The organism is Pseudoalteromonas sp. BZB3, from assembly GCF_040104455.1.
Taxonomy (GTDB): Bacteria; Pseudomonadota; Gammaproteobacteria; order Enterobacterales; family Alteromonadaceae; genus Pseudoalteromonas.
In genome coordinates this window covers 57672-115342 of record NZ_JBECOS010000015.1, presented here as the reverse complement: position 1 = coordinate 115342, position 57671 = coordinate 57672, and the positions used below count along the sequence as shown (strand labels likewise).

General features: G+C 38.9%; 45 protein-coding genes (2 of these 45 cut by a window edge). 21 read left to right on the top strand and 24 right to left on the bottom strand.

Features of this window, described 5'->3' with window-relative positions; translation table 11 throughout:
* Positions 1-916: the 5' portion of a SulP family inorganic anion transporter gene (locus tag ABMY35_RS17335; protein WP_349287350.1), read on the bottom strand. Its footprint begins 725 nt before the window's first position; only the first 916 of its 1641 coding nucleotides appear in the window; its start codon is at positions 914-916; its stop codon lies beyond the left edge, outside the window.
* Positions 917-1072: 156 nt separating this feature from the next.
* Between ABMY35_RS17335 and ABMY35_RS17330 the strand changes: the two genes are divergently transcribed.
* The 4 genes from ABMY35_RS17330 to ABMY35_RS17315 all read left to right on the top strand — a co-directional run bounded on the left by ABMY35_RS17330 (position 1073) and on the right by ABMY35_RS17315 (position 4783).
* Positions 1073-2284 (top strand): lipoprotein-releasing ABC transporter permease subunit, encoded by a 1212-nt coding sequence (locus ABMY35_RS17330; protein WP_349287349.1) that lies wholly within the window; start codon positions 1073-1075, stop codon positions 2282-2284.
* Complete coding sequence (gene lolD, locus ABMY35_RS17325; RefSeq protein ID WP_349287348.1) at positions 2277-2966, top strand: lipoprotein-releasing ABC transporter ATP-binding protein LolD; 690 nt, start codon at positions 2277-2279, stop codon at positions 2964-2966. Before ABMY35_RS17330 ends, lolD begins: the two co-directional genes overlap by 8 nt.
* Complete coding sequence (locus ABMY35_RS17320; protein WP_349287347.1) at positions 2959-4185, top strand: lipoprotein-releasing ABC transporter permease subunit; 1227 nt, start codon at positions 2959-2961, stop codon at positions 4183-4185. Before lolD ends, ABMY35_RS17320 begins: the two co-directional genes overlap by 8 nt.
* A 166-nt stretch (positions 4186-4351) precedes the next feature.
* Positions 4352-4783, top strand: coding sequence for a DUF4826 family protein (locus ABMY35_RS17315; RefSeq protein ID WP_349287346.1), 432 nt, complete (start codon positions 4352-4354; stop codon positions 4781-4783).
* Here the strand turns inward: ABMY35_RS17315 and ABMY35_RS17310 are convergent.
* The 8 genes from ABMY35_RS17310 to cspD all read right to left on the bottom strand — a co-directional run bounded on the left by ABMY35_RS17310 (position 4767) and on the right by cspD (position 13246).
* Positions 4767-5225, bottom strand: a complete 459-nt coding sequence (locus ABMY35_RS17310; RefSeq protein ID WP_349287345.1) for a GNAT family N-acetyltransferase — start codon at positions 5223-5225, stop codon at positions 4767-4769. The two genes, ABMY35_RS17315 and ABMY35_RS17310, sit on opposite strands and share 17 nt — an antisense overlap.
* 87 nt (positions 5226-5312) lie before the next feature.
* Positions 5313-6464 (bottom strand): cupin domain-containing protein, encoded by a 1152-nt coding sequence (locus tag ABMY35_RS17305; protein WP_349287344.1) that lies wholly within the window; start codon positions 6462-6464, stop codon positions 5313-5315.
* Positions 6465-6526: 62 nt separating this feature from the next.
* Positions 6527-7897 carry an adenylosuccinate lyase gene (purB, locus tag ABMY35_RS17300; RefSeq protein ID WP_349287343.1) on the bottom strand — a complete coding sequence of 457 codons (1371 nt, stop codon included), beginning with the start codon at positions 7895-7897 and terminating at the stop codon, positions 6527-6529.
* 39 nt (positions 7898-7936) lie between these two features.
* On the bottom strand, positions 7937-8539 hold the full coding sequence (hflD, locus tag ABMY35_RS17295) for a high frequency lysogenization protein HflD (RefSeq protein ID WP_349287342.1): 603 nt from the start codon (positions 8537-8539) through the stop codon (positions 7937-7939).
* A complete protein-coding gene (mnmA, locus tag ABMY35_RS17290) occupies positions 8539-9639 on the bottom strand; it encodes a tRNA 2-thiouridine(34) synthase MnmA (protein ID WP_349287341.1) in 1101 nt (366 codons plus the stop codon). The genes hflD and mnmA overlap by 1 nt, the downstream gene beginning before the upstream one ends.
* An 87-nt stretch (positions 9640-9726) precedes the next feature.
* On the bottom strand, positions 9727-10368 hold the full coding sequence (locus ABMY35_RS17285; protein ID WP_349287340.1) for a pseudouridine synthase: 642 nt from the start codon (positions 10366-10368) through the stop codon (positions 9727-9729).
* 117 nt (positions 10369-10485) lie between these two features.
* A complete protein-coding gene (locus ABMY35_RS17280; RefSeq protein ID WP_349287339.1) occupies positions 10486-12708 on the bottom strand; it encodes an NADP-dependent isocitrate dehydrogenase in 2223 nt (740 codons plus the stop codon).
* Between the two features lie 319 nt (positions 12709-13027).
* Positions 13028-13246, bottom strand: coding sequence for a cold shock domain-containing protein CspD (gene cspD, locus ABMY35_RS17275; protein WP_138482390.1), 219 nt, complete (start codon positions 13244-13246; stop codon positions 13028-13030).
* Between the two features lie 200 nt (positions 13247-13446).
* Here cspD and clpS point away from each other — a divergent pair, with 200 nt between their 5' ends.
* Together clpS and clpA are read left to right on the top strand one after the other, a co-directional pair.
* The gene (clpS, locus tag ABMY35_RS17270) at positions 13447-13764 is read left to right on the top strand and encodes an ATP-dependent Clp protease adapter ClpS (RefSeq protein ID WP_138482388.1); all 318 of its coding nucleotides are present in this window, start codon (positions 13447-13449) and stop codon (positions 13762-13764) included.
* Positions 13765-13793: 29 nt separating this feature from the next.
* Positions 13794-16061 carry an ATP-dependent Clp protease ATP-binding subunit ClpA gene (gene clpA, locus ABMY35_RS17265; RefSeq protein WP_349287338.1) on the top strand — a complete coding sequence of 756 codons (2268 nt, stop codon included), beginning with the start codon at positions 13794-13796 and terminating at the stop codon, positions 16059-16061.
* 154 nt (positions 16062-16215) lie between these two features.
* On the opposite strand, the gene infA is transcribed toward clpA, so the two are convergent.
* The 4 genes from infA to trxB form a co-directional block, all read right to left on the bottom strand.
* On the bottom strand, positions 16216-16434 hold the full coding sequence (infA, locus tag ABMY35_RS17260) for a translation initiation factor IF-1 (RefSeq protein WP_058029687.1): 219 nt from the start codon (positions 16432-16434) through the stop codon (positions 16216-16218).
* Positions 16435-16529: 95 nt separating this feature from the next.
* The gene (locus tag ABMY35_RS17255) at positions 16530-17237 is read right to left on the bottom strand and encodes an arginyltransferase (protein WP_349287337.1); all 708 of its coding nucleotides are present in this window, start codon (positions 17235-17237) and stop codon (positions 16530-16532) included.
* Positions 17230-17949, bottom strand: coding sequence for a leucyl/phenylalanyl-tRNA--protein transferase (gene aat / locus ABMY35_RS17250; RefSeq protein WP_349287336.1), 720 nt, complete (start codon positions 17947-17949; stop codon positions 17230-17232). The genes ABMY35_RS17255 and aat overlap by 8 nt, the downstream gene beginning before the upstream one ends.
* A gap of 80 nt (positions 17950-18029) precedes the next feature.
* Entirely contained in the window at positions 18030-18980 is a 951-nt protein-coding gene (trxB, locus tag ABMY35_RS17245; protein WP_138482380.1) for a thioredoxin-disulfide reductase, read from the bottom strand.
* Positions 18981-19232: 252 nt separating this feature from the next.
* Here trxB and pssA point away from each other — a divergent pair, with 252 nt between their 5' ends.
* The 5 genes from pssA to ABMY35_RS17220 all read left to right on the top strand — a co-directional run bounded on the left by pssA (position 19233) and on the right by ABMY35_RS17220 (position 27232).
* Entirely contained in the window at positions 19233-20558 is a 1326-nt protein-coding gene (gene pssA / locus ABMY35_RS17240) for a CDP-diacylglycerol--serine O-phosphatidyltransferase (RefSeq protein WP_349287335.1), read from the top strand.
* Between the two features lie 117 nt (positions 20559-20675).
* Positions 20676-21884 (top strand): ABC transporter substrate-binding protein, encoded by a 1209-nt coding sequence (locus tag ABMY35_RS17235; RefSeq protein ID WP_349287334.1) that lies wholly within the window; start codon positions 20676-20678, stop codon positions 21882-21884.
* A gap of 3 nt (positions 21885-21887) precedes the next feature.
* Positions 21888-25193, top strand: a complete 3306-nt coding sequence (locus tag ABMY35_RS17230; protein WP_349287333.1) for a response regulator — start codon at positions 21888-21890, stop codon at positions 25191-25193.
* A 464-nt stretch (positions 25194-25657) separates the two neighbouring features.
* The gene (locus ABMY35_RS17225) at positions 25658-26413 is read left to right on the top strand and encodes a Nif3-like dinuclear metal center hexameric protein (RefSeq protein WP_349287332.1); all 756 of its coding nucleotides are present in this window, start codon (positions 25658-25660) and stop codon (positions 26411-26413) included.
* A gap of 9 nt (positions 26414-26422) precedes the next feature.
* On the top strand, positions 26423-27232 hold the full coding sequence (locus ABMY35_RS17220) for a methyltransferase domain-containing protein (RefSeq protein WP_349287331.1): 810 nt from the start codon (positions 26423-26425) through the stop codon (positions 27230-27232).
* Positions 27233-27293: 61 nt separating this feature from the next.
* Here the strand turns inward: ABMY35_RS17220 and ABMY35_RS17215 are convergent, their stop codons facing one another.
* Both ABMY35_RS17215 and soxR read right to left on the bottom strand, forming a co-directional pair.
* The gene (locus ABMY35_RS17215) at positions 27294-29066 is read right to left on the bottom strand and encodes a DUF885 domain-containing protein (RefSeq protein ID WP_349287330.1); all 1773 of its coding nucleotides are present in this window, start codon (positions 29064-29066) and stop codon (positions 27294-27296) included.
* Positions 29067-29078: 12 nt separating this feature from the next.
* Positions 29079-29588 carry a redox-sensitive transcriptional activator SoxR gene (soxR, locus tag ABMY35_RS17210; RefSeq protein WP_349287329.1) on the bottom strand — a complete coding sequence of 170 codons (510 nt, stop codon included), beginning with the start codon at positions 29586-29588 and terminating at the stop codon, positions 29079-29081.
* Between the two features lie 105 nt (positions 29589-29693).
* Between soxR and ABMY35_RS17205 the strand changes: the two genes are divergently transcribed.
* Both ABMY35_RS17205 and ccoG read left to right on the top strand, forming a co-directional pair.
* Positions 29694-31130: a sigma 54-interacting transcriptional regulator gene (locus ABMY35_RS17205; protein WP_349287328.1), complete on the top strand. Its 1437-nt coding sequence runs from the start codon at positions 29694-29696 to the stop codon at positions 31128-31130.
* Between the two features lie 134 nt (positions 31131-31264).
* Positions 31265-32647: a cytochrome c oxidase accessory protein CcoG gene (gene ccoG, locus ABMY35_RS17200; protein ID WP_349287327.1), complete on the top strand. Its 1383-nt coding sequence runs from the start codon at positions 31265-31267 to the stop codon at positions 32645-32647.
* Positions 32648-32854: 207 nt separating this feature from the next.
* Here the strand turns inward: ccoG and ABMY35_RS17195 are convergent, their stop codons facing one another.
* On the bottom strand, positions 32855-33691 hold the full coding sequence (locus tag ABMY35_RS17195) for a transporter substrate-binding domain-containing protein (protein WP_349287326.1): 837 nt from the start codon (positions 33689-33691) through the stop codon (positions 32855-32857).
* A gap of 189 nt (positions 33692-33880) precedes the next feature.
* Here ABMY35_RS17195 and ABMY35_RS17190 point away from each other — a divergent pair, with 189 nt between their 5' ends.
* The 4 genes from ABMY35_RS17190 (at position 33881) to ABMY35_RS17175 (ending at position 41570) form a co-directional block, all read left to right on the top strand.
* The gene (locus tag ABMY35_RS17190; RefSeq protein WP_349287325.1) at positions 33881-34477 is read left to right on the top strand and encodes a hypothetical protein; all 597 of its coding nucleotides are present in this window, start codon (positions 33881-33883) and stop codon (positions 34475-34477) included.
* A 122-nt stretch (positions 34478-34599) separates the two neighbouring features.
* Positions 34600-36843 (top strand): TonB-dependent receptor, encoded by a 2244-nt coding sequence (locus ABMY35_RS17185; RefSeq protein WP_349287324.1) that lies wholly within the window; start codon positions 34600-34602, stop codon positions 36841-36843.
* Between the two features lie 42 nt (positions 36844-36885).
* A complete protein-coding gene (locus tag ABMY35_RS17180; protein ID WP_349287323.1) occupies positions 36886-39552 on the top strand; it encodes a 7TM diverse intracellular signaling domain-containing protein in 2667 nt (888 codons plus the stop codon).
* A 350-nt stretch (positions 39553-39902) separates the two neighbouring features.
* Positions 39903-41570, top strand: a complete 1668-nt coding sequence (locus ABMY35_RS17175; protein WP_349287405.1) for an MFS transporter — start codon at positions 39903-39905, stop codon at positions 41568-41570.
* Between the two features lie 84 nt (positions 41571-41654).
* Here ABMY35_RS17175 and ABMY35_RS17170 read toward each other — a convergent pair whose 3' ends face one another.
* Together ABMY35_RS17170 and ABMY35_RS17165 are read right to left on the bottom strand one after the other, a co-directional pair.
* Positions 41655-42815, bottom strand: a complete 1161-nt coding sequence (locus tag ABMY35_RS17170) for a putative manganese transporter (protein ID WP_349287322.1) — start codon at positions 42813-42815, stop codon at positions 41655-41657.
* A gap of 71 nt (positions 42816-42886) precedes the next feature.
* The gene (locus ABMY35_RS17165; protein WP_349287321.1) at positions 42887-44512 is read right to left on the bottom strand and encodes a M28 family metallopeptidase; all 1626 of its coding nucleotides are present in this window, start codon (positions 44510-44512) and stop codon (positions 42887-42889) included.
* Positions 44513-44653: 141 nt separating this feature from the next.
* On the opposite strand from ABMY35_RS17165, the gene ABMY35_RS17160 reads away from it, so the two are divergent.
* Entirely contained in the window at positions 44654-45454 is an 801-nt protein-coding gene (locus ABMY35_RS17160; protein ID WP_349287320.1) for a DUF3025 domain-containing protein, read from the top strand.
* A gap of 56 nt (positions 45455-45510) precedes the next feature.
* Here the strand turns inward: ABMY35_RS17160 and ABMY35_RS17155 are convergent, their stop codons facing one another.
* Entirely contained in the window at positions 45511-47235 is a 1725-nt protein-coding gene (locus ABMY35_RS17155; RefSeq protein ID WP_349287319.1) for a proline--tRNA ligase, read from the bottom strand.
* 83 nt (positions 47236-47318) lie between these two features.
* Complete coding sequence (gene tsaA, locus ABMY35_RS17150) at positions 47319-48023, bottom strand: tRNA (N6-threonylcarbamoyladenosine(37)-N6)-methyltransferase TrmO (RefSeq protein ID WP_349287318.1); 705 nt, start codon at positions 48021-48023, stop codon at positions 47319-47321.
* Positions 48024-48343: 320 nt separating this feature from the next.
* Between tsaA and ABMY35_RS17145 the strand changes: the two genes are divergently transcribed.
* Positions 48344-48637, top strand: a complete 294-nt coding sequence (locus ABMY35_RS17145; protein ID WP_349287317.1) for a hypothetical protein — start codon at positions 48344-48346, stop codon at positions 48635-48637.
* A 6-nt stretch (positions 48638-48643) separates the two neighbouring features.
* On the opposite strand, the gene ABMY35_RS17140 is transcribed toward ABMY35_RS17145, so the two are convergent.
* Positions 48644-49120, bottom strand: coding sequence for an acyl-CoA thioesterase (locus ABMY35_RS17140; RefSeq protein WP_349287316.1), 477 nt, complete (start codon positions 49118-49120; stop codon positions 48644-48646).
* Between the two features lie 105 nt (positions 49121-49225).
* Positions 49226-50872, bottom strand: coding sequence for an electron transfer flavoprotein-ubiquinone oxidoreductase (locus ABMY35_RS17135; RefSeq protein WP_349287315.1), 1647 nt, complete (start codon positions 50870-50872; stop codon positions 49226-49228).
* Positions 50873-51156: 284 nt separating this feature from the next.
* Here ABMY35_RS17135 and ABMY35_RS17130 point away from each other — a divergent pair, with 284 nt between their 5' ends.
* Positions 51157-51909: an electron transfer flavoprotein subunit beta/FixA family protein gene (locus ABMY35_RS17130; protein ID WP_349287314.1), complete on the top strand. Its 753-nt coding sequence runs from the start codon at positions 51157-51159 to the stop codon at positions 51907-51909.
* Complete coding sequence (locus ABMY35_RS17125) at positions 51906-52832, top strand: FAD-binding protein (protein WP_349287313.1); 927 nt, start codon at positions 51906-51908, stop codon at positions 52830-52832. Before ABMY35_RS17130 ends, ABMY35_RS17125 begins: the two co-directional genes overlap by 4 nt.
* 60 nt (positions 52833-52892) lie before the next feature.
* Here the strand turns inward: ABMY35_RS17125 and ABMY35_RS17120 are convergent, their stop codons facing one another.
* Positions 52893-55637, bottom strand: coding sequence for a methyl-accepting chemotaxis protein (locus tag ABMY35_RS17120; RefSeq protein WP_349287312.1), 2745 nt, complete (start codon positions 55635-55637; stop codon positions 52893-52895).
* A 128-nt stretch (positions 55638-55765) separates the two neighbouring features.
* On the bottom strand, positions 55766-57671 hold the 3' portion of the coding sequence (locus tag ABMY35_RS17115; protein ID WP_349287311.1) for a TonB-dependent receptor. It continues 611 nt past the right edge of the window; the window shows 1906 of its 2517 coding nt (coding positions 612-2517); its start codon lies off the right edge, out of view; it ends in the stop codon at positions 55766-55768.

The following is a 57671-nucleotide window of genomic DNA, read 5'->3' as shown; positions in this document are numbered from 1 at the left end:
CTGTGCCCATGGTCGCACCTGCACCAGGTAATGCACCGAATAAGCCGGAGATAATATTTGCAACACCTTGTCCTCTCAACTCTTTATCAGAATCGTGCTCAGTTCGAGTTAAGCTGTCGCCTATAACGGCAGTTAATAGGGTGTCAATACAACCCAGAGTCCCGAGCACTAAGGCGTCGATTACCATTGATTGAAATTGATCGGCAGTAAAAGTCGGGATAACGATAGAAGGTAGGCCATTTGGTATCTCACCAATCCTACGAATGCTATCAGTATCAAAAATGACTACTGAAACTAAGGTCACTGCAACGAGTGCGACTAATTGAGCTGGCACATATTGGCGATATTTCTTAGGGAAATAAAACAATATTGCTAATGTGGCCGCACCTAATAACAACTCTGAAAACTGAATATTTAATAGAAGTTCAGGGAGCTGACCTAAAGTACCTGTTACACCACCTGCGGGAGCTTGGTGGCCTAATAAAGGTGCAAGCTGTAATATGATGAGGATAACACCAATACCTGACATAAACCCCGAGATAACAGAGTAGGGCATTAGTGTTACGTATTTACCGAGCTTTAAGGTACCTAGTAACACTTGAAAAGCACCGGCCATCATCACTACTGTGAAGCCCATAGCCAGGCCCGATTCAGGATATTTAGCCATCATTGCGGTCAAAACTGCGGTCATAATAACCGTCATTGGACCAGTTGGCTCAGAAATCAGGGAAGTAGAACCACCAAATAAGGCAGCGAAAAGACCGACTAAAATTGCACCCCACATACCTGCTTCAGCACCGGCTCCTGAAGCAACACCAAACGCGAGGGCAAGCGGGAGAGATATTATGGCAGTGGTCACACCACCAAATAAATCGCCCTTTAAATTCATATGCTTATATCGAGATAGAGATAACATAGAACTTCCATACCGCGAGATTTCACGCATTTTACACCAAATTTTCTTTTTAACTATCGGATTTACAAACTTTTTTACAAGTTAGTATTTATATATGTCATGTGACTTTGTGGTAGTATGCAGACATGTAGAAAATGAAAGTTTAATTTATTATATATGTTTCAACCAGTTAGCCTTTTTGTTGGGCTTCGGTATGCCAAAGCGAGCAAAGGAAATGCGTTTATTTCATTCATTTCTTTTTTTTCTATTGCAGGTATCGCATTAGGACTTATGTCCTTGATCACAGTGAGCTCTGTGATGAATGGCTTTGAGCAAACACTAAAAAATGCCATGCTGGATATGATCCCCCATGTGCAACTAAAGCCTGAAGATGAAATAAAAGCCTCTAATAATCTAAAGGCGCAATTAGCCGAGTTAAGTACGGTTAAGCGAGTGCAATCTTATCTGACCTCAGATGTCATTCTACAAACCAATGAAGAACTTTTAGGCGTTAGATTACAGGGCGTTTTTGAGGGCGGGACCTCGCAGTTAGAGAGTCATATTGAGTCTGGCAGTATCAAGCAATTTCAATCGGGTAAGTATCAATTAGCCATTAGCCGTTACTTGGCAAATAGTTTAAAAGTACAGGTTGGTAATCAAATTAGAGTGATAATGCCTGAGGTCACAACTTATTCGCCTATGGGAAGGTTGCCTACACAGAGACTATTTACTGTGGCCCTTATTTACAATTCCAGAAGTGAAGCTGATACACAACTTGCCTTCGCAAATGGTCAAAGTCTAGCTAGATTAATGAGGAAAAAGTCGCAATCTCAATTAGATATTAGTATTTCACTACATGATGCTTTTTCTCTTGAAGACTTTTATAAAGAGCTTTCTAGTCTAGATACCTCTAATTACACAAATATTGACTGGCAAGTACAGCAGGGGGCTTTGTTCGCAGCCGTTGCAATGGAAAAAAGAGTGATGTCTTTGTTGCTAGGACTCATTGTCTTAGTCGCGATTTTCAATATTATTTCGGGTCTTTCAATGATGGTCAAAGAAAAACAGGGTGAAGTAGCCATATTGCAAACCTTAGGTTTTACACCCGCTATGATATCGAAAGTGTTTATGGTTCAAGGACTTTATAATGGTGTTATCGGTACTTTATTGGGGTTATTTGCTGGTTTATTACTGGCAAATTATATCAATGAAGTGATGTCAATGGTCGGCTTGTCTTTATTAGGTGGGATGACCTTACCCGTTAAGTTTGAAGTCACAGGTCTAATTATCATGGCCACTTTGAGTGTTTTATTAAGTTTTATAGCTACCCTTTATCCAGCCAAACAAGCTGCGAAAGTAATGCCTGCTGAGGTTTTAAGATATGAGTAATTTAGTAATTGATTGTCAAAACTTAGGCAAAGTTTACCAAGATGGGAAGAACAAAGTCGAAGTTTTGAAAGGTGTAAACTTACAGCTAGAGCAAGGACAAATGCTTGCAATAGTTGGCAGCTCTGGATCGGGTAAGAGTACCTTATTACATATTCTTGGCACCCTAGATCATGCAACAACTGGGCATGCAAAAATTAAAAGCACAAATGTTGCGGAGCTATCAAGAAATCAGCAAGCTGAATTTAGAAATAAACACATGGGGTTTATCTACCAATTTCACCATCTATTGATGGAATTTACTGCACTTGAAAATGTTGCTATGCCGCTACTCATTCAAGGTGTCAAAGTAAATTGTGCGCATTCTGAAGCGTTAAGTATGCTAGAAAAAGTGGGCTTGGGGCATAGGGCTGAACATAAACCATCTGAGTTATCAGGTGGTGAGCGTCAACGCGTGGCTATCGCTCGCGCACTCGTTACAAAACCTGCATTAGTTTTAGCTGATGAGCCAACTGGTAATCTAGATAAACAAAATGCCATTAAAATTTATGATTTGTTAAATGAGCTTAACCAACAACTTCAGACTAGTTTTGTCATTGTTACACACGACTTGGAGCTTGCAGAAAAACTTGGCCGAAGTGTGCAGTTAAATGACGGTGTGTTGACTGAGGTTAGTCATGCTTAGCCTGTTTTTATCAAAGCGCTTTAGTCAATCTAGGCAGAAGGGTTTCGCTTCAATCCTAAACAAAGCGTCTACTATAGGCGTTCTACTTGGGGTGAGTGTGTTAATCGTGGCCTTGTCGGTCATTAATGGCTTTGAAGAGCAACTTGAAAAGCGGCTTTTATCTGTTGTTTCTCATGTTACCTATGACGCGCCATATGAACCAATCAATGATTGGCAATCAAAAGTTAATATACTAGAGCAGCAACAGGGCGTTCTTGCAGCTGTACCAGAAATAAACGTGACTGGTATGGTTCAATTTAAAGGTAAGTTAAAAGCTGCTCAAATAAAAGGAATTGATGTTCATTCACATGAAGATGTTTCAAGCGTCGGTAAGTTTATAAAAGATGTCAGTATAAAGAACTTGGCACAAAATGAAGTGATTTTAGGTGCTCAAATTGCTGCAAGCCTAAACCTTTCGATTGGTGATAGTTTTACTTTATTAATCGCTAATAAAAATGCGAAGTCAATGTTGTCAGCACCTAAACGCCTAAAAGTGACTTTGGCCGGTTTGGTTAAAATGGGTGGCCCGATAGATCAGTCAATGGCGCTGATTAGCTTAGAATCTTTACAAGCATTACTCAGTCTAAAACCAGACCAAGTCACAAGCTTGAGAGTCAAAGTGACGGATGTATTTGAAGCTCATAATATTGCTATGTCTGCAGGCAGAAATTTACCCGATCTCGTGTATGTAAATAGCTGGTTTAGAACGCAAGGCAGTTTGTATCAAGATATTCAAATGGTTCGTACTATTGTATTTCTAGTGGTTATTTTGATTATTGCTGTAGCGAGTTTTAATATCGTTTCGTCTATGGTGATGGAAGTTAAAGATAAGCAGTCGGATATCGCAATACTCAAAACAATGGGCGCCAAAGACAGTACTATTTTTTCTACTTTTGCTTTTAAAGGTGTTGGTAATGCGTTACTAGGTTCACTAGTTGGCAGTGCGCTAGGTGTTTTAATATCTCTCTATTTGCCTGAATTATTTGTCTGGTTTTATGGTGAGGGAACACAAAATCCACTTTCAGGCGTCTATTTTGTTGAGTTTCTTCCATCAAAATTGATCTGGACCGACATTGCTATTACTTTAGGCGTAACGTTAATACTCGCACTTTTAGCCAGTATTTATCCTGCTTGGCAAGCAACAAAAACTGATCCAGCAAAGGTGTTAGGCAACGGTTAAGAATCAAAGTTTGGCTGCTAGAATTATTATAATTTGATGATAGACAAGCTCCGCAATGAATGCTTTTTGTGCAACTAAATCAATAAATAAAATTTTGTGCCCGCATATGTTGACAAGATGTTGTTAGGAAGTAGAGTGACTGCAAGAAAAATTATGAGAAAACGACATGTCTGAAGAAAAGAAAATACCGGTTGAACTGACTGAAGCGCAAGTTAATCAATGGCAAAAAGAATGTTTAGGTAATGCACAAAAGTTTTTAGCAGACAAAGGTGTGCTTCCTGTTAGCATTTTAGAGAAGGAATGTAGGATTCTTCCACCACTGTGCGCCGTTTGGAAAATAAAGGGCAATGATGGCAACACCTATTGGGTTATCACAGGTCGTTTACCTACCGATGCAGTACAAGTTAGTGCAGCAGAAAATGCAAGAGATGTGTTACGTCACTTTTCATTTCAGTGGCAACTGAAGGCTGATGGGATTATGGCAAGTAAACCTATCGACAAGACTCAATTAGACTTCGCAAACTTGCTTGTTAACAGAGCACATGGCTTATACGAGTTATTTGAGAACGAACAGCTTTGGGCTAATGTAGCATCGTAAAAGGTTCTGCATTGAAGTCATTTACAGGGCAGCATAACTGCTGCCTTGGTATTCCTGCCTCCATGAATACCCCTCCTTTTTTTGAAAAACCATACTCAACAAAAGCAGGCACCTCATCAAGTATCGAATTAATGAAAATATTATTCAAGCCTTTTTCTTTCGCAATAACAACTAAGTAATTTAGAATAGAGTAAAAGGCGTCTTTGTTCCTATGCTGGCTAATAATAGCAACGCGACTTATCAAGCCATTAGGGCAAAGCCTACCAGTTCCAACGGGTGTTTCACTGTCATCGTAAATGATTGCGTGTTCAGATTTTTTATCGAGTGAATCAAACTCAACTTTCTTAGGTAAGTTTAGTTCATAAACAAACACTTTTTCTCTTAGCTCAGTTAATAGCGTTTGATGCTCAAACCAATTAACTTTAGTTACATGGTAAACCATGTGTCCTCCAGTAAGATTCAAATCAAATGTGCAAGCCTAGGCACTCAAAGTAATTAATTGTCAGGCTTGCTTGCACATACAGGATCTTTATTCTTCTTGTTGGATAAAATAGTAACCTTCATTGATAAGCTTAGTTAACATTTCAGCAAACTCCAAACATGTGACTGAAGGAATAATTTCGCTAGCTTCAAAATAGGTTAAGTCTGTGAGTAATTTGGCCGCATCTAACATGTTGATTGGTAGTGAGAAAGTTTCACTGTTTATACTTAGAAGTATCGAGTCTTCAAACAATTGGTAAAAGGTTCTAACACCACCCGCTCTGTTAATTACATGTGATGATAAGTAGTTAGCTAACTCATCTGATGAGATTGGTTCACCTAATGGTAATAAATCCATATCATGTTTAGGCTGGCTTAAATAATTACCAAGCCAACGCTTTATTACTTCTTTGTCTTGAATCGCATAAAGCATGAGAGATTGTATTTTTTCAACTTCACCAGTATTGAGTTCGCCAGATGACTCTCTTAGTGTAAGTGTTTTGTCTGAATAGCGCGTTTTACCAAGCTCATTATCAATCAAATAATCGGCAAAATTACTTAAGAAATCTTTCGTGTCAGGCGCTCTAAAACCAACAGAGTAGTTTAATGCATTCTCAACAGCATAGCCTTCATGTGGGCAACCTGGTGGGATATAAAGAATGTCACCAGGTTCAAGGACCTCGTCAATGATTGCATTGAATTGTTCAACTTGCAGGAGACTCTTATTTTGTGCAACCTCTTTAAGGTTTGGGTCAGGCATACCCACTCGCCAATGTCTTTTACCTTCACCTTGAATAATGAACACATCATACTGATCTAGGTGAGGTCCAACACCGCCGCCAGGCGTTGAATAGCTGATCATCAAGTCATCAATTCGCCAGTTAGGAATAAATCGAAATGGCTCCAACAATTCAGCAGCAACAGGGTGCCAGTGGTCTACTGCTTGAACAAGTAGGGTACTATTAGTTTCTGTTAATAATGAAAAGTCTTCGAATGGGCCATGGTAAGATTCCCATTTATCGTCATGGTTTGTGATAAGACGAGACTCAATGTCATCTTCCATGGCAAGACCCGCTAATTCTTCTGGCTCAATCGGATCTTCGAAATCAGTAAAACCACCTTTGATTAATAACGGCTTTTTTTGCCAATATTCTTTTAGAAACTCGGCGTGAGTTAATGCGTTAATTTTTAAATCAAACATATTTTTTCCATAAAAAAAGCGAAAGGAAACCCTTTCGCTTTATAAACTAAATTTGTGTGTAATTACACTAATTCGTCAATGAATGCTTCAGCACGGCCGATGTAATTAGCCGGTGTCATTAGCTTCATTTCAGCTTTTACAGTATCTGGTAATTCTAAACCATCAATAAAATCAGCCATGATTTCTTGGTTTACACGTTTACCACGCGTTAGCTCTTTAAGCTTCTCGTAAGGCTTTTCGATACCGTATTTGCGCATAACTGTTTGAATTGGTTCTGCAAGCAGTTCCCAGTTTTGATCTAGCTCTTCAAGAAGTCGATCAGCGTTTACTTCTAGTTTGCTAACACCTTTTAATGTTGCTTGGTACGCAATTAGTGTATAGCCCATACCAACGCCAAGGTTACGAAGAACTGTTGAATCAGTTAGGTCACGTTGCCAGCGAGATACTGGAAGTTTTTGTGCTAAGTGTGCAAAAATTGCATTAGCTAGGCCTAGGTTACCTTCTGAGTTTTCAAAGTCGATAGGGTTAACTTTATGCGGCATAGTTGATGAACCGATCTCACCAGCAACTGTTTTTTGCTTGAAGTGATTTAGTGCAATGTAACCCCAAACGTCACGGTCGAAGTCTAATAAGATCGTGTTGAAACGCGCGATTGCATCGAATAGCTCAGCAATGTAATCGTGTGGTTCGATTTGAGTTGTGAATGCATTCCAAGTTAAGCCAAGGCTAGTTACGAATTGCTCTGCATGTGCATGCCAGTCGTAATCAGGGTACGCGCTCAAGTGCGCATTGTAGTTACCTACAGCACCATTGATTTTACCTAGTAATTCTACATTTGCGATTTGCTGACGTTGACGTTGTAAACGAACATACACGTTTGCAAACTCTTTACCCATTGTTGAAGGAGAAGCTGGCTGACCGTGTGTACGAGTCATCATAGGTACACTTTTGTACTCAACAGCCTTTGCTTTGATTGCTGCAAGTAGCTCATCACAGTAAGGTAAAAGTACTTTGTCACGCGCTTCTGCTAACATTAAACCGTGAGACAGGTTATTGATATCTTCAGACGTACATGCAAAGTGAATGAATTCATTGATTGCATTTAATTCTGCATTATTTGCAACTTTTTCTTTTAGAAGATACTCAACCGCTTTAACGTCATGGTTCGTTGTACGCTCGATTTCTTTAACGCGCGCAGCATCTGCTTCACTAAAGTTGTCAACAATGCTGTCTAAAAGCGCATTTGCTTCGTCACTGAAAGCTGGTACTTCATCAATACCTTGTGCTTTAGCTAGGGCTTGTAACCAACGTACTTCAACAGTTACGCGGTACTTGATAAGGCCGAACTCACTGAAAATGCCACGCAATTCAGTAGTTTTACTACCATAGCGGCCATCCACTGGAGAGATAGCGGTTAACGCTGAAAGCTCCATAATTTCTCCTAAACTAATTGGTTTGTTTGAACGATTTTTTTAAATACTATTTTTAGCGATTTCGATAATTTTCTTTTTGCCAAAGAAAAATTGACGTCGCTTACCACCAAGTTGGCGCCAAAGCACGGCACTACGAATGCCAGCTAGTAACAGCGCTCGGATCTTATGTTGGTAACTTGGTTGTTTTAATAAATCTGGTTGACCAAATACTTGAATTTTTTGCCCAAGGGGACTCAGTACTTGGCTATAAATATCAGCAAAAGCAGCAACGATGGTGCTGTCGCAAATATCAAAATGTAATAGTTGTCTTTCAACTTGATTCAAGCGACTTGCCAGCTCATCTAACGCTTTTGAGTTTGCTGAAAGTGCACGTTCTAATTGCATCAAACTGCCAACATATTTAACCAGCTCAACATCTTTTTCGCCTTCTGGGGAGAGCTGTTGAATAAGCGTTTTATAACCGTCTTTGATCACCCATTTATCGTCATAGACGTCTTCTGGGTGAGCTGGGTTCAGGTTAACGATACTTTTTAAAAAAGTACTGACTTCCGCTTCATTAAACTGGCCGTATTTTGCTGTTTTTTGAACAAGTTTGCTGATCTGACACATGGCCGCCAGCGGTAAAACATAACTTGTCGACATTATTTGATCACCGAGTCGATGATACCGCCACCTAAGCAGACGTCATCAGCATAAAATACTGCTGACTGACCAGGGGTTACTGCTTTTTGAGGCTCATCAAATAAAACCCTTGCCATACCGTCTTCACCAACCAACAAAGTACATGGAATGTCAGTTTGTCTATAACGGGTTTTTACTGTGCAACGTGTTGTGCCTTTTGGTCCAACTCGGTCAACCCAATGTAATTGATTTGCGTTAAGGCCATTACTAAATAGGCGAGGGTGGTTTTTGCCTTGACCAACAATTAACACGTTACGCTCTACGTCTTTGTCAACCACATACCAAGGCTCGCCACTGCCTTCTTTCATGCCACCGATCAACAGGCCTTTTCTCTGACCAAGTGTGTGGTACATTAAACCTTCATGTTCACCCACTTCATGACCATCAGTGTCTTCAATTTTTCCTGGTTGCGCAGGTAGGAATTTTTGCAGGAAGTCTTTGAACTTGCGCTCACCAATAAAGCAGATGCCTGTACTGTCTTTTTTATCGTGTGTAATTAAACCTTGCTCTTCAGCAATACGACGTACTTCAGGCTTTTCAACTTGACCTACAGGGAATAGTGTTTGTGCAATATGCTCATGGCTAAGTGTATAAAGGAAGTAGCTTTGATCTTTATTGTCATCAAGGCCACGTTGCATCACAAATTTACCATCGCGCTCTTCACGACGAACATAGTGACCTGTTGCAATGTAATCTGCACCGAGTGCTTGTGCAGCGAATTCTAAGAAAGCTTTGAATTTGATTTCTTTATTACACATGATGTCTGGATTTGGCGTGCGGCCCGCTTTGTATTCCTCTAAGAAATACTCAAAAACGTTGTCCCAGTACTCAGCTGCAAAGTTTACGGTATGAAGTTGAATACCTAACTTATCGCAGACAGATTGTGCATCTTTAAGATCTTCAGCAGCAGCACAATATTCGTCATTGTCATCTTCTTCCCAGTTCTTCATGAACAGGCCTTCTACTTGATAGCCTTGTTGTTTTAATAAGTAAGCTGAAACTGAAGAATCTACACCACCGGACATACCAACGATGACTTTAATCTGACTATTATCGCTCATATTTTTTGCTGTTAATCTCTATGATTTTGAAAGGCGTGAGTATAGCACGATATTTTAAGAGGCTGAATCCCAAGTTGGTGTTTAACGCTAAAGCACTTTATATTCGCCATTGTGAATGCCATCAAGAGTGTATTTTCCAATACGATAGCGTATTAAGCGAAGTGTAGGGTGGCCAATATGGGCTGTCATTCTACGAACCTGGCGGTTTTTTCCTTCAGAAATGGTGATTTCAAGCCAAGTAGTCGGAATATTTTTGCGTTCTCGTATTGGAGGGTTACGAGGCCAAATATTTGGCTCATTAATAATTCTGACTTTTGCAGGCTTGGTAAGGCCATCTTTTAATTCGACACCTTTATTCAGTGCATAAATGGACTCATCGCTCGGCACACCTTCAACTTGCACCCAGTAGGTTTTATCTGTGTCTTTTTTCGGATTCGTCAGAGTGTGTTGTAATTTTCCGCAGTTTGTTAAGAGTAATAACCCTTCGCTGTCCCGGTCTAACCGACCTGCAGCGTATACGCCTTTTTCTTCTACGAAGTCTGCCAAAGTTGCACGATTTTGATCATCAGTGAACTGGCAAAGTACATCAAAAGGTTTATTAAACAGGACAATTTTAACTTGATCTGCAGGAAGCGCATCTTTGACCACACGTTTTTTATTAAACGGCTTTCTGTTATGCGGTTTCTTAGTGAATGTTTTTTTATTGCGATTAGGTGCGCGATTTTGCATTGTTTATAAGAGGTAAAAACTTTTGTGTGTGCATAATAGCAAATTATACATTTGCAACTAAGTAAAATACCTATAAAAAAGGGCATCAAACGATGCCCTTAATCATTCAAATTAATATTAAGCTAGTTTAGCTAATACTGTATTGAAAGTTTCACTAGGACGCATAGCTGCAAAAGCAAGTTCATCATTTGGCTGGAAATAACCGCCAACGTCTTTACTTACGCCTTGTGCAGCGTTAAGTTCTTCTACAATCGTTTGCTCTTGTGCCGTTAACTCTTCAGCGATTGGGGCGAATAACGCTTGTAGTTCAGCATCATCTGATTCCGCTGCAAGTGCTTGTGCCCAGTACAGAGATAGGTAGAAGTGGCTACCACGGTTATCAAGTTCGTTTACTTTACGAGACGGTGACTTGTTTTCATCTAGGAATTTACCAGTCGCTGCGTCTAATGTATCAGCAAGAACTTGTGCTTTAGCATTGCCATTTACTTGGCTTAAGTGCTCTAGTGATGCTGCAAGTGCTAAGAATTCACCTAAAGAGTCCCAACGTAAGTGGTTTTCTTTTTCGAACTGCTGAACGTGCTTAGGTGCAGAACCACCAGCACCTGTTTCGAATAAGCCACCACCGTTCATTAGCGGAACGATAGAAAGCATTTTCGCACTTGTACCCAGTTCAAGAATAGGGAATAAGTCAGTTAAGTAGTCACGTAAAACGTTACCAGTTACTGAAATCGTGTCTTGACCTTCTTTCATGCGAGCAAGAGAGTATTCTGTTGCTTCAACTGGTGCTTTGATAAGAAGTTCAAGGCCAGCTGTATCATGGTCAGCAAGGTATGTATTTACCTTTTTGATAAGCTGAGCATCGTGCGCTCGAGCTTCATTCAACCAGAAAACAGCAGGTGTGTTTGTAGCACGAGCACGGTTTACAGCAAGTTTAACCCAATCTTTAATTGGCGCATCTTTAACCTGACACATACGCCAGATGTCACCTTCTGCAACGTCATGCTGAAGAAGAACATTGCCGTCAGTATCAACAACTCTGATAGTACCAGCAGAAGCAGCTTCAAATGTTTTATCGTGTGAACCATATTCTTCTGCTTTTTGAGCCATAAGACCAACGTTAGGAATTGTACCCATAGTACGAGGGTCGAAAGCACCATTTTTCTTACAGAAGTCGATAGTTGCTTGGTAAACACCAGAGTAACAACGGTCTGGAATAACAAAGCTAGTGTCTTGTTGCTTACCTTCAGCATTCCACATCTGACCGCTTGTACGGATAGCAGCAGGCATAGACGCATCGATGATCACATCACTTGGCACATGTAGGTTTGTGATACCACGATCAGAGTCAACCATAGCAATGCTAGGGCGCTCAGCGTATACCGCTTGAATATCAGCTTCAACTTCGGCACGTTTTGCGTCGTCTAATTGTGTGATTTTAGTGTAAACGTCACCAAGACCGTTGTTAACATCAACACCTAGCTCTTCAAATAATTCGCCATGCTTAGCAAATACATCTTTATAGAATACTTTTACAGCGTGGCCAAAGATGATTGGATCAGACACTTTCATCATTGTTGCTTTCATATGTAGAGAGAAAAGTACGCCTTTCTCTTTAGCAGCATTGATTTCTTGTTCTAGGAAAGCTTGTAAGTCAGCAGCGCGCATGCGAGATGCATCAATGATTTCACCAGCAAGTAGAGGTGTGCTTGCTTTAAGTACAGTAACGTCACCATTTTCTGCAACGTGCTCGATGCGAACGTCAGTTGCATTTTCTACAGTTGTAGAAAGCTCAGAACCGAAGAAATCACCATCAGCCATGCTAGCAACATACGATTGTGAGTCAGCTGCCCATGCGCCCATTGAGTGAGGGTTTTTACGCGCATATGCTTTTACAGAAGCTGGCGCACGACGGTCAGAGTTACCTTCACGTAAAACTGGGTTTACTGCAGAACCTTTGATTTTGTCGTAAGTTGCTTTAATAGCAGCTTCTTTATCTGACTTTGGTTCTTCAGGGTAGTTAGGTAGTGCGTAACCTTTTTCTTGAAGCTCTTTGATTGTTGCTTTTAATTGAGGTACTGACGCAGAGATATTTGGAAGCTTGATAATATTAGCTTCTGGTGTTTTTGCTAATTCACCTAGTTCTGCAAGTGCATCGCCAATGCGCTGCTCTTCAGTTAAAAACTCAGGGAAGTTTGCAATCACACGACCTGCAAGTGAAATATCACGAGTTTCAACTTCAACGCCTGCAGCATTAGTGTAAGCTTGAATGATTGGAAGCAACGAATATGTAGCTAAAGCCGGTGCTTCGTCGGTTTTTGTATATATAATTTTAGATGTCATTATCATTCCTAGATCAGGGGCACAGAGTGCCTATCAAAACGCAATGGGAATGCTATGTTGCCTAAGGCAACTTTATATAGCAAGTTTGATAGTTATAACTACTCTAAAAGTCTATATGCACCATTGGCGGTGACACCTTAAAGGTTAATCAAAGTAATTGGGTAAACCTAAATAGGCATAACTAACAAGCCTGAAAACAGACACTAGTTTAACAAGCAATTTATATATGGGCTAATTTAAAAATTTAAAGTTGGAAAGAGAAATTAATGAGAAGGGGGTGAAGCGAGTTAAAACCCGCTTTATTAATGAGATAATAACATCAAGCGAGTTCAGTCTCTCTAGGAGCGATGTTCGTTGCATGAAGCCCTTTTGGACCTTGTTGCAACTCGAAGGTTACATCTTGACCGGCTTTAAGTGTTTTGTATCCATCCATCACAATCGTTGAGTAATGGGCGAAGATATCTTCTTCACTGCCGTCTTCTACGATGAAACCAAACCCTTTGGCGTTATTGAACCATTTGACTTTTCCGCAAGCCATACTTCCACATCCTTCTATAAGTTGACTAATTTAGTTAATCTAAACTTTATAATTTGCTAGACTGCCCATAGATTAGACAATCTAATAACGACTGTAGTTTAAATGAGCAATCAGTCAAGGCTTTTAGACAAATTTTTAACAAAAAATTTATTTTTCAATTCAAGTTTGCTTGAGTTAACAACACAAGACTATATTTTATTATGAGTGGTATTAAAGATTCTGGTGTAATCGATACAGTTAGAGAGAAGCAAAAGCAAAAGCTAAGCCCACCTCGAAAGTATAAAGTCATTTTAAATAATGATGATTACACTCCAATGGACTTTGTAATCGAAGTATTAATGACGTTTTTTAATATGGATAGCGAAAAAGCAACTGACGTGATGCTGCGCGTGCATCACGAGGGAAAGGCAGTATGTGGCTTATATCCTTCCGATATTGCACATACTAAGGCGGAACAAGTAAATCGTTACGCTCGCGACCATGAACATCCACTGCTATGTAGTTGTGAGCAGGAATAACCGATATAAATCTCGTTTGGGGGTTGCTTATGCTAAACAAAGATCTTGAAATTACCTTAAATGCAGCATTTCGTGAGGCAAGAACACGTCGTCACGAATTTATGACTGTTGAGCATTTATTACTTGCATTAATAGATAACCCATCAGCAGGTGAAGCATTAGGCGCATGCGGTGTTGATACAGAAACGCTCAAACGAGAGCTTTCTGAGTTTATCGATGAAACAACACCATTATTACCAGAAAATGAAAATGATAGAGAAACGCAGCCGACACTGGGTTTTCAGCGTGTTTTACAAAGAGCTGTGTTTCATGTGCAATCATCTGGGCGCACCGAAGTTACAGGCGTGAACGTATTAGTCGCAATTTTTTCTGAACAAGAAAGTCAAGCTGTCTATCTACTGAAAAAAAGTGATATTAGCCGCTTAGACATAGTGAACTTCATTTCTCACGGAGTGGCTAAGTCAGATGACGAGCATCATGAAGATGATCATGAAGATATAAATAGTGATGATTCAAACGACATACAAGGTGAAGAGAAGACTAAACTTGAAAACTTCACTACTAACCTGAACGCAATGGCACAAGCGGGCCAATTAGACCCATTAGTAGGCCGAGATCAAGAAGTAGAACGCACTGTACAGGTTTTATGTCGTCGTAAAAAGAATAACCCTTTACTTGTAGGCGAAGCTGGCGTTGGTAAAACTGCAATTGCAGAAGGGCTTGCCTATAGAATCGTAAATGAGCAAGTACCCGATGTGATTTCCGATGCGGTAGTCTATTCACTCGATATGGGCGCTTTGTTAGCGGGTACTAAATATCGCGGTGATTTTGAAAAGCGTTTTAAAGCGCTTTTAAAAGAGTTACAAGCAAAACCGCATTCAATTTTATTTATTGATGAGATCCATACAATCATAGGCGCAGGTGCAGCGTCGGGCGGTGTGATGGATGCCTCAAATCTGATCAAACCATTACTTTCTAGTGGTCAATTAAGATGTATGGGGTCAACAACTTATAACGAGTTTAAGAATATATTTGAAAAAGACAGAGCACTTGTGCGTCGCTTCCAAAAGATAGATGTACTCGAACCAAGTGTTGAAGACACCACAAAGATTCTAATGGGCTTGAAAGACCGTTACGAAGATCACCATGGTATTCGTTACACCCAAAAAGCACTCCGTGCTGCTGCAGAATTGAGTGCTAAGTATATCAACGAGCGGCACTTACCAGATAAAGCCATCGATGTGATTGATGAAGCGGGGGCAAACCAACGTTTGCTACCAGTATCTAAACGCAAGAAAACCATCAATGTTGCAGATATTGAGCAAATCGTATCTAAAATTGCGCGTATACCGCAGCAGAGTGTATCTTCAAGTGATAAAGAAACACTCAAAAACTTAGACAGAAACTTAAAAATGTTGGTGTTTGGTCAAGACCAATCAATCGATGCATTAACGTCTGCAATTAGATTGTCTCGCTCAGGTCTTTCAAATGAAGACAAGCCAATTGGTTCTTTCTTGTTTGCAGGTCCAACCGGTGTTGGTAAAACAGAAGTAACAAAGCAACTTGCAAAATGTATGGGAGTGGAGTTCATTCGTTTTGATATGTCAGAGTACTCTGAACGTCACGCGGTTAGCAGGTTAATCGGCGCGCCTCCAGGCTACGTAGGTTATGAGCAGGGCGGTTTGCTAACTGATTCTGTGATCAAACACCCTCATGCTGTTGTGCTTTTAGATGAGATTGAAAAAGCGCACCCAGATATTTATAACATTTTGCTACAAGTGATGGATCATGGCACGTTAACAGACAACAATGGACGCAAAGCAGACTTTAGAAATGTTGTACTTGTCATGACCACGAATGCGGGAGTTCAAGAAACCATTCGTCAGTCAATAGGATTTGCGCAGCAAGACCATTCACACGATGCGATGGTTGAGATTAATAAGGTGTTCACACCAGAATTTAGAAACCGCTTAGACAACATCATTTGGTTCAACCATTTAGATAAAGATGTCATTTTACAAGTTGTAGATAAATTCTTAGTTGAACTTCAAGCTCAACTTGACCGTAAATCTGTGAACCTTGAGCTTACAGCAGCAGCCAGAGAGTGGTTAGCTGACCTAGGTTACGACAAGGCAATGGGGGCAAGACCAATGTCACGTGTTATTCAAGAGCAATTGAAAAAGCCGCTAGCAAATGAAATCCTCTTTGGCAAGTTAGCCGAAGGCGGCACAGTAAAAGTGGGCCTGAAGAGCAATAAGCTAAACTTCCAATATGATGTTGAAATGGCTGAAGCTTAAAAGTGGGAAAGTGTAATCTCACCATTTTCATGAGACCATTAAAAAAGCCTAGCTAAGCTAGGCTTTTTTATTTGACACATCAAGTTAAATCACCATGATGAGTCAAAAGTAAAACGAATGAACTTAACCAATACGCTTTACAATCACGGCGTAATTAACGCGCGCGGAAAACGATACGACCTTTAGTTAAATCGTATGGCGTCATTTCAACAGTTACTTTATCGCCTGTTAAAATACGAATGTAGTTTTTGCGCATTTTACCAGAAATATGAGCAACCACTACGTGGCCGTTTTCAAGTTCAACGCGGAACATTGTGTTTGGTAAAGTATCAAGGACTGTGCCTTGCATTTCAATTACGTCTTCTTTCGCCATGTGTAGCGTAACACCTCTTTGATTAGATTAACGCAGCAGATTTTGCCGAAAACCACACAATAAGTAAAGGTAAGGGGGGAAATTAGTTAATTTAATTACAGCTTCAGTTGCCAAACATCCGATATAAAACGCTCTGCAGGTTTAAATTGAGACTTGTAAGACATCTTTCTGCAATCATCTATTTGATAACCGAGATAGACGTAATCAAGACCAGAATCGAGTGCTAATTCTATTTGAAGCAATATCATCACAACACCAAGACTAAACTTGTCATAGTCAGGGTGATAAAAGGTATAAATCGCAGACAATGAGTTTGGCATTGTATCTGTGACAGCAACGGCGATGAGTTCATCTTGATCCCACAACTCAATAAAGGTGACAGGTAACCAATTACAAAATAAAAAACTTTCATATTGTAAGCGGTTTGGAGGGAACATAGTGCCGTCATAATGCTTTTGATTAATATAGTTTTCATATAAGGCGTAATAATTTGATTGCTCTTTATCACTCACTTTAATATGGAACTTGCTTTTCGCTGCTTTTAGTTTGCGCTTTTGTGATTTTGATAACACAAAATCTTTAACAGGAAGGCGCATCGACTCACAGGCATGACAACTAGGACAGTGAGGGCGATAAATTTGGTCACCGCTTCGTCTGAATCCTAATTCTAATAAGTCTTGAAACCGTGCTGCGTTGTAGCATTGGCTATCAAGAATTACGAGTAGTTGTTCTTGTTTGTCAGGTAAATAACTGCAATCAAATTGTTGGCTTAATCCAATTTTTGAAGGAAAATGTTCAGTCATAAATCTCTTCCAAAACCTGTGGTTTCCACATCGAGCTGGGTATTTCAAAGCTTTGTGCTAATTTAAGTTTAGCTAAAAACTCAGACCTTGAAATTAATTTTGCACCTAAAGTGGTTAAATAGGGGTTTTCCAACTGACAATCTACAAAATGGGCGTTGTGTTTTTTAAGCCAATTAACTAACGCCCACATGGCTAACTTTGAGCCGTTCGGTTGATTAAAAAACATAGACTCACCACAGAAAACACCAGAGTTCATAACCCCATAAAGACCACCCATCAGACTATTGTTTTGATCCCAGACTTCGAGGCTATGTGCAAAACCTAACGAATGCATATGACTGTAGGCAACCAGCATCTGATGATTTATCCAGGTACCTTCTGCATGTAACCTTTGCTCTCGGCAGGCATTGATAACAGTGTCAAATGCTTTATTAACAGTGACTATAGGTCTTGTTCTTCTTACTACTTTTTTTAATGAACGACTGACATGGAAATCACTCAGTTCAATCACACCTCTTTCATTTGGCGACCACCACATGATGGGCTCTTTTTCATTAAACCAAGGGAAAATACCTGACCGATATGCAAGATTGAGTCTTGCAGGCGTAAGACAGCCTCCGATAGCAAGTAAGCCATTAGGTTCATTTAAAGCCAAAGTTGGTGAAGGAAAATCGATTGTTTCAGTTGATAGCTGATATAGGCGTGGTGTCATTTAAGAAATTAATCGTCTTTTTTAATGAAAAACATCTTAAAGTGAAAGCGGAGGGTTAAACAACCCTCCTGGTCTGAAATTTATTGGTTATCTAGGAAGCGCTCTGCATCTAGTGCTGCCATACAACCAGTACCAGCTGACGTAATTGCCTGACGATAGATGTGATCAGATACATCACCAGCTGCAAACACACCTTCAACAGAAGTTTGCGTTGCATTACCATTTAGACCTGACTGAACAACTAAATAGCCATCTTTCATTTCAAGTTGCCCTTCAAACATATCAGTGTTTGGTTTGTGACCGATTGCTATGAACACACCAGCTAAATCAAGCTGCTCAACATTATCTGAGTCAGTATCTTTAATTTTGATACCAGTTACACCCATTTCATCACCAACTACTTCATCTAAAGTACGATTGAAATGAAGTGTCACGTTGCCATTTTTCGCTTTTTCCATTAAGCGGTCAGATAAAATCTTTTCACTGCGGAATGAGTCTCGACGGTGAATAACATGAACTTCATCTGCAATGTTAGAAAGATACAGAGCTTCTTCAACCGCAGTGTTACCACCACCAACAACAGCTACTTTTTGTCCGCGGTAAAAGAAACCGTCACATGTAGCACATGCAGAAACACCACGACCTTGGAAAGCTGTTTCAGATTCAAGGCCTAGATACTTAGCAGAAGCGCCAGTAGCAATGATAAGTGCATCACAAGTATATGTACCTTGATCGCCTGTTAGTGTAAATGGACGCTTTGTAACGTCTACTTTGTTGATATGGTCGAAAACAATCTCAGTTTCAAAACGCTCTGCATGCTCTTTCATACGATCCATCAGTGCAGGACCTGTTAAGCCGTGTGCGTCACCAGGCCAATTCTCTACTTCAGTCGTTGTAGTTAGCTGACCGCCTTGCTGCATACCAGTAATTAACACAGGGTTTAAATTTGCACGCGCAGCATAAACTGCAGCAGTATAACCTGCAGGCCCTGAGCCTAAAATTAAAAGTTTACAGTGTTTTGCATCACTCATGAGGAATTCCTAATCAATTATCTTTTTAACGAAATGAGGACGATTCTATGTAAAACAAGTAAGAAGTAAAATAAATTAGGAATATTGAAAATTAATAAATTTAAAAGGTGTCAAATAATCTGTACTTGTTGAAAAAAACATCCAAAAATCGATGTTTTATCAGAAATTCATGACCTAATAATATTTTTTTGATATGTTCTTACTAATTTTGTGTGAGACTCTGGATTGAGTCACCTTTATTTATAGGTTGTTATGGCATTTTGGCAGGACATTCCAAGCTTTGAGTTAGCAGACAAAGACGTTGAAATACTAAATAGCGCAAAGCAATATCATGAAAGACTCTTAAGTCTTATTGAAAGCGCTAAATATCGGATTTATATCACTGCTTTGTATTTACAAGACGATGAAGCGGGTAGAGAAGTGCTTTCAGCACTTCATAAAGCTTCAATTGCAAACCCAACGCTTGAGATTAATGTATTAGTTGATTTTCACCGAGCTCAACGTGGTCTTATAGGGGCTGAGAAATCAGAGGGAAATGCAGCCTTATATTGTGATGAATTAGAAAAACATCAAAGTAATGTAAAAGTATTTGGTGTGCCAGTTAAAGGCAAAGAATTATTTGGCGTTCTGCATCTAAAGGGCATTGTTATAGACGATATCTTGCTTTATAGCGGTGCTAGCATAAACAATGTTTATATGAATGTGGGTGAAAAGTATCGACTTGATAGATACTTCATCATACAACAGCCAGGATTAGCGGACTCTTTTTGTAACTTCACAAATGATTTTTTGTTGTCATCAAAAGCTGTACCAAGAATAGATAGTCGTCCTATACCTAAATACAGTGAGATTAAAGTTCCTCAGCGTCAATTGATGAAAGAGTTGAGAAAAGGGCGATACAATATAGAATCAACTAACACAGACTCTCCTTTGAATGTTCGACCATTCTTAGGGTTTGGTAGACGTGCAAATAAGTTGAACAGGTTAATTAAAACCTTGTTTGACACAACAGAAAAAGAACTGCTGCTTTATACGCCATACTTCAACTTTCCCGCGCCGTTACTTCGCTCTTTACGTCGTTTACTAAAGCAAGGTAAAGAAGTAACCATTGTTGTTGGTGATAAAACAGCGAATGATTTTTATATTTCTCCAGAACAACCATTTAGTAAAATAGGTGCGTTACCTTATCTTTATGAAACGATTTTATTTAAATTCTTAAAATCTAATAAAAGGTTCATCCAGTCAGGGCTACTTAAGGTACACCTTTGGAAACATGAAAATAACTCTTTTCATTTGAAAGGCGTAAGTAAAGATGGTCAGCTACATCTACTAAGTGGTCATAACCTAAATCCGAGGGCCTGGGGTTTAGATATTGAAAATGGAATTTTGATCGAAGATAAAGCGCTCAAGCTCGACCAATTGTTATTGGCTGAGAAGCAAGACATTCTTCAACACTGTCGAACATTATCTAGTCATGAAGATCTGGAATCAGTTCAAGACTACCCACAACCAGTCAGGAAACTACTAGGCCAGGCGAAGCGTGTAAAAGTTGACTTCATAATTAAACGATTTATTTAGAAAAGGCCAAATATGGCCTTTTTTATTATGTTTTTCTTATCTATATACATGCTTAAATTTCTACAAAGTTGATTTTTTGGACTAAGGTTAGAAAAACAAAATCAACCAGCTGAAATTATGAAGGCCATCCAATATTGCTTTATCGTTTGTTTTTTTGCCTATAGTTCATCAAATTGGGCGCAATCAGTTCACCAATTCAATATTTATCATGATTCAGATTACTCAAACCATTTTGCATCCGCCAATGCGATTAAAATGGGATTTATGTCTGCGTTAGAATCTGAAAAAAATAAGCTAGAAAACGTCGAATTTAATTTTTTAGAAATGGATCATCGAGGTAATAGCAATCGTAGCTTGTTACATATGAAAAAATTTCTAAAGGATTCTAAAGCATTATTCATACTAGGAGGCCTTCATTCTCCTCCTTACATAAAAAATAGGACCTTCATAAATAGAGGACAGATCTTACTATTGGTTCCTTGGGCTGCAGGCGGCCCTATCACTCGCTATGAACATGGGTCGAACTGGGTTTTTAGATTATCTGTAGACGACACTAAAGCGGGCTACCGAATTATCCAATTCGCAAAAGAAGCACGTTCTTGTGAACAGCCTCATTTACTTCTTGAAAACACGCCTTGGGGCAAATCAAACGAACGAACAATGCAAGATGCGCTAGGTAAAAATAAAGCTGAAGTTACTTGGTTCAATTGGAATACGAGACTAAAAAAATCTAAGTTAATTTTGAGGGAGATTATAAATGCTGGTGCTGACTGTATTGTCTTTGTTGGTAATGCAATTGAAGGTAAATACTTTACTCAGGCAATGGCAGAAATAGATAAAACTTTGCAAAAACCAATCATTAGTCATTGGGGAATTACAGGAGGTAATTATTTCGATATGACTAAGCAGTATCTTAAAGAGGGTATTGAACTTAATTTTATTCAGTCCTGCTTCTCATTTGATGATTTACCTCATTCTGATAGCGTAAAAAAAGCGATTAAGTCTGCAAAGAAATTATTTAAGAAAGATTTTGACGTTGAAACGCTGCAAGCTCCAGCTGGTTTTGTTCATGGCTATGATTTGGGATTACTGTTTGTTCAGGCCATGACACAAATTGAAGCGACAAAAAATATAGCCAGTACAAGAGAGTCGTTAAGACATTCGCTCGAGAATCTCAACTCAACTGTAGATGGCTTGATAAAGGTTTATTCAAGACCATTCTCAAGTAAGGGTGAAGATTCGCATGAGGCTTTAGGTTTGGAAGATCTTTGTATGGCCAAATACAAAGATAATGGCTCAATCTCTATCATAAAGAATAAAGGCTAGTGCGTGAAGTCACAGTTCTTAAAAATGCAGCTTGATGCCAACAAAGCTTTCATTGTCTTTGTTGTGATGAGCCTCTTCTTATCTGTATTGATAAGTGTGATGCTAGTAGGAAGAGAAGCTTCATCGGTATTAAATGGTTACAAGCAACAAGCATCAGAAACAGAAGCAAAACTCAGTGCAAAATATGTAGAAAATTTTTTAGAAACTAGAATTTTGTTGCTGAAAGATTTATCAAGTCATCCCATCATCATTAATGGCGTTATGGGAGCAGGTGTATCAGAAGCGTCTTTAAATGATTATTTGTCTGAATTTAAAATTCTAGGGATAAAAGAGCAACTTTGGGTTTTTAATGTCCTAGGCGATTATGTGTATAAAAATAGTGAAGAGCAGGCATTAAGAGAAACTCCAAGTGATTGGCTTGAAGATTTACTTAATGGCGAGCTTTCACACGCTGTATTGCTTGATCAAAACCAAGGGCAAGCATATTTCAAGTTGGCAGTACCAATAAATTATAACGGGTTCACTGAAGGGGCGCTGATTGTCAAGTTTGAAACCCCCATTGATGTTTTATTATCTGAAGTTCTAGAGTCAAATACACATGGCGTTGAACTATCAGGCCCTTGGTTAAATTATTCAAATTTAAGTACAAATAATCAGTACGACTCAGTGCTAAAATCAGACCTTCACAGTTCCGGCTTGATGCTGAATTACTTAGTTGACTCTACTTTAGTTGAAAAACAAGTGAAGCAAGTCATTATAAGTATCGCCAGTGCAATTTTTGTTAGTCTGTTTTTATCTTCTTTATTTTTATTCTTAGTTGGTCAGAAACTACTTTTAAACCCCTATAGAAAGCTTGAGTTGTCTCAACAAGCAACAAAGTTGAGTGAAGAAAGGTTAAACCTTGCAATTAATGGGAGTTTAGATGGCATTTGGGACTGGGATATAAAAACAGGAAAGGTATTTTGTTCTGTACGTTTCAGAGAGTTACTCGGTTATGCATCTAATGATGATTTTCCCGAGGACTATACGGTCTTAGAAAGAATGGTCCATATTGAAGACCGTGAATATGTAAAAAGCAGCTTAAAAGCGCACCTTCAGCAAAAAGCAATTTATGATGTGCAACACAGATTCATGACCAAAAAAGGGGAGTTTAGAGTTTACAGAGTGAAGGGCGATGCACTATTTGACATTACTAACAAAGCCATCAGGATGGCAGGGTCAATGACAGATGTCACAGAGCAAATACAAGCGCAACAAGCGTTGAAAAAAGCGAAAGAAGAAAATGATTTATTAGCCCTTTCTATTGATGCTAGTAACCTCGGAGTAACAATTAGCTCAGTATCTGATCCAGAACTACCTCTCATATACATAAACCAAGCTTTTACTAACATAACAGGTTATGGAGAAGAGATCCTAGGAGAAAGTTGTCGTTTCTTACAAGGAGAGCAAACATCTCAACTAACAATTGATAAGATCAGGAAGGCTTTAAAAAATCATGACATAGTGAAGGTTGACCTCTTAAATTACAAAAAAAATGGTCAACCATTTTGGAATAGTTTACAGCTTTTTCCTGTACATAATGAAGCGGGAGAGCTCACCGCTTATGTGGGTATTCAACAAGATATCACAGATAGAGTTGCTTCAGAAAAAGCATTAAAAGAAGCCAAAATGATGGCGGAGCAAGCCAGTATTGCCAAAAGCGAGTTTTTGGCCTCAATGAGTCATGAAATACGTACCCCAATGAATGGGGTACTAGGCATGCTTAATTTACTGCTTAATAGTGACTTAAATGCAGAACAGCAACATAGAATTAACGTTGCAATGAGCAGTGCTAACTCACTTCTGACTTTAATTAACGACATCTTAGATTTCTCAAAAGTTGATGCTGGCAAGTTGGAATTAGAACACCTAGAGTTTGATTTGCGGGGGCTGTTCGGTGACTTTGCGGAGTCAGCCGTTATACAAGCACATAACAAAAGCATAGAACTCATTTTAGATGTAACAAACATAGATGAAGCCGTTGTAATTGGTGATCCTGGTAGGTTGAGGCAAATTTTAAGCAATCTGGTTGGCAATGCCATTAAGTTCACTTCAGATGGTGAAGTACTCATAGAAGCTTCATTGATTAAATATGATACTCATAATTGGCAGTTAAATTGTAATATCAAAGATACAGGTATTGGAATATCACCTGAGCAGCAGGCAAAATTGTTTCAATCATTTAGTCAGGTTGATGCCTCAACAACCAGAAAATATGGTGGTACAGGACTTGGCCTAGCAATTGTAAAAAGACTTTGTGAACTGATGGGTGGTGAAGTCTCTGTTTCCAGTCAGGCTGGTAAAGGGTCTTGTTTTAGTTTTTCGATTCTACTAGGAAAGAGTAATGCGTCATTTCATGTTATTCCAGATGTTGAAATGAAGCACCTTAATATTTTACTGGTAGATGATAACAAAACTAATCGTGAAGTACTCAGGGCACAGCTTGAACATTGGGGCGCTACTGTAACAGAGGCGCGTTCAGGAATAGAAGCCTTAACCATCAGTGAAGCTTACTTTGCAAAACACTATAACTGCTTCGATATCGCATTTTTGGATATGCAAATGCCAGTCATGGATGGGGCTCAGTTGGGGGAACATATAAAAGCAAATGAACATTTAAAAGCCATGAAGTTAATTATGATGACATCGATGTGTCATAAAGGCGATGCGAAGTTTTTTGCTAACTTGGGGTTTGATGGATATTTTCCGAAGCCTGCGACAACATTCGATTTATTTGCAGCACTTTCAATCGTTGTAGAAGATGGAGAAGCTCTCAAAGGCGCTAAACCTTTAGTGACGACTCATTATATAAAGTCGCTAAAAGCTCAATCAGCTTTAAAACCTGAAGAGATAAGCTGGGGAGAGGGGATCCGTATTCTTTTAGCAGAAGATAATCGGGTTAATCAGATTGTTGCACAAAGTATGTTGGCAAAGCTTAACTTAACGCATATCGATATAGCGGCAAATGGTGAAGAAGTCATTCAAAACTTATTAAATACAACAAGAGAGACTAAATACACAGCCATTCTTATGGATTGCCAAATGCCAGAAATGGATGGGTATGAAGCTTCACAAGCCGTTAGAAATGGAAAAGCAGGGGAGCTTTATAAAGATATCCCGATCATTGCGATGACGGCAAATGCGATGGTTGGTGATAAAGATAAATGTCTAGAAGCCGGTATGGATGATTATATTTCAAAGCCAATAAAACCCGAGGTTTTATTTGAACGTTTGTTACAATGGCTACCTTACAAAGAAATTGAATCATGAGATTAACAAAGCTTGAACTTATTTTTTCGAAGTGTGAACCACTCCCTGCTTATACTAACCCTCTTTTTAGTCACGATTTTTATCGCCACTAATGACAAACTTTTACTGCTTGTTTTAACCTATTTATTCATAACTAATTCGATCTTTTGTTTTTTGTTCTTACTTGATAAAAAGCGGGCAAAAATGGATGGGCAAAGGATCAGTGAGTTAAGTTTAAGTGTCATGGCGCTGCTATCGTTCAACCTTTCAACTTTATTGATGCAAGAGTTAATACGTCATAAGACCGTAAAATGGCAATTTAATGGCAAAATCTTCATCACGTTTGTAATTCAAAACATACTTTTACTCCTTTATTTTTCGCTTCCAACCTTTTCAAAAATCTAAAGAACTCGCTTATTGTTGTGCTTTATCATCATGACTAAGCTGTTAAAATACGCCATAAATTTAGAGGGCCGAGAAATCAAATGAAAAGAACAAAACTTGTTAATCAATTAACCGAACTATTAAAGCCATTTTCTATTAGTGACTATTGCCCGAATGGTTTACAAGTTGAAGGGGCTGAAGAGATAAAAAAAATCGTAACGGGTGTCACTGCCAGTCAGGCGCTGATTGATGCAGCGATAGAAGCTGGTGCAGACACGATTTTGGTTCACCATGGATTCTTCTGGAAAGGTGAAGATCAAACTATTACGGGCATGAAACAAAGACGTATTAAAGCTTTATTAGAAAACAACATTAATTTACTTGCATACCATTTGCCTCTAGATGTTCATCCTGAACTTGGCAACAATGCGCAATTGGCTGAGTTACTCGATATAACTTACGAAAGACCATTGGAGCCTTGGAATAAAAACTGTGTGGCTGTGAAAGGCAAACTTAATACACCAATGAGCTTAGAGACATTTTCGCAATTGGTAGAACAGAAACTTGATAGAAAACCATTAGTGAATCAAGCGGGCGACCACCAAATTAAAACCATCGCTTGGTGTACAGGTGGAGGCCAAAGTTTTATTGATATGGCCGCAAGCCAAGGCATTGATGCCTATTTAACAGGTGAAGCTTCAGAGCAGACAATCCATAGTTCTAATGAACAAAATATCCACTTTATAGCAGCAGGCCATCATGCTACGGAGCGTTATGGTGCCAAAGCTTTAGGCGAATACCTTGCTAAAACCTATGATTTAGATGTCGAGTTTATAGATATCAACAACCCGGTTTAACCGCTGAATATGAGCAAGAAAGGCAAAAGCTATAAAGATAAATTAGCGCGAGATAGAAGTTTTAATGCTATCTCGCAAAAATTTAAGAAAAATATATACGGTACACCCAAAGGCAAAATACGAGAAGCCGTTTTAAAGCGTGATTTTTCTCAGCATATTCCATGGCTAGATAATGCGAATGCACCAAAACGCATAATAGATATCGGCGGTGGGCAAGGGCAGTTAGCGATTTACTTGGCTAGTTTAGGTCATCACATCACGCTGGTGGATATATCGGAAGATATGCTACAACTTGCCAAAGAGCACGTAGATCAAGCGGGTTTAAGCGGTCAATTCGAATTTATCCACGCACCATTACAGGCTCTGCCTGAATTAGAGTTAGGTACTTTCGATTTTGTACTATGTCATGCTGTGCTCGAATGGTTAGTTGACCAAGTTGAGGCGATCACGATTTTGTCAAAGCTTGTCAACGATGCGGGTTATTTGTCTTTAATGTACTTCAATAAAGACGCGCACTTATTTGCAAATATGGTCTATGGAAATTTTGATTATGTAAATCAAGGGTTGCATGTAAAACAAAAAGTAGGGCTAAGCCCTAATCACCCTGTAGAGCCAGAAGTTGTAGACAATGCTTTAAATCGCGAAAATTTTTTGCGCCATTGTAAAACGGGTGTGCGTTGTTTTCATGATTATTTGAGAGAGCTTGAAAAAGGCAAAACACAATTTGATGATTTACTTGCATTAGAGCTTAAATATAACCAACAAGAGCCTTATGCGTCACTCGGTCGTTATACGCATTTATTACTTCAAGCTAATTAGTGATCCTCTTAACCAAAATAATAAGCCCTTGTTTAAGGGCTTATTCAATACAATTTTGGTGCTATTTATCCGTCATTAACGCCTTGACGTATTTGACTGGCGTACTGCCATAGCTTAAAAACTGCTCATGGAACGCTTTTAAGTTAAAGTCATCACCTAGAGCGACTTTTAATGATTCTCTGAAATCATAAATCTCTCTGTAACCGCTGTAGTAGCTAGTTAATTGGACTTGGCTTAATGTCGCACGACGCCACTTACCTTCGGCTTCCGTTTTTTCTTGGAATGCGCCGTTCATTAATAAATCTAAACCTTCTTCTTTGCTGATCCCTTTTACTTGGATAGCATAATCTAGAATAGTGTTACAGATGACACGAAGATTCCATTTGTAGTACATAAGCCACATCTCTGGCTCGAAATCACCATAGCCTTCCTCTAACATCATACGCTCTGTGTACACCGCCCAACCTTCGATCATCGCGCCATTAGCAAAAATACTCTTAATTAAAGAAGGAGACTCATTTGAGTAAACTAATTGCGTATAATGACCAGGGATCGCCTCGTGAATATTTAGGATCTGTAAAATCCAGTGGTTATATTCTCGTAAATATGACTCAGCTTGCTCATCAGACATGTTATCTAATGGCGTTACATTGTAATACGTGTTTTCTTTTTTATCGTATGGCCCCGGAGCACTAATAGATGCACCTGCAAAGCCACGCATATACTCTGGTGTTTCACGAACTACCAATGGCTTTTCTGGGTCTAGCGTGATCAGATCTTTTTCTCTGACGAATGCTTCTAAGTCTGGAATTTGGCGCTTGATTTCAGGCACGAATTCGTCACGAGCAACATGCTTGACCGATAGGTGCTTGATGAGTTTAGCTACTGCATCTCTGTCTTCAGATGGGCGTTCAGCGTTCGGGAAATACTTAGGCCATAGTTCATCTGTGATCTTAACCATCTCAGCGGTCACGCGATCTTTGTCAGCAACTGCTTTGTGATACATCTCTTTTGCGCTATACCCTGATTGAATATCTAGTGCGAACTTCTCTTCATAAAGCTTTTCACCAATTCTAAATGAACGCGCGTTCCCATTTTTTACTAGAGATTTTTCAAGTTCAGTTAAAAAGTTGATGTAACCATTAATTGCGTCTTTTGCAGCATTGAAACGCTTAACAAACAGTGCTTTATCACTAGAAGATAAATTAGAACCTTTAACTTGTGTTAACAGCTCATCTTTTAGCACGCTGAAAGCACCTTTATTTTGGCCGATTGCAAGCTGAGTATATTCTAAAGTTGGGTTATCAATGTTTGCTTTTGCAGCATCGTAATATGCAGGCACGTATTGAAGACGTTTTAAAACGGTCGCATACTTTTCGTCATCGGTTTTAAAGCGGCTATTTAGAATTGTCGCAAAACCACCAGATACATTGTAGTTAGACGGGTTCCATTGCCAACTCTTGAAGGTTTCTGAGTGCCAAATGGTGCGTTTTAAAGCATTTTCTATTAGGTAATAATCCGTCTTTTGCGCTGTCGGCAATGAGTCTAAATCGAATTTTGCAAGTTCGTTTAATTTTGCATTAGCAAAAGTCAATGTGCTGTCACGATTGGCTTGATTTGGAATACTGATAATATCATCGTATTTACCATAGCCTGCCCAAGCAGAATGTTCGGGGAACTGTTTCCAATAATCATGGATAAACTGTTCAGAGAAATTAGCAAAACTTTGTTGCACTTGAACGCTGTTATTTTCAGTTTGTTGTGTACTTGTTTGCGAACAAGCAGTCAGTCCAAGCGCTACGATAAGTGAAAGCGAGAGTGCAGTTTTTTTCATGGGTGTTCCTTGTTAGTGATTCTTATCTATTTTATCAGTTTTTTCATGATTAGCCTGTGCATCAGGGGTAGAAGGTAAAAAAGCTGCGCCGGATTGCGATTTGCCACAGACATCATCTGGGTTATACATAGGGCATTTCGTCATAGATAAACAACCACAGCCAATACAGCCATCGACTTTGTCTCTGATCTGCTCTAAATACTCAATTTGTTTGGTCAGTTGAGCGCGCCATCGCTGAGATAAATTTGCCCAATCTTTTTTATTTGGAGTTCTATTATCAGGCAACGCATCTAGAGTCTCTTTGATGTCTTGTAATGTAACACCCATATGCTGGGCTGCTTTGATCACAGCAATTCGTCTGAGCACATCGGGTTTATAGCGACGTTGATTTCCTTGATTTCGCCAACTTCTAATAAGCCCTTTGGTTTCATAAAAATGCAGGGTTGATACTTTCACGCCGGCTCGCTTGGCAATATATCCGACAGACATGGTCGCGTCTTGAAGTGGTTTGCTCATTATCATCTCATAAAAACATGTTTTAGCGACTTTAAACACATTTGTCAGAATTTGCTAATGGTATAACGTGTCAATATGTTACAGTTTTCGTGATATTTCACGAGGAATGCTATGTCTCACTTACTAAAACGTTTACTAAATGATCCTGAACTACTACTTAACTCTGTTGGTGAAGGCATTTACGGTTTCGACTTATCAGGTAATGCAGTATTTATAAACCCTGCAGCTGAGCGTATGACAGGTTGGAAAGCCCAAGAGTTAATAGGTAAAAAAATTCATCAATACCATCATCATAGCTATGCCGATGGTTCACCGTATCCGGCAGATGAATGCAACATCTACTGTACTATGTTTGATGGCAAAGTAAGACAAATATCCGACGAAGTGTTCTGGAGAAAAGATGGCACTAGTTTCCCTGTGGAATATACCTCTACGCCAGTATTCAAAGACGGACAAATTATCGGGGCTGTCGCGATATTTCGCGATGTAACAAAACAGCATGAAGCAGAAAGTGCTCTGAGAGCAGCATTAGAGCAAGTCCAAACTTTAACTGAGCAATTAAAAGAAGAAAATTCTTACTTGTTGGAAGAGTTAAATGCAGATTGGCAAGAGTCAGGTTTAGTCGGGCAAAGTCATATCTTCCAAACCATGCTTGAACAAATCAACTTGGTTGCAAAAACAAGTAGTACCGTATTGATTTTAGGAGAAAATGGTACAGGTAAAGAGCTTGTTGCCAGAAACCTCCATAGATTGAGTAATCGCAGCTCAAAACCATTTGTAAAAGTAAATTGTGCAGCTTTTACGCCTAGTTTATTAGAATCTGAGTTATTTGGGCATGAAAAGGGCGCATTCACAGGTGCCAATGAGAGAAGAAAAGGGCGTTTTGAACTCGCCGATACAGGCACTCTATTTTTAGATGAAATTGCGGAGCTATCACTTGAGGCACAAAGTAAACTTTTGCGCGTACTACAAGAGCAAGAGTTTGAACGTGTAGGTGGCAGCAAAACCCTAAAAGTTGATATTCGTATCATAGCGGCAACCAATAAAGATTTGTGGCAAATGGTTGGAAAAGGTGAATTTAGAATGGATCTGTATTATCGCCTAAATGTCTTTCCGATCAGAGTACCTAGCCTAAAAGAGCGAAAAGAAGACATTCCACTACTGTGCACAAACCTGATTAATCAGCTCAATAAAAGGCTTGGTAAACACTTAATGGGGTTGACAAAGGCTGCGATAGATAAACTTCAAGCTTATGATTGGCCAGGTAATATCAGAGAGTTACAAAATATTTTAGAGCGAGAGGCTATCTTGTCAAAAGGGCGATTAGTGTCAATTACTCAGCCATTAAATATGACGGATGAACAAATGCTTGAAGGTCAAAGTTTAAGGCTCGATGAGGCAGAGAAACTTCATATTGAACACGTATTAGAACTTTCTAATTGGCGAATAGCAGGTCCAAAAGGCGCTGCGATTAAATTAGGGCTTCCCGAAAGCACACTACGCTCTAAAATGAAAAAACTGAAAATAACTAAAAATCGCGAAATATAACGTGATTCGTGATATTTCGCGCCACCTTGTTTTCTTTATATAATAAAATCTTTTAAAAACAGTGGTTTATAAACTTTCAGATTGGACTGAAACTTGCTCTGTAGACAATAACCAATGTTAGTAGAGCAAGTACTATGAATTTTGATATTAAAGAAGAAGACATGATCATTAAACCACATAAATCGGAAGGACCGATTTATGTGCGAGAACAAAAAGGTTTTTTCCAAAAAATCCGTCGTAATCTGGGTTGGTTATTAATGCTGACCTTTATTGCTATTCCTTGGCTTCAATATAACGGCCAACAGGCAGTGTTGTTTGATGTAGGCAGCCAACATTTTAGAATTTTCGGCCTCACATTTTTGCCACAAGACTTTATGATCCTGGCTTGGGTATTTATGGCTGGGGCGTTTGCGCTTTTCTTTGTGACCAATTGGTTGGGCCGTGTATGGTGTGGTTATGTTTGTCCACAAACGATTTGGATGCTGATGTTTACATGGGTGGAACACCGTATTGAAGGCAGTCGTAATAAACGTATTAAGCTAGATAAAAGCCCTTGGGATGCAAAGAAACTTGCATTAAAAACAGCAAAACACAGTGCTTGGTTGCTCATTTCTCTTTTCACCGCAACGTCATTTATGGCGTACTTTGTCCCAGCACAAAAATTATATATAGACATGTTCACACTAGAATGGTCAGGCCTAGTTAGTTTTTGGGTATTCTTATTTGCATTCTGTACCTATGGTAATGCTGGATTTTTAAGAGAAAAAATGTGTACGGTTGCTTGCCCATATTCACGTTTTCAATCTGTGATGTTTGATAAAGACACACTATTAGTCACCTACGATGCACAACGCGGCGAATCACGAGGCAAACGTAAACGTAAACAAGATCCAAAAGATCTCGGCCTCGGTGATTGTGTTGACTGTAACTTGTGTGTTGAAGTTTGCCCAGCAGGTATTGATATTCGAAATGGTCTGCAATATGAATGTATAAACTGTGGTTTGTGTATTGATGCCTGTGATGACACCATGGATAAGTTCGGTTATGCCAAAGGGCTCATTAAATATCAAAGTGAACACGAAGCATCTGGCAAAAAAACCAATCCGTTTAGACTAAAGCTAGTTGGCTATGCAACCCTTACTGCGTTGATTATTTTAACTATGGTGGTGTGGGCATTTAATCGTACGCCAATTGAAGCATCGGTTATCCGAGATCGTAATGCGTTATATCGTGTTAACTATGAAGGCTTAGTTGAAAACCCTTATACGTTAAGCGTGATCAATAAAACGCAAACCACCATGACCTACACGGTTAGTCTTGAGGGGTTAGAAAATGCAGAGCTCAATGTGCCTACTGTGATTGAAATTGAAGGTGGAGAAATGTTGCAAATACCTGTTACCGTAATCAAAGATGGTTATGACCTCAAGCTTAAAGCAACCCCGATTAGTTTTACAATTGAGTCTAAGCAAAGAGCAGACATAAAAATAACGAAAGAAAGTTATTTTTATAAAAACTAGTTAGTTATATGGGGCTTATATTAGCCCCTTTTTTTTTAAGCAGTTGAGTACATATTAGTTAACTGATTGACCATTAAAACTGGAAACTAAGAATTAAAACTGCATATTTGTTTGAAAAATCTATTTCAGGACAGAAGATCTAAAGCTTAAATACTATGTCCGAAAAGATGGTTTATTTAATGAACCACTATTGTTACCCGTTAAAATTTATTGATTGTTTAATTTATTGACTAAGTTTTGTTGTAAATTTTTTGGAACCCATCTGAGCATTAACGAAGCGTATTCAGGTGACGCTTTAATTTTACTAAGGCTCATATCAGCTTTATTTAAAAATTGCTTACTCTCTTTAGATTTATTGCATCCAATGAAACCTAAAACGGTTTTTGGCGATTCAGAGATTTGCAATTGAATAAACTGACTTTCTTTTTTCAATTTTGATTGAAGATAAAGGTGCTCGCCGGGATAGCCAATAATTAAGTCGACTCTTTTCTTGAGTAGCATATAAGTTAGGCTTTCTAAGGAGTCTTTGCCTGCACGAACTATCATATCGTCTTGCGGAATTTTAAGGATAATCCTATCAACATTTTGACCATACGAACGTTCAGTTGATTTACCAAGAAGCAGAGCGTTTTTGAAGATAAGGTCTTTTAACGAAGTAGTGGTGACACCTTTGGGGATTATTTTTTCGGCAATATCTTTGTGCATAGCAACGGTTGGTGCTAGACCAATCGTGGAGTATTGTTCAGAAAAATAAAATTGCTGTTTTCTTTGCTCTGTTTTATAAAGCGACAACATACAAGTTGTTTTTTTACTATGTTGTAATTCAAATAAAGCTCTACTAGATGGGATAAATACCTGTTTAAATTTGTATTCTGGAAGCGACTTCTTTAGTAAATTTATGACAGCTTCATCCCTACCTTGTCCTTTATCTACCCCGTCGAGTATATAATATGGCGCAAAGTCTACTTTTAAAAATGTGACTGTTTTAGCAGCTGATTCAAAACCCAATAGCAGAAAAAAAATAATAACTAGGAACTTAAGCATTTTTCTACATTTCAAGTATACAGAAGTTAAGTGTAGCAAATGGTTGATATAAAATTCCGAATAAACAAAATCTTTACAATTATTTATCAAGTGGTAGATTGGAGAAAAGTTAATTTCACATCACCAATTCGTTGTTCAGTGGTAGAATATGAAAGTTTAATTAGAGTCTGTAAATAAGGACCCACAGCTATGAGAACATTAATTGTATCCGATATTTTTGGTTGTACAAACCAGCTAAAAAGCTTTTGTGAGCAGTTTTCTGGTGAAGTGTTAATTGTTTCTCCTTATGAAGCAACCACAGCAGACAATGAACTGCATGAGCAATTAATGTACGATAAGTTTATAGACAGGTTAGGCCATGATGGGTACGCAAATAAGGTTCAAGAAGCGCTGATCAAATTTAGCCCTGACTTTATAATTGCTTTTAGTGCAGGTGCTACTGCGGCTTGGCGTGCTTTAGCCATGACCCCCTTGAAGCGCGTGCAAAAGATGATTGCTTTTTACCCAGGCCAAATTAGACATTTCACAAGTTTAAATCCAAACTGTCACGTAGATATCTATTTTCCTGATGTTGAAAAGCATTTTGATCTTAATCCTGTTATAGCCACATTGAAGACAATTCCATGTCTTTACGTTGTTAAATCACGGTATAAACATGGTTTCATGAATGCATTATCTGAAAACTTTAACCATGATGCATATCAGCATTACGCGTATATTTGTTTGAATGAGCAACAAAACCTACAAGAAATAACAGATAATCATCTTCTTTCTTGTCAGGTGTAGAATATTTTTTGTGATTTACAAGTAGCTTATTGAAAAACAAAGTTAAGTATCTCCTTTGGTCACATAAGACATTTAAACTATACTTCGTCTTGCACACCTAAATCTGCACTGAGAGTATGGAAATGTCTAATTTATCCCCAAAAAGCCTTTTATCAACACTGATATCTTTGTCTTTAATGCAATCTTGTTATTTATACGCGAATGAAAGTATTGAAGTCATCGAAGTGTATGCTCAAAAAAGAAAGCAACTTGAAAATAAAGTCAGCGTGACTGTTAATCAACTTAAAGGGGAGCAGATAAGTAGCACTGGTTTAAAAGATACAACAGATTTAGGCTTGCTTATTTCAGGTCTTAAAATCAGTCAAAATGCAGCAGAAGGTACGTCACCCGCAATAAATATTCGGGGAATAGGCTTAATAGACTATAACACTGCAAATACATCTCCGATAGCAATGTATGTAGATGGAGCATCTGTTGGCTCTGCCAATAATCAATTATTAAACCTATTTGATATTGAGCAAGTAGAAGTTTTGAAAGGCCCTCAAGGTACTTTGTTTGGCCGAAATAGTACTGGCGGCGCAATATTGGTCAGAAGTAAGCGACCGGATGCTAGTGATTATGGACAGCTTACAGTCGGTGCTGGCACTGATGGTTTTTATAAAAGTAATGGCTTTTATAATGTACAGATAGATGATACATCAGCTTTTAGGGCTGCGTTTAATCATAATCGCTACGACTACACGAGTTATAATATATTTCCTACTTCACCAGAAGCGGGAATGGAACAAAATGATCTGCGATTGAGTTATCTGGGTCAATGGGATGAGCTGGAATGGTACTTAAAGTTAAATTACAGTCACTGGAATGGCATTGCTCAACCGGTAGGTAATATAGGCATATTCGCAGATCCGATTAATGGTGTTATGTGCTCAGTGAGCGACATAAATGCAGGAAACTGTGTTGATGCATTTGGGTTTAACGATGGTGTTGATGACTTCTGGGCGGTAAGCGTGAACAATGATTCACCACACCACGGTATAAATAAAGGTTGGACAAGTGAATTAACTTGGCAATTAAGCGATGATGCATCAGTCATTTGGCTTAACAGCTTTAACCGTTTAGACAGAGAGCATGCATTTAATTGTGATGGCTCTCCTGCGAGGTTATGTGAAGGTCAATTGGGTGTTAAAGCAGAAGTGTTAAATAACGAAGTACGTTTGAACTATGAAATAGGTGATGATCATTTCACACTTGGTCTGTTCTCACTGCAAGAAAGAATTTATCAAGACAATTATAATGACATTCTGAGAGATTTACGAGGCACGCAATTTGGAAGTAACTCAGCTAACTTTTTCTATGATAATGACTTAGTCAGTAAGTCATTCGCATTATTTGGACAATATGATTGGCAGCTGTCTGAGCGCTTAATCCTTACAACAGGTCTTCGTTACTCTGACGAAGTGTTTGAATACAACTCATTAAGTGACATTAATGTTGTAGTGGATGCTAGCTCATTAGAAGGTGTTTTATTGCCTTTCTATCGTGTTGAGGGCGAAGTTAAAGATGATGATATCTCTGGCAAACTTTCCCTAATTTACGCATTGAGTAACAATCATTCAGTATTTTATAGTCTAAGTAATGGCTATAAAAGTGGTGGTTATTACGGAGGATACTTATCAAGCCCTGAGCAAGCGATGCTTGCAGATTATGGTCCAGAAGAACTTATTTCGAATGAAGTCGGTGGTAAGTATATTAATGACAATAGAACGTTAAAAGTAAACTGGGCCTTGTTTCACTATGATTATAAGGGACAACAGGTCTTCATGAATCAGCCCTCTCTCATTGAAGGCGCTCCGCCGATACAACTTCTAGAAAATGTCGGTGACTCAAAGATTTACGGTTCTGATATTGATATTAATTATAAATTAACCGATGAATTTAACACCACCTTAGGGTTTAGCTATATTCCACATGCCGAATTTGAAAAATTTATTGACCCACTTGGCAATGAACTGACAAACCATCGCTTACCTTTTACTTCAGAAATGAATATAAATGGCGCGCTTACTTATGAAACAGACCTACAAGCTAACCTAAGGATGACAGCAACGTTGGGTTTTGATTATCAGTCGGATTATTATTTTGACCAAAATCAAAATATACTAGCTCACCAACCAAGCTACACATTGTGGTATTTGAATAGCCAAATTACTTTTAAAGACTACCAGCTAAGGTTTTGGGCTAAAAATCTATTTGATAAAGAATATAGTCACTTAAAATTCGATTTATCTAGCTTCTTAGGTATGTTAGAAGACTTTAAAGGTGAGGGCAGGCGTGTTGGGCTAGAGGTTTCATATAACTTTTGATTGACATGATGAATAAACATAGAAGAGTAGTTGGCTGACTAAATGCGTAAATTTATACTTTATATTACGCTGATTATATTGAGTATTGTGTGTGCGGTGTCACACGCACAGACATTTAATTATCACCATAACATGCAAGAAACAAATTTGCATGATTCTGCTTTGCTTTTAAAATCGAAAGAAAATGTGGTCTTCCCATTAAGCTACCAGTCTGTAAAAGAGTGGCAACAAGGCCTTGAGATACTGCCAAAGAGGGCACTTTTTGGAGGAAAGTATTGGCTTGTTACAGAGCTGGTAAATCATACCAATGACACAGAGTTTGTCTTATACCCCTACAATACCGTTGTATCAAGAATAGAAAGTAAGCTCTACAGTGAAGATGGCGAAATTCAAACTATTGTTACAGGGGGAGAAGTCAGTAATGAATTTGCATTTCATTACGGTAACTCGATTCGACTTAATCCGAATGAAAAATATGTATTGGTGACTTGTTTTGAAAGTGATTTTTTTTACACACCCATCAAATTTGTCATTAAACCTAAAGATGAGTTCGAGCGTTTAGTCGTTACTGAAAATTTGGTAATGATTTTATGCTTTGGTGTTGGCTTAGTTTTAGGCTTGTACAATCTACTCATTTACCTCGGCTCAAAAGACAAAACGCATTTATATTACGCATTATTTGCAATTTGCTGGGTATTTGCGTGGAGTCACTTTTTCCACATTTCTGATCAACTATTTGGCTTTTATTCGCCGAATTTACACTGGCTTGGTTTTGCCTTAACGCCGCTAACGAATATCCTTTTTTACATTAACTTACTCAAACTTAAAGAAACCCACCCAACATTAACCAATGGGTCGCTGTTACTTGGTGTTATAGCAGCGTGTGGGATACCAATGGCGATGTTGTTTCCAAGTTTTGGTTTCCTCTGGGCCACAATCGTTACTGGCGCAGCACTTTGTTTGGGACTCTATGTAGGTTTTTTGCGAATAAGCGAAGGCTTTAAACCAGCAAGATATTTTGTACTTGCGTATGTCGCAATGGCCATTCCAAACATGATTGGTAATCTAACTAACCTTGGCGTGTTGCCTCCATCTAGCTTAAACCTCTATCTACTTGGGCTAATAGGGACAGCAATGGATGCTCTGTTGCTGGCATTTGCTGTTGCAGATAAGTTTAGATTAACCAATTTAGAAAATGTTGAGCTTAACAAAAACCTAGAATTGAAAGTACTACAAAGGACTCAGGAGTTAGAAGACTTAGCTTCTGAATTACGTGATGCCAGTGAAGCAAAAAGTCGATTTTTAGCAAATATGAGCCACGAAATTAGAACGCCGATGACTTCAATTATTGGTTATGCAGATGGCATGTTGCTTGGTGACATAAAGCCCTCTGAAAAAGGGCATGCTATCAATGTTATTCTCCAAAATGCCAGACATGTACAAAACCTGATAAACGACATTTTGGATATGTCTAAGATTGAAGCCAATAGGTTGGAAGTAGAATTAATTGAAGCAGATATGTTTAGATGTATTGCTGAAATTGAATCACTCCTCGGTAAACAGATAAGAGATAAAGGTTTAGAATTTGAGTTAAATTATCATTTTCCTTTACCGAATTTAATTGTTATAGACCCGACCAGATTCAGACAAATATTGCTAAATCTAACTTCAAACGCATTAAAATTTACCAGTGTGGGTAAGATCTGTATTGATGTGTCATGTGGTGACGAGAAGTTGCAAATTTCGGTGAGAGATACTGGAATAGGCATGACCAAGGATGAAATTAAATCATTGTTTACTGCATTCCACCAAGCAGACACATCTACCACACGCCGTTATGGCGGTACAGGCTTAGGTCTTAACATATCCAAGAGTTTAGCTCGTAAGCTTGATGGTGATATTACCGTTGAAAGTAATGTTGGCTCTGGGACAACATTTACACTTGAGTTAGGTTTATATACAACCAAAGATACTCAATGGGTGGGCAACCTAAATGAGCTTCCGCAATCTAAATTAGATTTACAATCTATAGATACATCGGGCATGCTTAAAGGCAAAGTTTTGCTTGCTGAAGACCATCCTGATAACAGAAAGCTTATCACCATTATACTTGAAGGTATGGGGCTTCAGGTGATCGCAGCAGAAAATGGGCAAGAAGCCGTTCAAGCTGTTTTAGAACATGAGTTTGATTTAATCTTATTGGATATACAAATGCCTATAATGGACGGTGAAGAAGCATTTAAGTTTATCCAAGCAACTGGGGTTAGTTCGCCTGTATTAGCATTAACCGCTAATACCATGACCCATGAAGTAGAGCGTTATCTAAAAATGGGCTTTACGGATCATTTGTCAAAACCCATCGACAGAACAAAGTTCCATAAGAAAATCAGTCATTATCTCAACCTAGAAGTAGAAGAGTTAAACCTGCCTATCGGTGAATTTGAAGCTCTACAGAATAACTATCTTCGGGGGTTAGAGGAACAAAAACACCTATTGCACTCCAGTTATGAAAATAGTGATTTTGTGGCATTGAAAAGGCATGTACATGCCATCAAAGGGACTGCCGGTATGTTTGAGTGCTATGAAATTCATAACTATGCGACACAACTTGATGAATTACTGAAGAGCGGTAGCTTGGAAGATGTTGATGTACTTTTAGATCTTTTAGTCAATGCGATGTCTGATGCTTCAAAAGCAGTTATGAGTTAATGACCTTATTATACCAACCGCAATAACACTTAATCATTAAGAACAACTAAATAACGAAATATTTGCCTTGCTTACATGGATGTAGGTACCTCAGCGATAGTAGGACGCGTGAGCGGTGCTATCAACAAGGTTTTCTTGCCCCAAAATAGATCAGTTACTTAACCGGGTTGGTATTACTTTCTACTCTTGGTCAAAAATAATACTTATAATTTTAGAGCACCCTCTAAAAATTAATGCTTTACATTGCGTTACACTTTGGTGGTATATTGTATGCAAAAATAAAGGGGGAAGTTAAAGTGTACTCTACTCATAAATCGGCATTTGGAAAGAGCTTTTATATTGCCAATATCATGGAAATTTTTGAACGACTAGCTTGGTATGGCTTTTTTGCAGTGTCATCTATTTATATGACAACACCAAAGTCACAAGGCGGTGTCGGATTCTCTGATATTGAGAGAGGAGCAATTCAAGGGATCATTCCTTTCTTTTTATACTTATTGCCTGTTCTAACTGGCGCACTCGGTGATCGAATTGGTTATAAAAAAATGTTTATCATTTCTTTTGTCATCATGGCGCCGAGTTATTTCTTACTGGGCCAAGTTAAAGACTTCTGGCCATTTTTTTTAGTACTCAGCTTTGTCGCTTTAGGTGCTGCATGCTTTAAGCCAGTCGTTGTTGGCACGATTGCTCATAGTACCAATGACCAAAATAGAGGGCTTGGTTTTGGTATATTCTATACCATGGTTAACGTCGGTGGGTTTCTAGGTCCACTTATAGCCGGTGCTATGCGAGCGATAAGTTGGGATGCGGTCTTTATGATGTCAGCGGTTTGGATATTACTAAACTTTGTGCCTGTTTTATTTTTCTACAAAAACCCGCCATCACTTAAGAAGCAAAACGATAAAAGCTTAAAAGAAACAATAAATGAGGCACAAAGTGTGTTAGGAAATGGCCGTTTTGCTTTGGTTTTATTTGTTTCTATCGTACTACTAATGTGCGCGGGTGTTGAGTGGTTAACTTACCCTCAAGCGTTTTTGGCCATTGCACTCTGGCTTATATCAAATGTAATTTGGAATTTATTTGCAAAAGAAAGTGCATCATGCTGGTGGCAAGAGAAAGTGAAAGTCAGTAATGCTAAATTCGCGATTTATCTTGCTATATTAACGGGTTTTTGGACTGTTTATAACCAACTTTTTTACACCGTACCGCTTTTTATTCGTGACTTTGTTGATACCAAAGACTTAGTTCAGTTCTTATCAATATTCGGGCAGGGTGCAGTTGATTTCTTTGCCTACGTAGATGAAGAAAAAATATCTGCAGCTATAGTGGCTTTGTTTAATGACATAAAGTTGAACAACACTATTGAATTGGAAACATTGAGACTGGAGTGGGTGCATTTAAAAGTAAATGTACCAACTAATGAATTAGCGAATTTGGTCACAGAATTACGTTTAATTACCAACAATACAGACGAATTAAATAGTACACAAATTCAAAACTATACAGCCCACCTTTTGGCATACCGACAGGTTAACCCTGAGTATCTAATTAACTTAGACTTTGCTGCAATCGTTTTGCTACAAATATTTGTGAGTTTACTTTGTCAAAGGTTTAAATCTATCTATGTGCTAATTGCTGGACTCATAATCATTGCGGCTGCATTCATATTCTTAATTGGCTCTCAAAGCAATATGGTAGGCTGGGTGATTACAGTTGTGATCTTATTAATTGCATTAGGTGAAATGCTTACCTCACCAAAGAGTCAAGAATATGTTGCAAGCATAGCACCGAAAGAGCAAGCAGCCTTGTATATGGGTTATTACTTTGTTTCCATGGCATTAGGTTTTTTGTGTGCAGGATTTTTGTCAGGTTGGAGCTATGCGAATCTAGCATTAGGTATGAATAAACCAGAACTGATGTGGTTACTATTTGCTGCCATTGCCGGCGTCACATCTATTGCGTTGTGGTGTTTTAATCTTTACTCGAAAAATATGGCCCCAGAACCTGTGATGAATTAACGTCGAATACTTTAACAAAAAATTGAAGCCTTTATAGCTAACCCTAAAGGCTTTTTTCTTGTCTATACAAGTATTAAACCTTAATTATAAATACCAAAACAAAAGGTAACTCACTAATAATGCAGGTATTGCTGAATATAGCGTGGCAATTAAAGCTGCCTTAGGTGCCATTGCTAAAGCAGGGAAAAGCGCGTCTCCATCATTAGATATGGCATTACCAACTAAAGCACTAAATGGAATAATACCTTGTATATACAATGTAGTGATAACTATTTGAGGGCCACAACCAGGTAATAAACCGATTGCAACAGCAATGGGTGGGGCATAAATCGCATATTCACTAAACCAAGCTCTAAGATCTAGCCCAAACACACTCACTGCAATTTCATAAAGCATAAAGCTCGCGATTACCCAGGCTGTTACAAAGTGGGTATCTTGTATTATTCGAGAAAACTTACTGGGTGGTGATACTTCCTCATCTTCAGCTGTTATTTGTTGATAGGTTTTACCTTCTGAAGAGAATGCCCAAATGGTGACTGCGATAGCTGCAAACAAAGCACCAAAATAAGTGATGGCATTATCAAATTCTCCGAAGTCTACATTAAATGCGATGAGTAAAGATATAAACAAACAAGGCGCTAAAAAGCACTTCCATAGCTTTTCACCAACATAAATGGCCTTATTCGATTTCATGCAATCATGGGCATAGTTTGAAGCTTTTTGAGGATGACAAAATGAATCTGCATGGAACAAATGGACAATTAAACCACTTATTATGCCTGTAGCAACGCCAATACTAATAACAGTGAGCGCTGCAATAGGATCTTTAGCTAACAGTAGAAAAGCAGCATCTCCCATGGTTGCAGTTAATACAGCGACAACAGAAGCAAAGCTGGCTTGTTTCTTGGTAAATTGAGTAACTACAATAATAGCTCCACCACAACCTGGTAATGCGCCGAGTATTGCAGCGAAGGTAATCTCTAACGAAGGTGATTTGGCTTTTAAGTAACTGAGTTCAAGTTGAGGTAACCTATCAACTAAATAGTAATAGATGAATAAGGTTGCGGCGACAAAAACAGTAACCTGAAAAAATGCATCTGCAAGGGTAGGTATTGTTATGGTTCTTATTGGTTCATAGAGTAAAGACAGAAGTATAAAAACAGGTAAAACAAGTCGCTTATTGGCAAGCATGAATGCAAGCGAATTGAGAACAGGTGAATGCCTTAAAGTTGTGAGAGTGTTCATAAAGTGCAACCAATAAATATTATCAGTTGCACTTTAGTGTTAATTTAAATAAAAATCAATCTCATTTAAGTTTATTTGCGTTTGAATTCAGCGCCGGCTTTCCATGTTGGCCATTCAGCTTGTTGAGAAACGTCATAACCGACTTGGAAGAACAACTGCAAATCTTGGACTGCACCTCTTAAGTCCCATTCATCACGGTATCTGTCACATGGTTGGTGATAACAGCCACGAAGTACCAAACTCATTTTCTTACGATAGTTTGCTGTTGCTTCATCAAATGCTTCTGTACCGCCACCAGCGTACATCGCAGGTACGCCCATATTTGCGAATGCAAAGTGATCTGAGCGGTAATAACCACCTGATGCCGGACGTGGATCTCCAGAAACTACACGACCCTGAGCTTTAGCAGCATCAGCCAACATTTCGTCTAGGCTTGATTTACCGATACCCACTACGCTGATATCTTTCACTTTACCAAGTAGGTTTAAGCTATCCATGTTGATGTTAGCAACGGTCTGTTTTGCTGGAATAACCGGCGTATTCGCATAGAATTTTGAGCCAAGTAAGCCTTGCTCTTCAGCGGTTACTGCTAAGAAGGTAATGGAACGGTCTGGACGAGTTGGCAACTTAGCGAATGCTTCTGCTACTTCAATCATACCACCAGTACCCGTCGCATTATCATGCGCGCCGTTATAGATTTGGTCACCTTTACGGTTTTTATCTATACCCAAGTGGTCCCAGTGTGCAGAGTAAACAATGTGCTCTTCTGGCTTTTTACTTCCAGGTAAAGTCGCAATAAAGTTATACGACGTTGATGTCTTGATCTTGCTCTTAACCGTCACTGAGGCGGTTAAGTCGCCCATATCAACATGATAGGCGCCTTGTGCCGCTTTCTTCTTAGCATCCTTAAAGTTTAGACCTGCTTTTTCGAACAGCTCTTTAGCGACATCGACTGTCACCCAACCTTCAACGGCTACACGGTCCATGTTTTTATTTTCTTTTTGGAAGCCAAATTGCTCGCCGCTCCAAGAGTTTTCAACAACGCTCCAAGGGTAAGAGGCAGGTGCTGTTTCATGAATGATAATGGCACCTGCAGCACCTTGACGGCTGGCTTCTTCGTATTTGTATGTCCAACGACCATAGTAGGTCATGGCTTCACCGGTGAACATGCTTGGATCTTTGGTCGCAAAACCAGGATCATTAACCAGCATTACAACCGTTTTACCCTTAACATCTAGGCCTTCATAGTCGTTCCAGCCGTATTCTGGGGCATTCACACCATAGCCAACAAACACCATTTCAGAGTTGTTGATAGACTCAAGTTCGCTAATACGGCCTGTGCCCATCACCATTTCTTTTTTGTATTGATAAGCTTTACCATCAATTACTAGCTCCATATTAGAGTCAGCTTCAATTGAAACAAGCGGCACCTCTTGGAAGAAACTGTCGCCATTACCAGGCTCATAACCGAGCGCTTTAAAGTGTTTAGTTAAATAGGCGAGAGTAAGCTCTTCACCTTTTGAAGAAGGGGCGCGGCCTTCAAACTCATCAGAAGCAAGTGTTTTAATGTGCTCTGCAAGTTGTGTTTCGTTGATGCTGTTATAAGCGGCTTGAATATCGTTAGATGTGTTACTTGTTGATACGCAACCTGCAAGCACTGCTGCTGCAATTGCGCTAAGTGTTATTCTCAGTTTCATAATCACTTTTTTCTTTTAATTAAAATCGCTTAAGTATACACATTTCTAGACTGCTTGTTCGAGTTAAAGCGATTAACCGCCTCGGTTGGCGTGAAGACAAGTTTACGATAAAATCGCGAAAATTTTTAAGTCTGTAGTCCTATGAAAAGATTTGTTGCCTCAGAGACATTTTCTCAATCCTGTCTTAATAATGGTGCTTTTGAGCATCTAAATACATTGTTTAACCTCAACTCACATACAGACTGGCCAAGTTTTGACTGGTTAAGTGGGTTAAAAGACTTAAAGAACCCGCAAGGGTTAAATATTCGTTTTACGCCTAACTCTGAATTAGAAAATGAAACACGTTATTATGAAGCGATTATCTTCGAAACAGGGCAAGTGCCAACGCGAGAGCAAAATTGGCATGACTTATTCGGCGCTTTCATCTGGTGCTTATTTCCAAAAACCAAAGCACTTCTTAACGAATTGCATATTAAAGAAATAGAAACGCACGGCACTAAACAAAGAAGCAAAAAAAGAAATGCAATCACATTATTTGACGAATGTGGCGTTATATTAGTGGTTGATAATGATGAAATAATTTCTCAGCTTAAATCACATCAATGGTCAGAAGCTTTTGTGGAACAAAGAGCACAGTGGGGTAAAAATTATTTACCTTTTACATTTGGCCACGCTAACTACGAAATGATGACCAACCCGTTTATAGGGCTTACAGGTAAGTTAGTTTGTATAAAAGCTGATGAAAGTTTTTACCAATTAAGCTTAGAACAGCAATATCGCTATTTAGACACGCAACTTTATCAAATGATCAAAGATGGGTTATTAGAAGACAATAAAAAGATGTCACCTTTACCATTATTAGGTGTGCCTTCATGGTATGAAGAAAATAAAGACGCAAGTTTTTATGCTAATACAGATTATTTCCGCCCGAAACGAAAATAATAGCGTTTGAAGACAATAAAAAAGCGGCTAAATAGCCGCTTTTTTTTGCTGTAAGATTAAGCCTTGATAGCTTTCGTGATCTCAGCAACTGCTGATTCAATATCAAGTATTAGCTTTTCACCGGTTATACGGTTCTTAAGCTCAACCTTATTCTCGTCAAGATTACGCTCACCGATAACAAGCGTGTATGGAATACCAACCAATTCCATGTCATTAAACATGACACCAGGGCGCTCTTTACGGTCATCGAATAACACATCAACACCAGCATCTTGAAATTCGCTGTATAAACGCTCTGCGATATCAGGAATACGATGAGATTTGTGCATGTTCATAGGCACGATAGCAAGTTCGAATGGCGCAAGGGTTTTTGGCCACTTAATACCAAACTTATCATTGTTTTGCTCAATGGCAGCAGCAACGATACGCGATACACCAATACCATAACAACCCATGGTCATTATTTGGTTTTTACCGTTTTCACCAAGCACACCAGCATTCATTGCTTCAGAATATTTACTACCAAGTTGGAAAATATGACCCACTTCAATACCGCGTTTGATATGCAGTGTACCATTTCCGCAAGGGCTTTGATCGCCTTCAACCACGTTGCGAATATCTTCAACAGTGTATTCTGTTACATCACGGTCGAAGTTGATACCACTGTAGTGCACACCATCTTTGTTTGCGCCAGCAACAAAGTCAGCCATCACAGCAGCACTGCGGTCAACAATAATTGGCATATTAAGACCTACAGGACCTAATGAGCCAGGACGAGCGCCAATGGTTGCGACAATGTCTTCTTCTTTTGCCATTTCTAGTGGCGAATCAACAAGGGATAGTTTTTCAGCTTTTAATTCATTTAATTCATGGTCACCACGAACGATAAGTGCAACTAAACCACGTTCTTCATTTTCATCTGGTGCACCATAAACAATAAGGGTTTTAACACCACGATGTGGTTTAACACCATGTTTTGCTTTTAGCTCTTCAATGGTTTTTGCTTCTGGCGTGTCGAATGTGTTTAATTCTTTAGATGGAGCAGGGCGTGTTTCGCTAGGTGCAACTGCTTCAGCTTTTTCAATATTTGCTGCGTAATCGCTTGAATCACTGAATGCAATTGCATCTTCACCCGATTCTGCTAACACGTGGAATTCATGAGAAACACTACCACCAATTGAACCCGTGTCTGCAATTACTGGACGGTAATCTAGACCTAAACGCTCAAAAATATTGCAGTATGCTTTATGCATACGTTGGTAGGTATTATCCAGACACTCTTCTGTCATATGAAAAGAGTAAGCATCTTTCATGGTGAATTCACGTGCACGCATTACACCAAACCGAGGACGAACCTCGTCGCGTACTTTAGTTTGAATTTGGTAGAAATTAATTGGTAGCTGCTTGTAGCTATTAATTTCTTTACGTACTAGATCTGTGATCACTTCTTCGTGTGTAGGGCCAAGTGCGAAAGGACGGTTATGTCTGTCGTTGATACGCAATAGCTCAGGGCCAAACTGTTCCCAGCGGCCAGACTCTTCCCACAGATCAGCAGGCTGAATAACCGGCATAAGTAACTCGATTGCACCGGCTTTGTTCATTTCTTCACGAACTACTTGTTCAACTTTACGTAAAACTTTCAAGCCTGATGGCAACCAAGTGTACAAACCTGATGCAAGTTTACGGATCATGCCTGCACGAAGCATAAGTTGGTGGCTGATAATTTCAGCATCAGAAGGCGTCTCTTTTAGAGTCGCAAGAATATATTGACTGGTACGCATGGTGGTTCCGTTCGTATAGTATTTTGTTTTTCTAGAAAATGGCCGTTAGTTTAGCAGTGCTAACGAGCCATACAAAGTGTTTATTAACGTTCAATACTGATTTCTGTGACAAGATTGTGTTCACCGTCGACTTGCCAGCGAATATTGTAATGATACAAGTTCATTCCGTAAGTCTGTGTGCCTGTTTTTTGTTTTTTGTAAGCAGGTCGGGGGTCTTGTTTAAGTACATTGGCAATAAACTCTGGCAGTGATTTATCAGATTGCTTTGCTAAAAACTCAGTCGCTTTTTTTGAAAACTCAACAGTCATTAAGGTTTCTGGACGTGTATCGGCAAAACCTGCAGAAGCTTCAGGCATGGCATCTGAATAGGGTAAATAGGGCTTTATATCGATAATCGGTGTGCCATCAAGTAAGTCTATCCCAGATAAAAGTAGCGCAAGTTGACCGTTCTTATATTCAACACCCTCTAATTTAACCGCACTCATGCCAATGCCATTAGGTCGAAAAGTGGCTCGGGTTGCAAATACGCCTTTTTTTTCATTGCCGCCTAAACGTGGCGGACGGACAAGTGCAGAATAGCCTTTGTCAGCGGTTTCGTGAAAACGAAACAACAACCATAAGTGTGTAAACTCTTCGATACCTCGAACAAACTCTTCGCGGCTAAATTCTTTACTAAAAATCAGTTTGGCTTTTGCCTCAGGCACTAAACGGGGCTGTCTAGGTATGGCAAACTTTTGTTTATAAGGAGATTGAATAAAACCGACAGGCTCAATTTGGTAGTTTTCCACAAGCAACTAAATATAAAAATATAGATGTTCAGATTGTAACTTTTCTAAAGCAAATAAACCATGTAATGAAGGTGTAATGGCGTGTAATTGGATTATTTTGCAAACCGACATAATCTTATGTCTGAATTATCGTTTAAGTTACAGAAAAATGACTGATAAAAAAAACGCATCTAGGTTTATTGCCACTAACCATCAACCACATGAGCGAGAATTATTGATGAGTGCAAGATCATCAGCCTTAAAAGAACATTTTGCTTCTAGAACAATATTTAACCTTAAGGGCACGAAGAATACTTCAAAAGGGAGTGATGAGAGTGAACATGGGATTTGAACACAATATTGATGTCGTATGTAGAAAGGTAATATTAAAATATAGCTGTGAAGAGTTACACAGTTCGATTAAAGATTCGCTTATATCGAGAAAAACAAAACTAAATGAGCTTGTTTCTCAGATCCAAAATGGCTTAGTGAGCCCTAAAAACTTTGAACTCTTGATTGAAGAGCAGAAGTCATTATTAATTCACGATTTAAAAACGAATAAACATAGTCAGCAGCAAATAAATGACATTGCAAATATGACTATTTATGAACTGGCTAAGCACGCTCTCAATTAAAACCTCTTATTTTTCTACAGTGCGATGAAGCAAGGATTCAGTTTCAATCGCTATTTCTTTCATTTTAATTGCATATTGTTCTAGCTTTTTTTGTTCTTTGGTTTTTGCTACAAACTGTGGCACAGGCACAGGGTAGCCAGCTTTATCCATCGCAATAAAACTAATAATGCAGTGATTACTTTCAGATAGAATATTATTTTGAGGGTCGCCACATTTTACTCGGATGAAAATTTGCATGCTAGTTTTACCGGTATGTGCGATTTGCGCGGTAACTTCTACAACTTGGCCGACAAGAATAGGGCGTTTAAACCTGACACCTGCAACAGATACAGTAACACAATAACTGCCACTCCAGCCCGCTGCACACGCATAACCGGCTTGATCTATCCACTTCATAACAATGCCGCCATGCACTTTACCACCAAAATTAACATCCGTGGGTTCTGCCAAAAATCTAAAAACAAGCTCAGATTGCTGATTCATATATTTCAACTTATTAAGATGAATAATGTTAAGTATAGTCAACAGTCTGTAAAACGAAAAAAGGGCCATTCGGCCCTTGTGCAATTTAGGTATAGGAATACAGCTTTACATATTAGGGTAGTTTGGACCACCTGTCCCTTCAGGCGTTACCCAAGTGATGTTTTGACTCGGATCTTTGATATCGCAGGTCTTACAATGTATACAGTTTTGGGCGTTAATAACGAATTGCTTCTCACCTTCGTTTTCAGAAATTTCATATACACCAGCAGGACAATAACGTTGTGCAGGCTCATCAAATTTAGCAAGATTAAAGTTAATAGGGATCGCTTTATCTTTTAACTGCAAGTGACAAGGTTGCACTTCTTCATGGTTGGTATTTGATAAAAATACAGAAGACAATTTATCAAAGCTGAGCTTACCATCAGGTTTTGGGTAGCTAATGTTGTCACATTCACTCGCAGGTTTCATGCATGCATGGTCGAAGGTTGTGTCTTTAAATGTGAATGGTAAAGACCCATTAAAAAAGTTTTGATCTAGTGTGTTATACGCGCCACCTAAAATACTACCAAACTTATGAATAACCGGACCGAAGTTTCGTGATTGATATAACTCATCATACAACCAGCTCGATTTAAATAACTCGGCAAATGAACTTAAATCAGCAGTTGGGTTTTCTTGCGCTAGGGCTTCTATCATTGCATCGGCAGCCAACATGCCTGATTTCATTGCAGTATGATTACCTTTGATTTTGGCAAAGTTTAACGTACCCGCATCACAGCCAATTAATAAGCCGCCAGGGAAATGCATTTTAGGCAGTGAATGGAAACCACCTTTTGCAATAGCTCTTGCACCATAGGCGATGCGCTCACCACCTTCTAATGTTTCTTTAAAGACAGGATGGTGTTTCATTCGCTGGAATTCATCAAATGGACTCAAATGTGGATTCGAGTAATTTAAGTCAACAATAAGACCCACAACGACCTGATTATTTTCAGCATGGTACATAAATGAACCACCCGTTGTATCGCCTGTTAGTGGCCAACCAGTACCGTGTACAACCGTACCCTCTTTGTGCTTACTCGGATCTATTTGCCAGATCTCTTTAAAGCCTAAGCCGTAATGTTGTGGTGTTGCATCTTTATCGAGTTCAAACTCTTTAATTAACTGTTTACCTAAATGACCACGGCAACCTTCAGCAAACACAGTATATTTTGCTCTAAGCTCCATACCCGGCATGTAGCTATCTTTCGGCTGACCTTCTCTGTCTAGGCCCATATCACCTGTAACAATGCCTTTTACTTGATTGTCCTCAATAATGAGAGAGTGGGCACTGAAACCAGGGAATACCTCAATACCCAAGCTTTCAGCTTGTTCAGCAAGCCAACGACATACATTACCCATAGATACAATATAGTTGCCATCATTCTTGAATGTCTTTGGGATCGCAAAATGAGGAATGCTGGTGGCATTGTCTTCATTTTTGAATAGATATATTTCGTCTTCGGTGACATGCGTATTTAAAGGTGCACCTAAAGTTTTCCATTCAGGTAATAATTCATCCAGTGCTTTGGTTTCGAATACAGCACCAGATAAAATATGTGCGCCGACTTCAGAGCCTTTCTCAACAACGCAGATCATTAATTCTTGTTCTTTTTGTTGCGCTTGTTGAGCCAGACGAATTGCACATGAAAGGCCAGCAGGTCCTGCGCCAACAATTACAACGTCAAACTCCATCGTTTCGCGTTCGACCATATTATCCTCACTTATCTTGACGGTAGCGTAAACGTTTAAATGTTTTATTGTGAACTAGTTATATGACGCAGTCTTGATCTTAACCGCGATTAAATGACTTTGAACACATTAAAATGGCTGACGGATTGCCAAATAAACGTTTATTTAAATATTAAGTTTTTTATAAGTTAATCTAAGGTTATTTTAGGTTGACGTTTACGTCAACAGGAAGTAGGCTGATTGCATTAAATAAATGTATTGACGTTAGCGTCATCTTCAAGAATTAACCAGATCATGGAGTAACTATGAAAGTACTTGTGCCAATCAAACGCGTGATTGACTACAATGTCAAGGCAAGAGTAAAGCCTGATAACAGTGATGTTGATCTAACGAACGTAAAAATGGCAATGAACCCTTTCTGTGAGATTGCGGTAGAAGAAGCCATCCGATTAAAAGAAGCGGGCATTGCAACAGAATTGATTGCAGTGTCTATTGGTGATAAAGCTTGCCAAGAGCAGCTTCGTACTGCACTAGCACTTGGCGCTGACAAAGCCATTCAAATTGAGACAGATGCAAAGCTTGAGTCTATTCACGTTGCTAAGCTGCTAAGTAAACTTGTAGAACAAGAACAACCTGAATTAGTTATTTTAGGTAAGCAGTCGATTGACTCTGACAATAACCAAACAGGTCAAATGCTTGCGGCATTAACAGGTCGTAGCCAAGGTACATTCGCTTCAAAAGTAGTCGTTGAAGGTGGTAAAGCATTAGTTACTCGTGAAGTTGACGGTGGTTTACAAACAGTGTCTTTATCACTTCCAGCAGTTGTTACAACAGACTTACGATTAAATGAACCCCGTTATGCTTCTCTTCCTAACATTATGAAAGCAAAACGTAAGCCATTAGACGTAATTTCAGCTGACAGCCTAGGTGTTGATTTAGCACCTCGAACTGAGCTTTTAAAAGTTGAAGAGCCAGCTAAGCGTGAAGCAGGTATCATAGTTGAAGATGTAGCAGAGCTTATAAATAAATTAAAAACTGAAGCTAAGGTGATCTCATGAGTGTATTAGTAATTGCAGAGCACGAGCAGGGCGCTCTTAAACCTGAAACAGCTAAAGTTATCAATGCAGCAGCAAAGATTTCAGACAATATAACAGTGTTAGTTGCAGGCCATTCAGTAGCGGCCGTCTCTGAGTCTGCTGCTAAAATTGCAGGTGTTAAGTCAGTAATTGTTGCTGATAAGCCTGTGTTTGAACATCAGCTAGCAGAAAGTACTGCGGACTTAGTTGTGGAGCTTGCTCCTGACTATACACATATTCTTGCGAGTGCTTCAACTACAGGTAAAAACACTTTACCTCGTGTAGCTGCTTTACTTGATAAGTCGCAGATTTCTGAAATCATTGATGTTATTGATGCAGATACTTTCAAGCGACCAATTTATGCGGGTAACGCGATTGCAACGGTTAAATCATCGGAAGATAAAAAGATTATTACAGTTCGTGCAAGTGCATTTGATACGCAAGGTGAGCAGGCTGCAGTTGCAATTTCATCTGTCGAAACTGCAGCTGATAATACTCTTTCTGAGTTTGTTTCAGTTGAGCAAACTGAATCAGAACGTCCAGAGTTAAATGCAGCACCTGTGGTCATTTCAGGTGGTCGTGGTATGCAGAATGGCGAAAACTTTGCGCTACTAAATGGTATTGCAGATAGATTAGGCGCTGCGATTGGTGCTTCACGTGCAGCGGTTGATGCTGGCTTTGTACCAAATGACATGCAGGTGGGTCAAACAGGTAAGATTGTTGCCCCAGATTTATATATTGCAGTCGGTATCAGCGGTGCAATTCAACACTTAGCGGGTATGAAAGACTCTAAAGTAATTGTTGCTATAAACAAAGACCCAGATGCACCAATTTTCCAAGTTGCTGATTATGGTCTAGTAGCAGATTTATTTGATGTGTTGCCTGAACTAGAAAACGCATTATAAGAACAACGATAGTTTCTGGTTGTAAAGCCGCGCTCCACTTTATGGTCGCGGCTTTTTTATTTACACAGTAAATTGGCTGACTAAAGCTTTCAAGTGCGAGGCTTGTTTATCCAAAGATGCGCCAGCATGACTGGTTTGCTCGACAAGCGAGTTGTTTTGTTGAACACTTTGGTCGATTTGTTTAATTGCAATATTGATTTGTGACACGCCATTTGACTGCTCATTACTTGAAATCGCAATGTCATTCATAAGCTTAGACAGAGTCTGAATACTACTTACGATATCGCGCAGGGTATTGCCAGATTGTTCAGCAAGCATCAAACCATTTTCAACCTTGTCGGCACTGTCTTTCAGTAAACCAGAAATTTCTTTTGCAGCATCTGAGCTTCGTTGTGCTAATTGACGCACTTCAGCGGCAACCACAGCAAATCCTCGACCTTTTTCACCTGCTCTCGCGGCTTCGACAGCGGCATTGAGCGCAAGAAGATTAGTTTGAAATGCAATGCCATTGATTACTTCAATGATATTAGAAATCTCATTTGAACTGTCACTAATGGCCTTCATTGCGGTAACTGTATTATTAACTAATTCACCACCTTCGATGGCTTGTTGGTCGGCATTTTGAGCGTGTTCATTTGCGGTTTGTGCATGTTTGGTATTACTGGTGACTTTATCAGTCACTTCACCCATAGAGACGGTAGTTTCTTCAATAGAAGCCGCTTGTGATTCTGTGGATGAATTCAACTCTTGTGTAGATTGACTTATCTGCGCTGAGGCATTCGCAACGGTATTTGCTGTTTCATTAATTTCGGTGACCATTGCGGCAAGATTTTCGATACTTTGGTTTACGGAGTCTTTTAGACATGAAAAGTCACCTGAGTAGTTACCATCGATTTTTTTAGTTAGATCGCCTTGCTCTAAGGCATTCATCACGGCGATACAAGACTGTAATGGGGTAGAGATAGCATCTAGTGTATCATTAATTGATGAAACAATGTCTCTATAAGCTCCTTGGTGTAACTCGACATCAGCACGCTTTGATAGCTCACCAGAATTAGCAGCACTAGCTAACATTGAGGTGTCATTTAAGAGCAAGTTAATGGCATGAATACTTGTTTCAAAACTGCTCAGAATGTTCTCAAAATCTCCTTTGAATTGTGATTTGTCTAGATTGGGTAGTTGTCCAACGGCAATGTTATCAAGGTAGCTAGATGTGAGTTGTACTGGCTGTATGATGGCATCAAGAGTTTGGTTAATGCCAGTGATGATAGATTTAAATTCTCCATTATGCGCATTGCTATCTGCGCGATTTGAAAGTTCACCAGCTAAAGCTGAATTTACTAAATACGTAGAGTCAGAAATTAGTAAGTTAATCGCTTTTGCGCTTTGTTCCAAAGATTGTTTTATCTTTAAAAAGTCGCCTTGGTAGCTCCCTTCAATTTTATTTGGTATTTCACCACGTGAAATGGCTGTGAGATATTTTTCTGTTTGCATGACGGGAGATACAATGGCATTAAGCAAGCGGTTGATGCTTTGGCTTAGTGTCAGCATAAAGCCGTTTAGGTTGTCTACGTCTAACCTGGCGTCCAGTTGGCCTGCTACCGCAGCATTAATAATGTCGTCTACTTTATTTTCTGTGTTTCTCTGTTCGGTTAGATCATTGAGTTCAACGACCACACCAATTACATCACTAGCATTATTTAAAACAGGGCTCGCTGTAATATTGAGGTAAACATGCTCGACATTCATTTCGAATTGAACTTGTTGGCTTTTAGCTTGTTCAATTTGTTGTTCATACTTACTCGACAATATTTGAATAATATTAGTCCCAATCAGTATTGAAGGACTGTTGATTAAACTCTGATAGCGATTTAGCAGTGTATTTGTTTCATTATTAGCGTAAATAATTTCATTATTTGCTTTGTAAAGTAAAACTGGGGAAGATGCGTTGTCTAGTGCTTGTTTAATTCGGCCGCTTTCTTCAGCTTGTAATTTTTGCTGGAGCATTTGTTGGGTCAATTGCTCATTAGCTTCACGAATGTTGGTTTGCATCTTATCGAGCGAAGTAAGTAAAGCGCCAATTTCATCTTTACTAGTTGAGTTGATGTTGTTTTCTAAATTACCGTCAGATATTTCAGTTGCAACTTGTGACGCTATTTTTATAGGGCGAGTGATCCAACGCTGAATTAACAATGCCATGATCACGATTACAATAAATGAAACAGCTAGGATGATTACAGTACTTTCAAAGATCGCAGTTTCTTTTTCATCACGCAGTCTTTTTACTGCATTGTCAACATACTTATCTATGGATTGATTGAGTTCTTTTAGCTGAGTTGCAGCTGCTCTATCTATACCTTTAACGGCTTTGTCACCTGCTTGCGTATTGTAATTCGCATTTTCAAAATCAGACAAACCAATACGATATAATTCGCCAAGCTTATTATGCTCAGTTTTAAATTTATTAAGTTGTGACCGGATAGCTTCTGGCAAATAGACTTTAGACATAAGCTCAGAAGTCAGGTTTTGTACAACCTTTTCTTGTTCTGTAAATTGCTTTAAATATTTCTCGAATTGATCAGGGCTTTCACCACGAATAAGAATATTTTTCCACTCTTGGACCTGAGTTTTGAAAGTATTTAAGATGAGGTTAACTTTTAATTGTGCACTTAGCTCTTCTTCGATTAGAACATCATATTCTTGTGCAATATATTTAACAGAGTTAATCGCGAACATTGCACTGAGAAGTACTAAGGCTAATCCACCAAAAACTGTGCTGAGTAACTTGGCTTTAACAGTTTTCATCTTCATTCCCTAAATTTATTTCAGTATTATGAAGACTAGTGAAATATAATATTAATTCAATGTTTTGTAAGGAATAAAATAATAAAAGGCCAATAAATTGGCCTTTTATTATTGTCATTACTTTAAATTTAGAAGAATGCTCTGACACCTAATTTAAAGTTTCTGCCAGGAAGTGGGGCTTGCTCTTTAATTACAGAGGTATGAACAAAGCCTAGCTCATCTGTTAAGTTATCAATATTGAAATAAGCCATTACATCATTGCCAGCGAGATCAAAATCATACTGCATGCTAAAGTCTACTAATGTATAACCAGCTGTTCTGCTCTCATAAGAAGTAATCTTATTTTGACTTGCGTAACGCGTCACAGTTAAGTCAGCAACTAAATTGTCGAGTGCGTATTCGTACTTAATGCCAATTTTATTACTTGGAATACGGGGTAAATAACTTGAGTCTTTTAGTTTTGCCGTAATTGAATCAGCAAATAGCTTAACCGTGTTTTCTTCATTTAGCTTGTAGTGAGTATCTAGTTCAAAACCATATAGCTCAGCATCTTGGCTCTTGAATTGGTATACAGGTAACGCGCCTTCATGCTCATGGTCAGCTTCTTCAATACCATGTTCAGAAGAGTAAATTAAACCAGTATTTTCTTGATAGTAATAGTTTTCAACATCGTTATAGAAAAAGTTTAGTGTGTAACCAAAGTCACCAGTGAATTTTCTAAAGCTGATGTCAAAGTTCGTAGAAACTTCTTGTTGAATATCTTCTGGTTCGAAGTGGGCTTCACCATTTTCTAAGTGATAACCAAGACCTAACTCATAAGTACTTGTTGCGATATGCGTACCGTTAGAGAGTAATTCAGCAGTTAAAGGTGAGCGTTCAGAGTGCGACAAGTTAACAGCAATGTTCTGTCCTTCTGCATAATCATATACACCACCAATTGAGTAGCTCATATTAGTTTGGTTTAACTCGTATGCAAATAAACGTTTTTCATCATGCTCTTCGTGATCGTGATCGTGATCGTGATCGTGATCGTCATGTTCTTCGTGTGCTTCTTCAGTGATAACACTTGAAAGCTGGTAGTCCTCAATTCGAGCACCAAGCTCGAGGGTAAAATCACCAAACTGCTTTTCTTCTAAAACATAAAGTGCATGACTCGTTGTTTCTGTAGCTGGTGTAAATGCTTCAGCACCTTGTGCTTCATAATCACTATCAGAGAAATGATAACCAATAATACCATGCCAGCCAGCAAGTTTATGCTCAACACTAGTTCTCAATTCAGACGTTTTATTTTTGAAAGTTGTGCCTACTGCACCGCCTTCAATCTCACTGTGTTGATAATCAGTGAAGCCCACTTTCACATTGATGTTTTCAATGTAATTGTTGTGAAGCGCGTAATTAAAAAGTGCTTGCCAACGATCTTGTTTTACTCTTGCAAAAACACTTTCTTCATCATGGCCTTCGTCTCCATGCGATTCATGTTCACCCTCTTCATGGTCATGGTCATGGTCATGGTCATGGTCATGGTCATGATCGTGATGAGCGTGACTATGCGCAGGAATTCCATAATCTGTATCAATTCTGCCAAATGAGAAGCCCACGGTCAGGTGGTCATTTACATAACTTGTACCAAAATTAACTTGTTGAGAGTCGATGAATGTATTGGGTACTGATTTTAAAAGTTCTTCGTGTTCCTCATGCTCTTCATGTTCACCGTTCTCTTCATGTTCACCGTTCTCTTCATGTTCACCGTTCTCTTCATGTTCACCATTCTCTTCATGTTCACTATGTTCTTCATGAGAAGGGTACTCAGGTGCGTCATAATCTTTGCCATTTCTTACCACACCGTCAAAATGGAAATTGAATCCATCTTTACCTGTTTCGAATAAAGCAGCATAAGTATTTGTATTTGAGACAGTATCAAAACTATACCCAACGGCACCTGTTGTAGTGTCAATAATATCTGTTGGAATACGGTTATCTACAACGTTTACAACACCACCAATTGCACCAGAGCCATAAAGTAGGGTTGCTGGG

Bases quoted from the DNA above. Each gene is read 5' to 3' on its own strand.
- ABMY35_RS17330 (WP_349287349.1), top strand. From the start codon at position 1,073: ATGTTTCAACCAGTTAGCCTTTTTGTTGGGCTTCGGTATGCCAAAGCG.
- lolD (WP_349287348.1), top strand. From the start codon at position 2,277: ATGAGTAATTTAGTAATTGATTGTCAAAACTTAGGCAAAGTTTACCAA.
- ABMY35_RS17320 (WP_349287347.1), top strand. From the start codon at position 2,959: ATGCTTAGCCTGTTTTTATCAAAGCGCTTTAGTCAATCTAGGCAGAAG.
- ABMY35_RS17315 (WP_349287346.1), top strand. From the start codon at position 4,352: ATGTCTGAAGAAAAGAAAATACCGGTTGAACTGACTGAAGCGCAAGTT.
- ABMY35_RS17310 (WP_349287345.1), bottom strand. From the start codon at position 5,225: ATGGTTTACCATGTAACTAAAGTTAATTGGTTTGAGCATCAAACGCTA.
- ABMY35_RS17305 (WP_349287344.1), bottom strand. From the start codon at position 6,464: ATGTTTGATTTAAAAATTAACGCATTAACTCACGCCGAGTTTCTAAAA.
- purB (WP_349287343.1), bottom strand. From the start codon at position 7,897: ATGGAGCTTTCAGCGTTAACCGCTATCTCTCCAGTGGATGGCCGCTAT.
- hflD (WP_349287342.1), bottom strand. From the start codon at position 8,539: ATGTCGACAAGTTATGTTTTACCGCTGGCGGCCATGTGTCAGATCAGC.
- mnmA (WP_349287341.1), bottom strand. From the start codon at position 9,639: ATGAGCGATAATAGTCAGATTAAAGTCATCGTTGGTATGTCCGGTGGT.
- ABMY35_RS17285 (WP_349287340.1), bottom strand. From the start codon at position 10,368: ATGCAAAATCGCGCACCTAATCGCAATAAAAAAACATTCACTAAGAAA.
- ABMY35_RS17280 (WP_349287339.1), bottom strand. From the start codon at position 12,708: ATGACATCTAAAATTATATATACAAAAACCGACGAAGCACCGGCTTTA.
- cspD (WP_138482390.1), bottom strand. From the start codon at position 13,246: ATGGCTTGCGGAAAAGTCAAATGGTTCAATAACGCCAAAGGGTTTGGT.
- clpS (WP_138482388.1), top strand. From the start codon at position 13,447: ATGAGTGGTATTAAAGATTCTGGTGTAATCGATACAGTTAGAGAGAAG.
- clpA (WP_349287338.1), top strand. From the start codon at position 13,794: ATGCTAAACAAAGATCTTGAAATTACCTTAAATGCAGCATTTCGTGAG.
- infA (WP_058029687.1), bottom strand. From the start codon at position 16,434: ATGGCGAAAGAAGACGTAATTGAAATGCAAGGCACAGTCCTTGATACT.
- ABMY35_RS17255 (WP_349287337.1), bottom strand. From the start codon at position 17,237: ATGACTGAACATTTTCCTTCAAAAATTGGATTAAGCCAACAATTTGAT.
- aat (WP_349287336.1), bottom strand. From the start codon at position 17,949: ATGACACCACGCCTATATCAGCTATCAACTGAAACAATCGATTTTCCT.
- trxB (WP_138482380.1), bottom strand. From the start codon at position 18,980: ATGAGTGATGCAAAACACTGTAAACTTTTAATTTTAGGCTCAGGGCCT.
- pssA (WP_349287335.1), top strand. From the start codon at position 19,233: ATGGCATTTTGGCAGGACATTCCAAGCTTTGAGTTAGCAGACAAAGAC.
- ABMY35_RS17235 (WP_349287334.1), top strand. From the start codon at position 20,676: ATGAAGGCCATCCAATATTGCTTTATCGTTTGTTTTTTTGCCTATAGT.
- ABMY35_RS17225 (WP_349287332.1), top strand. From the start codon at position 25,658: ATGAAAAGAACAAAACTTGTTAATCAATTAACCGAACTATTAAAGCCA.
- ABMY35_RS17220 (WP_349287331.1), top strand. From the start codon at position 26,423: ATGAGCAAGAAAGGCAAAAGCTATAAAGATAAATTAGCGCGAGATAGA.
- ABMY35_RS17215 (WP_349287330.1), bottom strand. From the start codon at position 29,066: ATGAAAAAAACTGCACTCTCGCTTTCACTTATCGTAGCGCTTGGACTG.
- soxR (WP_349287329.1), bottom strand. From the start codon at position 29,588: ATGATAATGAGCAAACCACTTCAAGACGCGACCATGTCTGTCGGATAT.
- ABMY35_RS17205 (WP_349287328.1), top strand. From the start codon at position 29,694: ATGTCTCACTTACTAAAACGTTTACTAAATGATCCTGAACTACTACTT.
- ccoG (WP_349287327.1), top strand. From the start codon at position 31,265: ATGAATTTTGATATTAAAGAAGAAGACATGATCATTAAACCACATAAA.
- ABMY35_RS17195 (WP_349287326.1), bottom strand. From the start codon at position 33,691: ATGCTTAAGTTCCTAGTTATTATTTTTTTTCTGCTATTGGGTTTTGAA.
- ABMY35_RS17190 (WP_349287325.1), top strand. From the start codon at position 33,881: ATGAGAACATTAATTGTATCCGATATTTTTGGTTGTACAAACCAGCTA.
- ABMY35_RS17185 (WP_349287324.1), top strand. From the start codon at position 34,600: ATGTCTAATTTATCCCCAAAAAGCCTTTTATCAACACTGATATCTTTG.
- ABMY35_RS17180 (WP_349287323.1), top strand. From the start codon at position 36,886: ATGCGTAAATTTATACTTTATATTACGCTGATTATATTGAGTATTGTG.
- ABMY35_RS17175 (WP_349287405.1), top strand. From the start codon at position 39,903: ATGGAAATTTTTGAACGACTAGCTTGGTATGGCTTTTTTGCAGTGTCA.
- ABMY35_RS17170 (WP_349287322.1), bottom strand. From the start codon at position 42,815: ATGAACACTCTCACAACTTTAAGGCATTCACCTGTTCTCAATTCGCTT.
- ABMY35_RS17165 (WP_349287321.1), bottom strand. From the start codon at position 44,512: ATGAAACTGAGAATAACACTTAGCGCAATTGCAGCAGCAGTGCTTGCA.
- ABMY35_RS17160 (WP_349287320.1), top strand. From the start codon at position 44,654: ATGAAAAGATTTGTTGCCTCAGAGACATTTTCTCAATCCTGTCTTAAT.
- ABMY35_RS17155 (WP_349287319.1), bottom strand. From the start codon at position 47,235: ATGCGTACCAGTCAATATATTCTTGCGACTCTAAAAGAGACGCCTTCT.
- ABMY35_RS17145 (WP_349287317.1), top strand. From the start codon at position 48,344: ATGGGATTTGAACACAATATTGATGTCGTATGTAGAAAGGTAATATTA.
- ABMY35_RS17140 (WP_349287316.1), bottom strand. From the start codon at position 49,120: ATGAATCAGCAATCTGAGCTTGTTTTTAGATTTTTGGCAGAACCCACG.
- ABMY35_RS17135 (WP_349287315.1), bottom strand. From the start codon at position 50,872: ATGGTCGAACGCGAAACGATGGAGTTTGACGTTGTAATTGTTGGCGCA.
- ABMY35_RS17130 (WP_349287314.1), top strand. From the start codon at position 51,157: ATGAAAGTACTTGTGCCAATCAAACGCGTGATTGACTACAATGTCAAG.
- ABMY35_RS17125 (WP_349287313.1), top strand. From the start codon at position 51,906: ATGAGTGTATTAGTAATTGCAGAGCACGAGCAGGGCGCTCTTAAACCT.
- ABMY35_RS17120 (WP_349287312.1), bottom strand. From the start codon at position 55,637: ATGAAAACTGTTAAAGCCAAGTTACTCAGCACAGTTTTTGGTGGATTA.